This is a genomic window from Microbacterium sp. WCS2018Hpa-9 (assembly GCF_031843745.1).
In the GTDB taxonomy this organism is placed as follows: domain Bacteria; phylum Actinomycetota; class Actinomycetes; order Actinomycetales; family Microbacteriaceae; genus Microbacterium.
The window spans coordinates 281,216-336,857 of record NZ_JAVTIY010000005.1 but is presented as its reverse complement, the minus strand read 5'-3'; the positions used below and the strand labels follow the sequence as shown (position 1 = coordinate 336,857).

At 67.9% G+C, this 55,642-nt stretch carries 60 protein-coding genes and 1 tRNA gene (2 of these 61 cut by a window edge); 17 read left to right on the top strand and 44 right to left on the bottom strand.

What is annotated here, in order from left to right; translation table 11 throughout:
• The 31 genes from flgK to RQG82_RS12730 form a co-directional block, all read right to left on the bottom strand.
• Positions 1–1,337: the 5' portion of a flagellar hook-associated protein FlgK gene (flgK, locus tag RQG82_RS12880; RefSeq protein ID WP_311259457.1), read on the bottom strand. 70 nt of this gene lie to the left of the window's left edge; only the first 1,337 of its 1,407 coding nucleotides appear in the window; it begins with the start codon at positions 1,335–1,337; the stop codon falls past the left edge of the window.
• Between the two features lie 7 nt (positions 1,338–1,344).
• Positions 1,345–1,827, bottom strand: a complete 483-nt coding sequence (flgN, locus tag RQG82_RS12875; protein WP_311259456.1) for a flagellar export chaperone FlgN — start codon at positions 1,825–1,827, stop codon at positions 1,345–1,347.
• 121 nt (positions 1,828–1,948) lie between these two features.
• On the bottom strand, positions 1,949–2,197 hold the full coding sequence (csrA, locus tag RQG82_RS12870) for a carbon storage regulator CsrA (RefSeq protein WP_311259455.1): 249 nt from the start codon (positions 2,195–2,197) through the stop codon (positions 1,949–1,951).
• An 89-nt stretch (positions 2,198–2,286) separates the two neighbouring features.
• Positions 2,287–4,353 carry a flagellar biosynthesis protein FlhA gene (locus RQG82_RS12865; protein ID WP_311259454.1) on the bottom strand — a complete coding sequence of 689 codons (2,067 nt, stop codon included), beginning with the start codon at positions 4,351–4,353 and terminating at the stop codon, positions 2,287–2,289.
• Positions 4,354–4,405: 52 nt separating this feature from the next.
• Complete coding sequence (locus tag RQG82_RS12860) at positions 4,406–5,509, bottom strand: EscU/YscU/HrcU family type III secretion system export apparatus switch protein (RefSeq protein ID WP_311259453.1); 1,104 nt, start codon at positions 5,507–5,509, stop codon at positions 4,406–4,408.
• Positions 5,506–6,267 carry a flagellar biosynthetic protein FliR gene (locus tag RQG82_RS12855; protein ID WP_042541108.1) on the bottom strand — a complete coding sequence of 254 codons (762 nt, stop codon included), beginning with the start codon at positions 6,265–6,267 and terminating at the stop codon, positions 5,506–5,508. Before RQG82_RS12855 ends, RQG82_RS12860 begins: the two co-directional genes overlap by 4 nt.
• Complete coding sequence (gene fliQ / locus RQG82_RS12850) at positions 6,267–6,542, bottom strand: flagellar biosynthesis protein FliQ (RefSeq protein ID WP_042541106.1); 276 nt, start codon at positions 6,540–6,542, stop codon at positions 6,267–6,269. Before fliQ ends, RQG82_RS12855 begins: the two co-directional genes overlap by 1 nt.
• Positions 6,542–7,381, bottom strand: coding sequence for a flagellar type III secretion system pore protein FliP (gene fliP, locus RQG82_RS12845; protein ID WP_396653619.1), 840 nt, complete (start codon positions 7,379–7,381; stop codon positions 6,542–6,544). Before fliP ends, fliQ begins: the two co-directional genes overlap by 1 nt.
• A gap of 127 nt (positions 7,382–7,508) precedes the next feature.
• Entirely contained in the window at positions 7,509–7,937 is a 429-nt protein-coding gene (locus RQG82_RS12840) for a flagellar biosynthetic protein FliO (RefSeq protein WP_311259452.1), read from the bottom strand.
• A gap of 2 nt (positions 7,938–7,939) precedes the next feature.
• Positions 7,940–8,596: a FliM/FliN family flagellar motor switch protein gene (locus RQG82_RS12835; RefSeq protein ID WP_311259450.1), complete on the bottom strand. Its 657-nt coding sequence runs from the start codon at positions 8,594–8,596 to the stop codon at positions 7,940–7,942.
• The gene (locus tag RQG82_RS12830; RefSeq protein WP_311259449.1) at positions 8,596–9,489 is read right to left on the bottom strand and encodes a flagellar motor switch protein FliM; all 894 of its coding nucleotides are present in this window, start codon (positions 9,487–9,489) and stop codon (positions 8,596–8,598) included. Before RQG82_RS12830 ends, RQG82_RS12835 begins: the two co-directional genes overlap by 1 nt.
• A gap of 35 nt (positions 9,490–9,524) precedes the next feature.
• Positions 9,525–10,334 (bottom strand): flagellar motor protein MotB, encoded by an 810-nt coding sequence (locus RQG82_RS12825; RefSeq protein WP_311259448.1) that lies wholly within the window; start codon positions 10,332–10,334, stop codon positions 9,525–9,527.
• Positions 10,331–11,128, bottom strand: coding sequence for a MotA/TolQ/ExbB proton channel family protein (locus RQG82_RS12820; RefSeq protein WP_311259483.1), 798 nt, complete (start codon positions 11,126–11,128; stop codon positions 10,331–10,333). The genes RQG82_RS12825 and RQG82_RS12820 overlap by 4 nt, the downstream gene beginning before the upstream one ends.
• Positions 11,129–11,130: 2 nt before the next feature.
• A complete protein-coding gene (locus RQG82_RS12815; protein ID WP_311259447.1) occupies positions 11,131–11,346 on the bottom strand; it encodes a flagellar FlbD family protein in 216 nt (71 codons plus the stop codon).
• Positions 11,347–11,468: 122 nt separating this feature from the next.
• Entirely contained in the window at positions 11,469–12,635 is a 1,167-nt protein-coding gene (locus RQG82_RS12810; RefSeq protein WP_311259446.1) for a flagellar hook protein FlgE, read from the bottom strand.
• 30 nt (positions 12,636–12,665) lie between these two features.
• A complete protein-coding gene (locus RQG82_RS12805) occupies positions 12,666–13,133 on the bottom strand; it encodes a flagellar hook capping FlgD N-terminal domain-containing protein (RefSeq protein ID WP_311259445.1) in 468 nt (155 codons plus the stop codon).
• Between the two features lie 12 nt (positions 13,134–13,145).
• Positions 13,146–14,603 (bottom strand): hypothetical protein, encoded by a 1,458-nt coding sequence (locus tag RQG82_RS12800; RefSeq protein WP_311259444.1) that lies wholly within the window; start codon positions 14,601–14,603, stop codon positions 13,146–13,148.
• The gene (locus tag RQG82_RS12795) at positions 14,600–14,971 is read right to left on the bottom strand and encodes a hypothetical protein (protein WP_311259443.1); all 372 of its coding nucleotides are present in this window, start codon (positions 14,969–14,971) and stop codon (positions 14,600–14,602) included. Before RQG82_RS12795 ends, RQG82_RS12800 begins: the two co-directional genes overlap by 4 nt.
• Positions 14,968–15,393: a hypothetical protein gene (locus tag RQG82_RS12790; protein ID WP_311259442.1), complete on the bottom strand. Its 426-nt coding sequence runs from the start codon at positions 15,391–15,393 to the stop codon at positions 14,968–14,970. Before RQG82_RS12790 ends, RQG82_RS12795 begins: the two co-directional genes overlap by 4 nt.
• Positions 15,390–16,718, bottom strand: a complete 1,329-nt coding sequence (locus RQG82_RS12785) for a FliI/YscN family ATPase (RefSeq protein ID WP_311259441.1) — start codon at positions 16,716–16,718, stop codon at positions 15,390–15,392. The genes RQG82_RS12790 and RQG82_RS12785 overlap by 4 nt, the downstream gene beginning before the upstream one ends.
• On the bottom strand, positions 16,715–17,353 hold the full coding sequence (locus RQG82_RS12780; RefSeq protein WP_311259440.1) for a FliH/SctL family protein: 639 nt from the start codon (positions 17,351–17,353) through the stop codon (positions 16,715–16,717). Before RQG82_RS12780 ends, RQG82_RS12785 begins: the two co-directional genes overlap by 4 nt.
• A gap of 134 nt (positions 17,354–17,487) precedes the next feature.
• Positions 17,488–18,570, bottom strand: coding sequence for a flagellar motor switch protein FliG (gene fliG / locus RQG82_RS12775; RefSeq protein ID WP_311259439.1), 1,083 nt, complete (start codon positions 18,568–18,570; stop codon positions 17,488–17,490).
• Complete coding sequence (gene fliF, locus RQG82_RS12770) at positions 18,567–20,207, bottom strand: flagellar basal-body MS-ring/collar protein FliF (RefSeq protein ID WP_311259438.1); 1,641 nt, start codon at positions 20,205–20,207, stop codon at positions 18,567–18,569. Before fliF ends, fliG begins: the two co-directional genes overlap by 4 nt.
• 2 nt (positions 20,208–20,209) lie before the next feature.
• The gene (gene fliE, locus RQG82_RS12765; RefSeq protein WP_311259437.1) at positions 20,210–20,527 is read right to left on the bottom strand and encodes a flagellar hook-basal body complex protein FliE; all 318 of its coding nucleotides are present in this window, start codon (positions 20,525–20,527) and stop codon (positions 20,210–20,212) included.
• Positions 20,527–20,919, bottom strand: coding sequence for a flagellar basal body rod protein FlgC (flgC, locus tag RQG82_RS12760; RefSeq protein ID WP_042537476.1), 393 nt, complete (start codon positions 20,917–20,919; stop codon positions 20,527–20,529). Before flgC ends, fliE begins: the two co-directional genes overlap by 1 nt.
• A complete protein-coding gene (flgB, locus tag RQG82_RS12755) occupies positions 20,916–21,263 on the bottom strand; it encodes a flagellar basal body rod protein FlgB (RefSeq protein ID WP_311259436.1) in 348 nt (115 codons plus the stop codon). Before flgB ends, flgC begins: the two co-directional genes overlap by 4 nt.
• A 108-nt stretch (positions 21,264–21,371) precedes the next feature.
• A complete protein-coding gene (locus tag RQG82_RS12750; protein WP_311259435.1) occupies positions 21,372–21,650 on the bottom strand; it encodes a hypothetical protein in 279 nt (92 codons plus the stop codon).
• Positions 21,651–21,657: 7 nt separating this feature from the next.
• Positions 21,658–22,071, bottom strand: a complete 414-nt coding sequence (gene fliS / locus RQG82_RS12745) for a flagellar export chaperone FliS (RefSeq protein ID WP_311259434.1) — start codon at positions 22,069–22,071, stop codon at positions 21,658–21,660.
• Positions 22,072–22,111: 40 nt separating this feature from the next.
• Entirely contained in the window at positions 22,112–23,476 is a 1,365-nt protein-coding gene (gene fliD, locus RQG82_RS12740) for a flagellar filament capping protein FliD (protein ID WP_311259433.1), read from the bottom strand.
• Positions 23,477–23,578: 102 nt separating this feature from the next.
• On the bottom strand, positions 23,579–24,403 hold the full coding sequence (locus RQG82_RS12735) for a flagellin (RefSeq protein ID WP_311259432.1): 825 nt from the start codon (positions 24,401–24,403) through the stop codon (positions 23,579–23,581).
• Positions 24,404–24,520: 117 nt separating this feature from the next.
• Positions 24,521–25,378: a sigma-70 family RNA polymerase sigma factor gene (locus RQG82_RS12730; protein ID WP_311259431.1), complete on the bottom strand. Its 858-nt coding sequence runs from the start codon at positions 25,376–25,378 to the stop codon at positions 24,521–24,523.
• A 178-nt stretch (positions 25,379–25,556) separates the two neighbouring features.
• Between RQG82_RS12730 and RQG82_RS12725 the strand changes: the two genes are divergently transcribed.
• The 3 genes from RQG82_RS12725 to RQG82_RS12715 are packed head-to-tail and all read left to right on the top strand — an operon-like array spanning position 25,557 to position 27,156.
• Positions 25,557–26,147, top strand: a complete 591-nt coding sequence (locus RQG82_RS12725) for a sulfite oxidase-like oxidoreductase (RefSeq protein WP_311259430.1) — start codon at positions 25,557–25,559, stop codon at positions 26,145–26,147.
• Positions 26,144–26,869 carry a ferredoxin reductase gene (locus RQG82_RS12720; protein ID WP_311259429.1) on the top strand — a complete coding sequence of 242 codons (726 nt, stop codon included), beginning with the start codon at positions 26,144–26,146 and terminating at the stop codon, positions 26,867–26,869. The genes RQG82_RS12725 and RQG82_RS12720 overlap by 4 nt, the downstream gene beginning before the upstream one ends.
• Positions 26,869–27,156 (top strand): DUF6510 family protein, encoded by a 288-nt coding sequence (locus RQG82_RS12715; protein WP_311259428.1) that lies wholly within the window; start codon positions 26,869–26,871, stop codon positions 27,154–27,156. The genes RQG82_RS12720 and RQG82_RS12715 overlap by 1 nt, the downstream gene beginning before the upstream one ends.
• A gap of 63 nt (positions 27,157–27,219) precedes the next feature.
• Here the strand turns inward: RQG82_RS12715 and RQG82_RS12710 are convergent, their stop codons facing one another.
• From RQG82_RS12710 to RQG82_RS12700, 3 genes are read right to left on the bottom strand one after another with little or no spacing between them, the layout of a single operon-like run.
• Positions 27,220–27,354, bottom strand: coding sequence for a methionine/alanine import family NSS transporter small subunit (locus RQG82_RS12710; RefSeq protein ID WP_311259427.1), 135 nt, complete (start codon positions 27,352–27,354; stop codon positions 27,220–27,222).
• On the bottom strand, positions 27,351–28,988 hold the full coding sequence (locus RQG82_RS12705; protein ID WP_311259426.1) for a sodium-dependent transporter: 1,638 nt from the start codon (positions 28,986–28,988) through the stop codon (positions 27,351–27,353). The genes RQG82_RS12710 and RQG82_RS12705 overlap by 4 nt, the downstream gene beginning before the upstream one ends.
• 24 nt (positions 28,989–29,012) lie before the next feature.
• A complete protein-coding gene (locus RQG82_RS12700; protein ID WP_311259425.1) occupies positions 29,013–29,405 on the bottom strand; it encodes a DCC1-like thiol-disulfide oxidoreductase family protein in 393 nt (130 codons plus the stop codon).
• A gap of 106 nt (positions 29,406–29,511) precedes the next feature.
• On the opposite strand from RQG82_RS12700, the gene RQG82_RS12695 reads away from it, so the two are divergent.
• The gene (locus RQG82_RS12695) at positions 29,512–29,850 is read left to right on the top strand and encodes an ATP-dependent DNA ligase (protein ID WP_311259424.1); all 339 of its coding nucleotides are present in this window, start codon (positions 29,512–29,514) and stop codon (positions 29,848–29,850) included.
• 19 nt (positions 29,851–29,869) lie between these two features.
• Here the strand turns inward: RQG82_RS12695 and RQG82_RS12690 are convergent, their stop codons facing one another.
• Positions 29,870–30,838 carry a Dyp-type peroxidase gene (locus RQG82_RS12690; RefSeq protein ID WP_311259423.1) on the bottom strand — a complete coding sequence of 323 codons (969 nt, stop codon included), beginning with the start codon at positions 30,836–30,838 and terminating at the stop codon, positions 29,870–29,872.
• Between the two features lie 142 nt (positions 30,839–30,980).
• On the opposite strand from RQG82_RS12690, the gene RQG82_RS12685 reads away from it, so the two are divergent.
• Positions 30,981–31,340: a UBP-type zinc finger domain-containing protein gene (locus RQG82_RS12685; protein WP_396653618.1), complete on the top strand. Its 360-nt coding sequence runs from the start codon at positions 30,981–30,983 to the stop codon at positions 31,338–31,340.
• On the top strand, positions 31,337–32,590 hold the full coding sequence (locus RQG82_RS12680; protein ID WP_311259420.1) for an FAD-dependent oxidoreductase: 1,254 nt from the start codon (positions 31,337–31,339) through the stop codon (positions 32,588–32,590). Before RQG82_RS12685 ends, RQG82_RS12680 begins: the two co-directional genes overlap by 4 nt.
• On the opposite strand, the gene RQG82_RS12675 is transcribed toward RQG82_RS12680, so the two are convergent.
• Positions 32,591–34,234, bottom strand: a complete 1,644-nt coding sequence (locus RQG82_RS12675) for an MFS transporter (RefSeq protein WP_311259419.1) — start codon at positions 34,232–34,234, stop codon at positions 32,591–32,593.
• Positions 34,227–34,952, bottom strand: a complete 726-nt coding sequence (locus RQG82_RS12670; RefSeq protein WP_311259418.1) for an alpha/beta hydrolase — start codon at positions 34,950–34,952, stop codon at positions 34,227–34,229. The genes RQG82_RS12675 and RQG82_RS12670 overlap by 8 nt, the downstream gene beginning before the upstream one ends.
• 230 nt (positions 34,953–35,182) lie before the next feature.
• Here RQG82_RS12670 and RQG82_RS12665 point away from each other — a divergent pair, with 230 nt between their 5' ends.
• Positions 35,183–36,235: a helix-turn-helix domain-containing protein gene (locus tag RQG82_RS12665; protein ID WP_311259417.1), complete on the top strand. Its 1,053-nt coding sequence runs from the start codon at positions 35,183–35,185 to the stop codon at positions 36,233–36,235.
• Between the two features lie 10 nt (positions 36,236–36,245).
• Here RQG82_RS12665 and RQG82_RS12660 read toward each other — a convergent pair whose 3' ends face one another.
• Together RQG82_RS12660 and RQG82_RS12655 are read right to left on the bottom strand one after the other, a co-directional pair.
• Positions 36,246–38,546: a helix-turn-helix domain-containing protein gene (locus RQG82_RS12660; protein ID WP_311259416.1), complete on the bottom strand. Its 2,301-nt coding sequence runs from the start codon at positions 38,544–38,546 to the stop codon at positions 36,246–36,248.
• Between the two features lie 98 nt (positions 38,547–38,644).
• Positions 38,645–39,862: an MFS transporter gene (locus RQG82_RS12655; RefSeq protein ID WP_311259415.1), complete on the bottom strand. Its 1,218-nt coding sequence runs from the start codon at positions 39,860–39,862 to the stop codon at positions 38,645–38,647.
• 193 nt (positions 39,863–40,055) lie between these two features.
• On the opposite strand from RQG82_RS12655, the gene RQG82_RS12650 reads away from it, so the two are divergent.
• Positions 40,056–40,892 carry an alpha/beta hydrolase gene (locus RQG82_RS12650; RefSeq protein ID WP_311259414.1) on the top strand — a complete coding sequence of 279 codons (837 nt, stop codon included), beginning with the start codon at positions 40,056–40,058 and terminating at the stop codon, positions 40,890–40,892.
• Between the two features lie 55 nt (positions 40,893–40,947).
• Here the strand turns inward: RQG82_RS12650 and RQG82_RS12645 are convergent, their stop codons facing one another.
• Together RQG82_RS12645 and RQG82_RS12640 are read right to left on the bottom strand one after the other, a co-directional pair.
• Complete coding sequence (locus tag RQG82_RS12645; protein ID WP_311259413.1) at positions 40,948–41,382, bottom strand: hypothetical protein; 435 nt, start codon at positions 41,380–41,382, stop codon at positions 40,948–40,950.
• Between the two features lie 162 nt (positions 41,383–41,544).
• Positions 41,545–41,617: transfer RNA gene (locus RQG82_RS12640), tRNA-Val, on the bottom strand.
• Positions 41,618–41,770: 153 nt separating this feature from the next.
• Here RQG82_RS12640 and aceE point away from each other — a divergent pair.
• The 6 genes from aceE to RQG82_RS12610 all read left to right on the top strand — a co-directional run bounded on the left by aceE (position 41,771) and on the right by RQG82_RS12610 (position 49,404).
• Entirely contained in the window at positions 41,771–44,497 is a 2,727-nt protein-coding gene (gene aceE, locus RQG82_RS12635) for a pyruvate dehydrogenase (acetyl-transferring), homodimeric type (RefSeq protein ID WP_311259412.1), read from the top strand.
• Between the two features lie 31 nt (positions 44,498–44,528).
• On the top strand, positions 44,529–45,734 hold the full coding sequence (locus RQG82_RS12630; RefSeq protein ID WP_056377454.1) for a CdaR family transcriptional regulator: 1,206 nt from the start codon (positions 44,529–44,531) through the stop codon (positions 45,732–45,734).
• A gap of 105 nt (positions 45,735–45,839) precedes the next feature.
• Positions 45,840–46,760 (top strand): ACP S-malonyltransferase, encoded by a 921-nt coding sequence (locus RQG82_RS12625; RefSeq protein WP_311259411.1) that lies wholly within the window; start codon positions 45,840–45,842, stop codon positions 46,758–46,760.
• Positions 46,757–47,758, top strand: coding sequence for a beta-ketoacyl-ACP synthase III (locus RQG82_RS12620; RefSeq protein ID WP_311259410.1), 1,002 nt, complete (start codon positions 46,757–46,759; stop codon positions 47,756–47,758). The genes RQG82_RS12625 and RQG82_RS12620 overlap by 4 nt, the downstream gene beginning before the upstream one ends.
• Before the next feature lie 68 nt (positions 47,759–47,826).
• On the top strand, positions 47,827–48,075 hold the full coding sequence (locus RQG82_RS12615; protein ID WP_017202249.1) for an acyl carrier protein: 249 nt from the start codon (positions 47,827–47,829) through the stop codon (positions 48,073–48,075).
• A gap of 90 nt (positions 48,076–48,165) precedes the next feature.
• Positions 48,166–49,404 (top strand): beta-ketoacyl-[acyl-carrier-protein] synthase family protein, encoded by a 1,239-nt coding sequence (locus RQG82_RS12610; RefSeq protein ID WP_311259409.1) that lies wholly within the window; start codon positions 48,166–48,168, stop codon positions 49,402–49,404.
• Positions 49,405–49,466: 62 nt separating this feature from the next.
• Here the strand turns inward: RQG82_RS12610 and RQG82_RS12605 are convergent, their stop codons facing one another.
• Positions 49,467–50,132, bottom strand: a complete 666-nt coding sequence (locus RQG82_RS12605; protein WP_311259408.1) for a hypothetical protein — start codon at positions 50,130–50,132, stop codon at positions 49,467–49,469.
• Between the two features lie 95 nt (positions 50,133–50,227).
• Here RQG82_RS12605 and RQG82_RS12600 point away from each other — a divergent pair, with 95 nt between their 5' ends.
• A complete protein-coding gene (locus tag RQG82_RS12600; protein ID WP_311259407.1) occupies positions 50,228–51,631 on the top strand; it encodes a PLP-dependent aminotransferase family protein in 1,404 nt (467 codons plus the stop codon).
• Positions 51,632–51,769: 138 nt separating this feature from the next.
• On the opposite strand, the gene RQG82_RS12595 is transcribed toward RQG82_RS12600, so the two are convergent.
• On the bottom strand, positions 51,770–52,273 hold the full coding sequence (locus RQG82_RS12595; protein ID WP_042537526.1) for a DUF3145 domain-containing protein: 504 nt from the start codon (positions 52,271–52,273) through the stop codon (positions 51,770–51,772).
• A gap of 188 nt (positions 52,274–52,461) precedes the next feature.
• A complete protein-coding gene (locus RQG82_RS12590; protein ID WP_311259406.1) occupies positions 52,462–53,235 on the bottom strand; it encodes a hypothetical protein in 774 nt (257 codons plus the stop codon).
• Between the two features lie 176 nt (positions 53,236–53,411).
• On the opposite strand from RQG82_RS12590, the gene RQG82_RS12585 reads away from it, so the two are divergent.
• On the top strand, positions 53,412–55,415 hold the full coding sequence (locus RQG82_RS12585; protein ID WP_311259405.1) for a DUF262 domain-containing protein: 2,004 nt from the start codon (positions 53,412–53,414) through the stop codon (positions 55,413–55,415).
• Between the two features lies 1 nt (position 55,416).
• Positions 55,417–55,642 carry the start of an alpha/beta fold hydrolase gene (locus tag RQG82_RS12580; RefSeq protein ID WP_311259404.1) on the top strand. Its footprint extends 1,022 nt past the window's final position, so only the first 226 of its 1,248 coding nucleotides appear in the window; the start codon lies at positions 55,417–55,419; its stop codon lies off the right edge, out of view.

Here is a 55,642-nt window from a genome sequence, read left to right as displayed (position 1 = left end):
GCCGCTGCCTGATAGGCGGTCTGGTAGGTCAGGAGGTTGATCGTCTCCTCATCGCCGTCGACCGACGAGTTCGACTGCTGGGCGGTGACCGCCGCAACAGCTCCCATATCGGCGATGTCGGCACGCTGCAGGTCGCCCGCGACGGAGACCGCGAACCCGGTGACGAAGGTCGACCAGGTCTTGGTGGGCCCTGTCGCCGATGCACTGAGCGCGCTGATGCGGTCGGCGATCGTGGTGTCCTTGGCGCCGGCTCCCGGCGCTGCCAGAGCCAGCTGGTCGAGACCGGTGGGAACCACGCTGAGCCCGAGAGCAGCTGGGCCGGCACCATTGAGCGCGAAGAAATCGCCCCCGGCAGCACCGGACGATGTGACACCCGTGCGGTGCACGTCGTTCACAGCGGTCGCCAGCGCGGTCGCCGTCTCGTTGTATGCCGCTGCGACTCCCGCGAGCGTGCCGCCGTCGGATGCGGGGGCGAGCGCGCTGATCGTGCCGCCGACGATACCGCCCGTGATCGGCACTGCCAGGCCTGGTCGATCGGCCCACGCGACGGTGATCCGACCGGCGTCGGCGATGTCACGCGGCCCGCTCGCCACGAGCGCGCGACTGCTGTCGCGCGACACGAGCGCATTGCCGTCGACGCGAAGGGTGAGGGTTCCATCCGCCTCGACGATGCCCTTGGCACCGACCGCGGTCGAGAGCTGCTGAGCGAGGACGTTGCGCTGGTCGATCAGCTCGTTGGCGTTGCGCCCGGACTGCAGTGCGTCCCTGATCTGACCGTTGAGCGAGGCCACCTGACCTGCGACGGCATTGACGTCGGCCAGCTGGCTGTCGACCTGTCCGCGCAGATCGCTCCACTGCCCGGCGATCGTCTGGTAACCCGCGGCGACCTGTCCGATGAGCACGTTGGCGTTCGTGAGCACGACCTGTGCTGCCGCCGGGTCCGGCGTGTTGGCGAGGTCGGACCAGCCGGCCCAGAAGCGGTTGAGATTCGCCGCGAGACCGTCCTTCGTCGGTTCGGCCAGCACGTCTTCGGCACTGCCGGCGGCCGTCGCGCGAGCGACCCAGAAGCCCGACGTCGACAGAGCATCACGGACGCGAGCATCGAGGATGTCGTCGCCCAGCCGCGCGATCCCGGTCACCCCGACTCCGCCGCCGATGCCGAGTCCCGACGGCCAGAGTCCCGTCTGCCCCGGCGCGGAGAACGATGTCTGCTCGACGCGCTGGCGTGTGTAACCGGGGGTGGCCTGATTGGCGATGTTCTGACCGGTCACGGTCATTCCCGCTCGGGCGGCGGAAAGCGCGGATTCTGCGAGTCGGAGTGCTGCGAAAGAAGACATCGTCGCCTCACACCCTCGTGTCGAGGAGTCGGGAGTCTCCGCCGCGGACGACATCGCCGTGCGTGTCGTACTCGCCGGTCGGCACGCCGAGACCTGCGATCGTCTCCTGCGTCACCCGGATGGCCGTGCGCAGTCGCTGCTCGTTGACCTTCTTCATGTCACCGATCTCGTCGGCCAGGGTCGTCATCGCGTCGAGGTGACCCGTCAGGATCTCACGCCACGCATCGGTCGGCGCGGCCTCGATCAGATCGCGCAGCGTCGTCGCCTCGGGCACGCCCCATTCGTCGGCCACCGCGATGACCAGCGTGTCACGCGAGAGGGCGACCGTCGGCATGGCCGCGATGACCCGCTCGATCTCGTTCGCCGCATGGTGGATCCAGCGGTTGCGTCCGGTCGCGAGCAGCATCTGCTGCTCGTCGAGCTTGAAGAGCAGCACCTCGAGAAGGTCGCGCTCTCGCATCAGTTGCATGCTCAGGTCGTGAGCGGCCACGATTCGTCACCTCGTCATGTCACGGTTTCCATGACGGGATCGCCCGTCACATCCACGACTATCGCGACAAGGAGCGGGCCAGTAACTCGGAGTGCGGCGAGATGACGCTCGTGCGAGCGGATCAGGGAGCGGGGGTCGTTCTTCCCAGGACACCGAGGAGAACCGATTCCGCAGACTCGTCGGAGGATGTCTGGACGGCTTCCTGGTTCGCATCGCTCACTGCGAGGACGATCTCGGCGCGGTTGATGCGCTTGTCCCGAGGGGCATCGATGCCGACGCGCACGCCGCTGGGGGTCACCGCGAGGATGGTGACGGTGATGTCGTCGCCTATCACGATGCTCTCGTTGGCGCGTCTCGTGAGTACCAGCATGCGTCGTCTGCCTTCCATGGCGTGAGCGCTGTTGCGCCCTCTGCTCACAAACGTATCGCACTCAACTCGTAAATGAGCAGAATCCGGCGTTACACCGCCGCGCTCGGAAGAGCCGACTGCGTCATGCGCACCACCCCGACCACATCGGTCGCGAGGCCGCCCGCCGCGGCCTCGTCGTACGACAGCACGGGGAGGCCGCTGACCTGCGACGAGACCATCCGTCGCACGGCCTGACGCAGAGACGGAGCGCACACGAGCACGGGTTCCGGACCCACCTGCTCGAGCTCGGCGACCGTGCGCCGCACATTGTCGAGCACCTGCATCGTCGACTCCGGAGTCAGCACGATCTGCGGATGACCGTCGATGACCCGCATCCCCTCGAGCATCTGCTGTTCGAGCATCGGGTCGAACATGACGACACGGATCCGTCCATCCTCGGCGAAGCGCGCGGCGATCGCCGGCCCGAGTGCCGCTCTGGCCGCGTCGATCAGCCCCGCGGTCTCGGTCGAGGTCTTGCCCCGGAGGGCGAGCGCCTCGTAGATGCGGGCGAGGTCGTTGATCGGCACCCGCTCGGCGAGAAGCCCCGCCAGGACTCGCTGGATCGCCGCGAGCGACAGCACCGCCGGGGTGAGCTCCTCGACTGTCGCGGGGCTGGACTGCTTCAGGTGCTCTGTCAGCTGGCGCACGTCTTCGAGCGAGAGGAGCCGATCGGCCTGGCTCTGCACGATGTCCGAGAGGTGGGTGATGATCACGCTCGCCCGGTCGATCACCGTCGCGCCCGCCATGTCGGCGGCGCGCGACATCTCGGCGGGCACCCACTTGCCCTCGAGGCCGAACACGGGGTCGACGACGGCCGTGCCCGGAAGCTGCTCGAGACCCGTTCCGATCGCGAGCACGTGCCCGCGCGGCACCGAACCGCGGCCGGCCTCGACCCCGGCGATCAGGATCGAGTAGGTCTGCGCCGGCAGATCGATGTTGTCGCGGGTGCGCACCGGCGGCATCAGGATGCCGATGTCGAGAGCGAGCTTGCGACGAAGGGACTTCACCCGGGTGAGCAGATCCCCTGCTCCCCCGGACGCCAGGTCGACGATGTCAGGAGACAGAGAGATCTCGAGAGCATGCACGCGCATCCTGTCCATGAGCTCTTCGGGCCCCTCGACCCCGGCCTCGACGGCCTCCTGCTGCAGCGCATCGGCCTCCGCTGCGGCATCGCGGTCTTCGCTCGCCTTGACGCGGGATGCCGCGAACAGCAGCACGGCCCCGATCGCCAAGAAGATCACCAGAGGCATCCCGGGGATGAAGCCCATCGCGATGGCCGCGAGGCCCGTGATCACGAGGGCGTTGCGCGACTGCATGAGCTGACGACCGGCCGCCTGGCCCATCTCGGACTCGGCGTTCTCGCGAGTCACGATCATGCCGGTCGACACCGCCATGAGCAGTGCGGGGATCTGGGTCACCAGACCGTCACCGATCGTCAGGATGCTGTAGGTCTCGAGTGCGTCGCCGACCTCCATGCCGTGCTGCACCATGCCGATGATGATGCCGCCGACGAAGTTGATGATGACGATCACGATGCCCGCGATCGCGTCACCCTTGACGAACTTCGACGCACCGTCCATCGCGCCGTAGAAGTCTGCCTCTGCCGCCACCTCGGCTCGACGCTTGCGCGCCTCGGTATCGGTGATCAGCCCGGCGTTCAGATCCGCGTCGATCGCCATCTGCTTGCCCGGCATGGCATCGAGGGTGAACCGTGCTCCGACCTCGGCGACGCGCTCTGCACCCTTGGTGACGACGACGAACTGGATGACGGTGAGGATGAGGAAGATCACTGCACCGATCACGAGGGATCCGCTGATCGTGATCTCTCCGAACGCCTGGATCACCTGGCCCGCATGCGCCTCGCTGAGCACGAGACGCGTCGACGCGACGTTCAGACCGAGCCGGAAGAGCGTCGCGACGAGCAGCAGGCTGGGGAAGACCGAGAAGTCGAGCGGCTTCTTCACGAACATCGCGGTGAGAAGGATCAGCAGCGCGAACGAGATGTTCAGGACGATGAGTACATCGAGGAGCCCGGTCGGGATGGGCACGATGAGTAGGAGGATGATGCCCACCACTCCGACGGGCACCGTCGCCTTGGACAACAGCTGACCGATCATGCGTCTCGCCTTCTCATGCTCTCTACTCGTCCTGATCTGATCGCGACCCGGCTCACAGGCCGCGGTCCCTGGTGCTCGCGAAGGGCATCGTGTGCGTCCCCCTGGCCGCTCCTCGGCGCTTGAGATGCTCGATGAAGGCGAGCACCTGTGCGACGGCGGTGTAGAGCTCTTCGGGTATCTCCCGCCCGATCTCGCAGGCCGAGTGCAGCGCACGCGCGAGCGGGATGTCTTTGATCATCGGCACGCCGGCCTCTTCCGCCCTCTCGCGGATCTTCTGCGCGACTATTCCCGCCCCCTTCGCCACGACCCGAGGGGCCGACTTGCCCGGCTCGTACCGCAGCGCGACCGCGACGTGGGTCGGGTTCACGAGAACGACATCGCTGTCGCCGACTGCGGCGATCATCCGATTGCGGCTCATGGCGAGCTGCCTCGAACGGCGTTGGGAGCGTACGAGCGGGTCGCCCTCGCTCTTCTTGTGCTCGTCCTTGGCCTCGTTCTTCGTCATGTGGGTGTGCTTGCGGTTGCGTCGCATCACCACGGCCACGTCGATCGCCGCCAGCAGGATGCCCACGGCGACGGCGACCTGCAGGAGCGCGACGGCTCCCCCGGCCGCCTGCTCGAGCAGCCAGGTGATGTTGTGGCTGCCGCTGGCCATGAGCACGGGCACGAGACCTGCGACCACGATCCACAGCGCGAGCCCGATGGCCACCGTCTTCAGCAGTGCTTTGGCGCCCTCCCACAGCGCCTGCTGCCCGAAGACCCGCTTCATACCCGTCACGATGTTGAACTGCTCGGTGCGCATCGTCACACCTCGCAGATGGATGCCGCCCTGCGCGACCGCTGTGGCCGTCGTCGCGAGCAGCACCACCACCAGCATCGGGAGCAGGATGCCGCCGAGCGATGCGATCGCCGAGCCGAGCACGTCGATCGCCGCGTCGTCGGTGGGGTTCATCGCGACGGGCGTCACGGCGAGGAAGAGCTCGGTGACGACCTGCGTTCCCGAGGCGATCGTCGGCACCATCATCACGGCGGCGGCCGCGATGCAGACCCAGGCGGTGAAGTCCTGGCTGCGACCGATCTGCCCCTTCTTGCGCGCCTCCTTCAGGCGACGCTCGGTCGCCTTCTCAGTGCGTTCGCCGCTGTCGGACTCGCTCATCGCGTCACCCCCAGGAGCAGCCTCGCGGCCTCCTCGGCGATGACCGCGACCACACTGGGCAGCGCCGCGTAGACGAATCCGACGAGCAGCAGTGTGAGGCCGATCTTGATCGGGAAGCCCATCGCGAACGCGTTCAGGGCCGGCGCGACGCGGCTGACCAGTCCGAGCCCGACGTCTGCGAGGAAGAGCACGATCAGCAGCGGGCCCGCGATCTGCACGGCGCTGAGCATCATCTGCCCCGCAGCGCCGACGAGCGCCTCAGCAGGCTTGGCGAGATCGATCATGCCCGTGACCGGCACCGCGTCGAAGGAGCGGAACAGGCCGCCGAGCACGAGCTGGTATCCGTCCGAGGCGAACAGCAGCATGATCGCGGTCATCTGGAACAGTCGGGTGAACTGCGCGCCGTTGATCGCCATGCCGGGGTCGAACGCCTGCGCCAGCTGGAACCCGCCGAAGGTGTCGACGAGATGGCCCGCACCCTGGATCGCGCTGAAGAGCACCATCACGAGAAAGCCGAGGAGCGCGCCCGTCAGGGCCTGACCAGCCAGGGCGAGCATGAAGGCGCCAGTGTCGAGGCGCTCGTAGCCGGCCGTCACCACCGGCGACACCGCGAGAGCGAGACCCACGCCGAGCATGGCGCGGATCCGCATCGGGATCGTGCCGTGGCTGAACGGCGGGGCCAGCACCAGGAAGGCGGTGATCCGCACGCAGGCGAGGGAGGTCGCCTCGAGCCACGTGAAGTCGATGGGGATGTTCATCAGCCGCCGTTCAGCAGCGACGGGATGCGCGCGAACATCTCATTCGTGAAGGCGATCATCTCGGCGATCATCCAGTGCCCGGTCACGAGCAGGGCGATGCCGACGGCGACGAGCTTCGGCACGAACGAGATCGTCATCTCCTGCACCTGGGTGATGGACTGCAGCAGCGAGATGGCGAATCCCACCACGAGCGCGGTGATGAGCAGTGGCGCGCACAGCTTCGCGCCCACGATCAGCGCCGCCTGCCCGATGTCGATGACAGCCTCCGGGTTCATCAGCCACCCCCGTTGTACGACTGGATGAGCGCGGTGATGACCATCCCCCAGCCGTCGATGAGCAGGAACAGGAGGATCTTGAACGGCAGCGAGATCATGACCGGCGGAAGCATCATCATGCCCATCGACATCAGTGCGCTGGCGACGACGAGGTCGATCACGAGGAAGGGGACGAAGATGATGAACCCGATCAGGAAGGCGGCGCGCAGCTCGCTGATCATGAACGCCGGCACGAGGGTCTGCAGCGGGATGCTGGAGGCGTCCGTGGGATTCTCCATCTGCGCCGCCCGGTGCATGAGGGCGATGTCCTCTTCGCGGGTGTAGGTGAGCATCCACTGCCGCAGCGGCTCCTGGGCGAGCTCGAACGCCCTGCCGAAGTCGATCTGACCGTCGGTGAACGGCGCGACCGCGACGGCGTTGATGTCGGTGAGCACCGGCCACATGATGAACAGCGTCAGAAAGAGGCTGAGCCCGGCGAGCACCTGGTTCGGCGGGATCGACGGCAGCGAGAGCGCATTGCGGGTGAGGGCGAGCACCACGAAGATCTTGGTGAAGCTCGACATCATCAGCAGCAGAGCCGGGGCGACGCTGAGCACGGTGATGCCCAGCAGCGTCATGATGCTGTCGGACGGAGCCCCGTTGATGCCGTTGATCGTCACACCGTCGCCGTCACCGGTCTCGGTCGGGAGCAGCGGCGCGGCAGCGTGCGCTCCCGTGGCCTGCAGCAGCACCAGCACCGTCGCGATGCCGAGCGAGGCGCCGACGAGCACCCAGGCACGACGCGGCAGTCGCGGTGCGCGCGCAGGTGGCGACGCGGCGACTGCGGCGGATACGGGCACGGCGGCACTCCGAAGATGGGTGACGTGGCCGATCCGTAGCCAGAGGGTCGAGCGATCCGTGCTCGCAGTCGACTATCGCGACACGACGAGGTGCACGTAACCGCGATGACCGATGGGGTGGCCGCCGTCAGGCGACGGAGCGCAGCGCGCGGTCGACGATGTCGTCAGGCATCTCGGAGACAGCGGGACGGTTCCCCTCTGCGAGGATCTCCTCGGCGAGCGGAGGAGCCTCCTGCGTGTCGACGACGTTGATCCCGTGCTCGGTCACGCCGAGCACATAGCGGATGCCCCCGAACTCGGCCACCACGAGCTGCGCCTTGCCCCCGATGCCCGACCGCGCCACGACGGTGATCTTCTCGGGACGTGCCCGCGGGGCTGCCGCCGGACGCGAAGGCACGAGCTCCGACAGCTTGGCGAGCTTCTTCGGCATCAGCCCGGCGAGCGGGCTCACCCCCTTCGCCTGCGACTTCTGCAGGCGACGGCTCAGGAAGAGCAGCAGGCCGAGCACCGCGCCCAGCGCCACGATCGCACGGAGCGCGACGAGGATGTCGTCCATTGTCAGACCGCCTCGGCGCCGTCGAGGATGCGCTCGACGCGGATCGCGAAGTCGCCCTCCGCGACCACGACGGTGCCGTGCCCGATCAGGCGGCCGTTCAGCTTGATGTCTGCGGGAGACCCTGCGGCGCGGTCGAGCTCCACCACACGCCCCGGCTCGAGCGAGAGCACGTCGCGCACCGGCATCCGCGTGCGTCCGATCTCGACCACGAGTTCCATCTCGACGCCCGCGATGCGATTCAGTCGCTGCGGGCCACCTGCCGCAGCAGACCTGGCTCCGTCGATGCGCACGGAAGCGCGGGCGACGACGCTGCCGTCTGCGTCGACCATGTCGAACACCTGAGTGCCCGCGTCGGTGAAGACATCGGCGGCGGCGAGCACAGCACCGTCGCCGAGTGATCCGCTGCCGAGCACGGCGGTGGCCGCCTCGAAGATCGGATGCAGTCGATCGGTCAGCGGTGCGTTCTTCGAGCCGTCCTCGAGCTGCGACGGATCGACGACCTGGATCGCGATGCGCGCGCCGGGGCTGCCCGTGAAGGTGACGACGACCGCGTCGCCCGACGCACCGGGGTCGGTCGACGGCGCCGGGATGACGGGATAGCCGAACGGCAGCTTGCCGGCGATCGCCGCGGCGATGGCGGTCTCGTGGAAGGTGCTCATCAGTGGGTCTCCTCATGGGTGGTCGTGATCTTGCAGGTGAGGCGCGAGCCCCTGCTGCCGGGTGTGGCGAGGGCGATGCGCGTCTGCCCGGCCATGAGCTCGTAGGGTCGGGTCTCAGGGTGCGGCAGACGCAGCAGGTCGCCCGGAGCGAGGTCGAGGATCTCGCCGGTGCCGATCGTGATGGGCGCGAGACGCAGCGTCAGCTCGAGCGGGGTGCTGCGCACCTGCTCGAGGGTCTGCTCGGCCGAATGCGCCGATGTGGCATCCGATCCGGTGGCTGCCAGGCGGTCGACGACTGCCGAAGCGGGCAGCATGACGGTCGCCGTCGACTCGGAGTCCCCCAGCCGCATGGTGTAGCGGGCGACGATCACCGCGGCGGTGGCGGAGATGACCTGCATGTACTGGGGGTTGTAGTGCACCGCACTGAACCTCGGCGCCCCGGGAAGCAGAGCGTCGAGGCTGGCGTGGAGGTGCTCGAACGTGCCCTCCATCAGGTTGCGGACGAGGGCCAGTTCGATCGGAGTGAACGTGCGGGCTGCGGGAAGCGATGTGCTCCTGCCCCCCATCATCTGCACGACCCACAGCAGGGCGCTGTCGAGTCCGAACTGCACGACGCACGGCTCATCACGGTCGGCGAACGACCCCGCGACCATCGCCGTCGTGCCGGGGAGCGTGTCGGAGTACTCCTCATACGAGACCAGGTCGACGCTCTCGAGCGCCAGGTGCGCCCGCACGCGGATCTTGTCCGTCAGCTGCGACGACCACAGCCGGGCGAACGACTCGAACGCCGCCTCGAGATGCCGTGTGCTCTCGCGCCCGAGCTGGGCCGGGCGTCCGAAATCGTACGCCGGGTAGCGCACGGCCGGGTCCTCGAGCACGGCGGATGCGGTCATGATGGTCTCCTCGACGGTGGTGTTCACGTGAGTGCTCACTTGTTCGCAGCAGCCGCGAGAGCGGGTATCAGCGCTCTCACCTGCTCTTCTTCGTTCGACTCGACGACGATGTCGACGCGTCTGTTGCTGGCCAGCGCCTGTGGGGTGTCGCCCGGCACGATGGGGCGGGTGTCGGAGAACGCGGTGGCCTTCACGCGTGGACCCCCCAAGCCTTCGTGCTCGACGAGGAATCGAGCCACCTGGGTCGCGCGCCCGCCCGAGAGCTCCCAGTTGGTCGGGAAGGGGGCCGCGGAGACCCTGTGGTCTGCGTGCCCTTCGACGCTCACCTGGTTGTCGACCGTGGCCAGCACGTCTCCGATGGTGTCGAGCACGGCATCGGCCTTCGCCGAGAGGTCGGTGCTGTTGTCGGCGAAGAAGGTCTCGGCGCCGACCAGTCCGACCTGGAGTCCCCGATCGTCGATCACGAACTGCACGGTGTCCTGCAACCCCTGAGCCGCCAGCGAGGTGCTCATGCGATCACGCAGGCCGACGAGCGACTCGAACTCGGTCTCCGCGCGGGCGGCGAGATCGACCACCCCGTCGTCGTCCTGCAGCTCGGGCGGCACGATCATGCCCTCTGCCGTGTCGGCACCGCCCTCGGTGCTCTCCTGCCCGAAACCCGTCGCCAGGCTGTTCGCGAGCATCTCGAACTTCGTCTTGTCGACGTTCGATACGGCGAACAGCACGATGAACAGACACATCAGAACCGTGACCATGTCGGCATACGACACGGCCCAGCGCTCGTCCGGCTCGTCGTGCGAGTCGTCCTCATGCCCGCGACCGCGAGCTCGACGGGCAGTGCTCACTGGACGCCCTCTGCGCGCTCAGGCTCCCGCTTCTGCTTGCTGGCCTTGGGCTTCACGGTCGACAGCGCCTCGAGGCGCTCCTGCAGGAGGTGCGGCGCGCTGCCGGCCTGGATGGCGAGCATCCCCTCGGAGACGAGGGTCATCCTCTCGAGCTCGACGGCCCCGATCCGGCTCAGTCGGCCGGCGATCGGGTTCCAGATGAAGTTGGCCGAGAGCAGGCCCCACAGGGTCGCGACGAAGGCCGCGGCGATCATCGGGCCGAGGTGGTCTGGTTCGTCGAGCTTCTCGAGCACGTGGGTCAGCGAGACGACGGTGCCGACGATCCCGATCGTGGGCGCGTATCCGCCCAGCGAGCCGAAGAACTTCGACGCGACGCGGTTCCGCGACGACGTCGCGGCGATCTCGTCATCCATGACCATCCGCAGATCCTCGGCATCCGTGCCGTCGGCGAGAGCCTGAAGCGCCTGCCGGGTGAACTCGTCCGGCGCGGAGTCGAGTTCCTGCTCGAGAGCGAGAAGGCCTTCGCCTCGAGCCTTCTCGGCGTACCCGACGAGGAACGGGATCACCGCCTCCGGCGTCATCTTCGGCCCTCGGACCATGCGGCCGAGGCTCTTCACTGCGAGGATCGTGTCGCGGAGAGTGTGGCTGGCGATGCCGACGCCGATCGTCGAGCCCAGTACCAGGATCATCGGCGCGGGAATGAGCAGAGCCTCGAAGCTCGCCCCCTCCATCGTGATCATCGCGACCAGGGCGCCGAACGCCAGGACCACTCCGATGATGAACGCGGGATCCATGATCACGCGCCCGTCTGGGAGGTCAGCGCCTGGGCTGCGCCGACGACGCGCGCACGGTAGGCGACGATCAGGTCGATCAGGGCGTCGAGATCCTCCTCGACCACGTACACATGCCCGTCGACCATGTGCAGAGTCGTGTCCGGCGACGCGTGGATGCGTTCGATCAGGTCAGGGTTCACCGCGAACCGGGTGCGGTCGAGGCGGGTGACGATGATCATCGGGGGGTCTCCGGGATTCGGATGAGAGGGGGAAGTCTGCCCCGACTATCGCGACGCGGCCCGCCCCCGGTAACCAGGGGCGGGCCGCGTGGGGGCGGATCTGCGCGAGTCCGTGCGGGCTATCAGCGCTTCAGCTGGGTGAGCTCCTGCAGGACCTCGTCGCTGGTCGTGATGATGCGCGCGTTGGCCTGGAAGCCGCGCTGAGCGACGATCAGGTTGGTGAACTCCTGCGAGAGGTCGACGTTGCTCATCTCGAGCGCACCGGAGACGAGGCTGCCGAAGCCTGCCTGGCCCGGCTCGCCCATGCGCACGGCGCCGGAGTTGACGGATGCGCGGTATGCCGTTCCGCCGGCCTTCTCGAGTCCCTCGGGGTTGGCGAACGTGGCCATGGCGATCTTGCCGAGGGTCTGCGTGGCACCGTTGCTGAACGTGCCGACGATGGATCCGTCACCGGTGATGCTGTACGACTTCAACGTGCCGGCAGCCGCACCGTCCTGCTTGGACACGGCGACCGTCGACAGTTCCGCGTAGCCGGTGACCGAACCGAGGTCGACGCTCACGGCGCCGGCGGTGAGCGTGAGGCCCGCTCCCGTCTGCTTGCCGTCGGTGAATGCCAGCGACCCGGTCGCACCACTGGTGGGCTCGGTGACGTCCCATCCGGTCGCCGTCTTCGTGAAGGTCAGGCTGAGCGTCGAGGGCGTGCCCTGCGCGTCGTAGACGGTGACGTCGCGCACCAGCTCATCGCCGGTCGCTGCCGTCGACGGGAGGTTGCCGGTGACGGTGGCCGTCGTCGTCGCCTTCGCGGGCGACACGGCGTCGAGAGGGAGCACGATGTTTCCCGCCGCCTGCCCAGTGTTGACCACACCGTTCTGCGCCGGCCAGCCCTGCACGACCGAGCCGTCGGCGGTGACCATCTTGCCGGTGGCGTCGAACGAGAAGCCACCCGCCCGGGTGTACAGGGTCTCTCCGCCTGACTGGACGGCGAAGAACCCGTCGCCCGAGATCATCAGGTCGCCTCCACGACCGGTCGCCTGGGCCGAGCCCTGTGCGAAGTTGGTGCGCACGCCGGCGACCTGCACACCGAGACCGACCTGGGCGGGGTTGCGGCCGCCGACCTCGTCGTCGGGGATGCCCGGGTTGCCGATGAGCTGTGACAGCGAGTCCTGGAACAGCACGGACGAGCCCTTGAACCCGGCCGTGTTGACGTTCGCGATGTTGTTGCCCGTGACATCGAGCATGGTCTGGTGCGAGCGGAGGCCGGAGATTCCGGAGTAGAGCGAGCGGAGCATGGGGTTCTCTCTTCCTGGGTGAGACGGAGGTCAGACTGCGGCGGGGGTGGGCGCAGCGGGGGTGGGTGCAGTGGGGTTGGTCTGTGCGGTGGTGACGCCCGTGATGACGTCGAGCGCGACGGTCTTGTCGCCGATGGTCACCTGCGGAATCGGTCCGTCGAACGAGACCTTGGTCACGATGCCCGAGACGGTCTTGCCGTCGGCATCCTTGTAGCTCGCCTCCTGGCCGATGAGGGCGCTCGCCGCCTGACGCATGTTGAGGGCGAAGGCCTCGGCGCCGTTGTCGGCGAGTGCCGTCAGCTGCTCCATCATGGCGAGCTGGGTGGTCTGCGAGATCATCTCGTTGGTGTCCATCGGACTCGAGGGATCCTGGTGCGTCAGCTGGGTGACGAGGAGCTTGAGGAACACCTCTCCGTCGAGCACCTGCTTGCGGGCTGCGGGGTCGGTGGTGCCTCCCGTGTGGATCGAGCTCGGGGCGCTCACTGCGTCGACAGTCATTCGGTCGTCCTCTCAGGCGAAGATGTCGAGCCCCGCGCCGGAGATGGCAGAGGGCGTTGTCTGGATGGTGCGGGGCAGATCGGGGGCCTGCTCGACACCGCGGCGGTGGTCGGGTCGGCCGCGGTTCTCATCACGATCGCCTGCACCCTGCTGTGGCGGCGCATCGCCTGCGGCCTGCTGGCCGCGGTCGCCGGAGGAGTCCGCGGACGCGCCGTGGTTGACGCTCAGAGTGGCGTGCGGCATCACCGCGGCGAGGTCACGGCGCAGCTCGACGAGCATGGTGCGCAACGCATCGCGCCCGGCATCGGTCGCACCACTGAGCTCGACCTGCACCTCTCCGGATGCGGTGATGTGCGCACGCACCGTGACGGGGCCGAGACTGTCGGGGTTCACCGTCATCGTGAGCTGGTGGGTGCCCATCGGACGCTGGGCGATGCTCACGATCACCGGAGCGACTTGCGCTGCGACCGACCGATTCGCGGCGCTGGCGCCGTCGGGCGACGACGCGGGGGCGACCGTCGGGCCAGGAGCGACCGGCGCGATGGGGGCCGTCGCGGGTACGGGCTGCGAGCCCTGCGGCTGGTCCCCCGCATCACTCGCCATCTGCTGCTCCAGAGGGCCACCGACGCCGGGGGCGGGTACGGGGATGCCGACCACGGACGGGATCGCCGGCGGCGACTGCCGAGGGAAGGGCTCCGGCCGGATCACGGCAGCAACCGGGTCGGACAGCGCCGGTTCGGCACCGCCGCTCGCGGGGTCTTGCGGCGTCGCTGTCACGTCGACGACCCCTCGGGGGTCGCCAGGCCGGCCCTGCGATGTCCGGAGTTCGCCGCGGCCGCCGGCGGCGACTGCCGCGCTCGCCGCAGCGGGAGCCGACGCAGGCGACGAAGCAGGAGCCGAAGCGGGAGCCGTCGCTGTCGCTGAAGCCGAAGTCATGTGTGTTGCCGGCACGGTGTCAGAAGGAACGGTGGTCACTGCATCCGTCTCGGTGGCTCCGCTCGCCTCATCGACAGAACTCGCCTCCGCCCCGGCCTTACCCGGCATGGTCTCCCCCGTGGTGTCCGGAGCCGTCGCACTCGGCAGAGTCGTCTCGGACGTCGCCTGCGGTGTCGGTGCCTTCGGACCGGCGGTCTCGGACGTCGTCGCCTGCGGGGTCGTCGTCTGCGGGGTCGTCGCAGAGAGCTCCGCGGTCACCGGAGCCGACCACGCGACGAGGTGGGTCATCGCCGCGATCGCCGCCTGTGGGTCGATCGCGCGGTCGGGTGCCGCTGACGCCTCTACCGTCGGCCCGCTCTGCTCGGCCGTGGCGGGCTTCGCCGTGCCCGAGTCCGTCGCGCGGTCGAGCGTCCGACCTGCTGCGGTGAGGGCATCGCCGAACAGCGAACCCGAGTCAGCCGACGCTCGACCCCCGGTGTCCGCCTCGCCGGAGCCGGCGCCGGGCATGGTCGCGAGCAGTCCCACCGCGGTCATCCGAGCATCTCCATGATCTTCTGGATCGACGGAGTCGATCCGCCTGCGCCCGAGGCGTTCGCCGAGAACAGGGTCTGGAGTGCCGCGATGACGTCTGCGTTCTCTCCGCCGGATGCACCGGTGCCGGCGGCAGCCGTGGCTGCCGTGGACTCGGTGCTCGCGGTGCTCGAGGTGGTCTCGGTGGTCGAGGCCGCCTTGGCCGCCTCCAGGACTCCGGCGAACGTCGTCGAGCTGGCCGCCGACGTCTCGGCGGTCGCCTCCGTCGTGGCCGCTGCAGAGGCCGCGGCCGCACGCCCCGCCGGATCCAGCGACACGATCTGGGTCTCGATCGCGTCGACGCGGGCGATCACCGCCGCAAGCCCGGTCACGCTGCGCTCCCCTCACGTCGCGAGGTGCGCACGACGGCGATCTCATCGAGCGCGGTCTGCTCGGCGGCGAGCTCGGCCTTGGCGGTCTCGACCCGGTGGGTGCTCTCGAGTCGCTCGAGCCCCTTCAGATCGCGTCGCGCCTCGACGTGCGCAGATCTGGCTTCGGATTCCTCGCCGCGCCTCATGTCGACCAGAGCCTGCAGATCGCTGAGCGTGCTGCGCCCCGCGGCGCGGGCCGCAGCCATGGCCATCAACGCCCGAGGATCATCGATCTGCGCGCTGATGTCGGCGAGGCTCGTGATCGCGCTCTGCTCGGCGGTCTCGGCCTGCGCCCGTTCTGCGCTCGCTCGCGAGAGGTGCTCGGCGGCGACACGCTCCTGGGCGCCGCGCACACGCAGCAGACCAGCCAGTGGGAAGGTCATGGGGTGAGTCCTCCGAAGTCGGTGGTGAGGGCGGCGAGCTGCTGCCAGGAATCGTCGGATGCGGCGAAGTCGTCGATGCTCTGGGTGAGGAAACGAGAGATCGCACCCTCGTGCGCGAGCGCGGCGTCGACCATCGGATTGGCCCCCTGGCGATACGCGCCGATCTCGATCAAGTCGTTCGCACTGCGCCGGGCCGCCAGCACGCTGCGCAGCGTCACGGCGTTCTGCCGTTGCTCCGGCGTAGTGATCTTCGACACGACGCGAGACACCGACCCGAGCACGTCCACCGCAGGAAAGTGCCCGCGGATCGCGAGCGCCCGGTCGAGCACCACATGTCCGTCGAGGATCCCTCTGGCGGCATCCGCGATCGGTTCGTTGTGGTCGTCGCCGTCGACCAGCACCGTGTAGAGGCCGGTGATCGACCCGACGGGTCCGGTTCCGGCACGCTCGAGCAGCCGCGCGAGCACCGAGAAGGTCGATGGCGGATAGCCCCGAGTGGCTGGCGGTTCGCCGGCGCTCAGCCCGATCTCACGCTGAGCCATGGCGACGCGGGTCAACGAGTCCATCATCAGCACCACGTCGAGTCCGTCATCGCGGAACCCCTCGGCGATCCGTGTGGCGACGAACGCCGAGCGCAGCCGTGCCATCGCAGGTTGGTCCGAGGTCGCGACGATCACCACCGAACGCGCCAGACCCTCAGGCCCCAAGTCGTCTTCGAGGAACTCCCGCACCTCGCGACCGCGCTCACCGACGAGGGCGATGACGTTCACATCGGCGGTGGATCCGCGGGCGATCATCGACATCAGCGACGACTTGCCCACACCCGACCCGGCGAAGAGACCGAGACGCTGCCCCGAGCCCACGGGCGTCATCGTGTCGAGCACGCGCACTCCGAGCCCCAGCTGTCTGTCGATGCGTTGTCGGTCCATCACGCTCGGAGCATCATGGTCGAGTGAGACGAAGGCCGCGCTCCTGTCGAGCGGCCCCTTGCCGTCGATCGGCCGACCGAGTCCGTCGAGCACACGTCCGAGCAGCGCTCGTCCCGTCGGCACCTGCAGCGGTGCTCCCCCGTGCCGCACACGGGCACGAGCGGTGATCCCGTCGAGTCTGCCGAGGGGCATGCACCGGGCCGAGGCTCCGTCGACGGCGACGATCTCGGCATCGACCGGGCGGCCGTCCGCCGCGTCGATGCGGATGCGGTCGCCGACCGCGCCGTCGATGCCGAGCACCTCGACACCGAGTCCGCGCACCGCCTTCACGGTGCCGGAGCGCTCGGGGCGCGCGGCGGCGAGAGCGCGCTGCCACGACCGCGTCTCGGTGATCACCCGATCACCTCGGCGTCCTGGTCGCCGCCGTCGAGTGCGGCGGCAGCGCGGGCGAGCGCCGCAGAGATGCGCGTGTCGACCGCCCCGTTCTCGATCTCCACGATGGCGCCGCCGTTGTCCACGGCATGAGAGGTCGAGATCCGGATGCCGCGGAGCGCGTCGATCGTCGACGCCTCCTCCTGCAGGACACCGGCGTCCTGCACGCTGAAGGCGACGCGAGTCCACCTGTCCGCCGGCATCTCCGCCAGGGCCCGCCGCAGCGCGTGAGCGGCGGATCGTGCAGGATCCGACAGCTCCGCTCCGAGGATCGTCGTGGCCAGCATGACGGCGAGCTCTTCGATTCTGTCGGCAGCGAGCGTGCTCAGCTCGTCGATGCGCTGGTCGAGCGCCGCCTGCGCCGTCTCCAGTGCGCGCAGGCCAGAGCCTCGCTCGTGCAGATACAGCTCTCGGAGTTCCTGCATCCGCTGCTGCTGCGCGGCGCGCTGCGCCTCGCCCTCGTCGAGCGCGATTCTGCGACCTTCGGCGAAGCCGTCGGCGTAGCCCCGGGTGCGAGCGCGATCGGCCTCGCCTCGGAGGTCGATGGGAGTCTCGCCGACGCGCGGCACGACCAGTGGCGTGAAGGCGGAATCGAGCACGGAGGACACCTCGGAATCGAAGGGCGAGGCCTGTCCGTGGCCCGTGGGTCGAGCGATCCGTGCTCCCTGCCCACTATCGCGACGCTCCTCCGCGGCCGTAACCGCCGCGGCCGAATCACCTGCCGTCAGAGGGATCACTCGATGAGCTCGTCCTCGTCTTCGCGAGAGATCGTGATCTCCTCCGCGGCCTCCAGATCACGGATGATGCGCACGATCTCGGCGCGGGCCTCATCGACCTGTCTCATGCGCACGGGGCCCAGCACTCGGGTCTCCTCAGCGAGGTTCTCCTGGTTGCGCTCGGTCATGTTGCTCTTGACCTTGTCAGTGATCTGCTCGTCGGCGCCCTTCAGCGCGAGTGCGAGCATGCGAAGGTCTATGCCGCGCAGCACCCGCTGGGCGTCGCGGTCTTCGAGGCGAGCGATGTCGGCGAACGTGACCATGCGGCTGCGGATGTCTTCGGCCAGCGCGAGGTCGCGCCCCTCGAGGCTCGCGAGCAGCGACTTCTCGAGGGCGGTGTCCGACCTGTTGATGATCTCGACGAGAGGCTGGACGCCGCCGATCGACTCGTGGTTGTCGCGCATCGCGAAGACGCCGGTACGAGAGCGCAGAGAATCGGCGACGATCGAGATCGCCTCCTGGGTCGCGGTGCCCATCGTCGCGATCGCCTGGGCGACATCGGTGCGCAGCGGGTCCTGCAGTGCGGCGAGCACGGCCGCCGCGCGATCAGCACGCAGGTTCGCCAGCACCACGGCGACCGTGGTCGGCAGCTCGCCCTCGATGATCGTGGCGAGCTGCGCCGGGTCGGCCGCGTTGAGGAAGTCGAAGGACACCGAGCCCTGCGACATCACCCTGCCGACCATCCCGACGGCCTTCTCGCGCCCGAACGCCGTCTCGAGCAGTCCGGTCGCGAGTTCCTGACCGCCACGCGACGGCACGGAGCCGCCGGTGGCGATGCGGCGGAACTCCGCGAGAGCGCGGGCGGTCGAGGCGACGTCCACTCCCCCGAGCTGCGTGAGCTCGGCGGCGAGCATCTCGGAACGCTCCTCGCCCAGGTGACGCAGCACCTCGGCGCTGGCGGCGCGGTCCATGTTCATCAGCACGATCGCGGCCTTGCGAAGGCCGCTCATCTCCGGCACGGCAACCGCTGCGGGCGCCACGGCGGTCGAGACCTCGACCGTGTCGGCCTGCGCATCCAGCAACTCGGTCAGCGCGCTCATACGGTCGCCTCGTCCATCAGGTCGGCCAGCGCGCTGGCGATCGTGTCGGGTTCGCGCTTGGCCAGATCGTCGATCTCACGGCGTCTGCGCTCGACGAGCACCTTGTCGGGCTCCGGCTCGTCATCGAGCTCGATCGATGCCGAGGGCAGCAGCTTGGTGGGTGCCGGTGCGATGATCGCCTCGGCCTCCTTCAGCCCTCTGAGCGAGCGGAGCTTCTGCTCCTCGCTCTCGGTGACCGTGGCGAAGTACTCGATGGGGCCGTCTTCTGTGTAGAGCACGCGACGCTTCATCTTGCGGCGCACGACGAGGAAGACGATCAGGATGATCACGGCGAGCAGGATCGATCCGCCGATGATCGCCGACCGCAGAAGCTCCTGCTGCAGCTGCGCCTCACGCTCGGCCTCTGCCGCCTGGAGCGCGGTCGCAGCCGCGGTCGCTCCCGCCTCGTTGAACTCGACGAACTCGACGGCGATCTCGTCGCCGCGCTCGACGTTGATGCCGGCGGCCGATGCCACGAGCGATTCGATCTGGTTGGCCGTCACACCCGTGACGGTTCCCCTGTTCAGCGCGATGCTCACCGTCTGCCGCGTCACCTCTCCTGCCGGAGTGATGGTCTTCTCCGTCGACTTGTTCACGGCGTTGTCGCGAGAGGTCTCCTCGAATTCGTAGGCGCCTGTGCCCTCCGCGTTGTTCGGGACCGCGATGTTGTCGGGCCCGAGCACGCCGGTGCCGCCCGCTTGACCGCCGTTGTAGGTCTCCGTCTTGGTCTCCTCCGACGCGCTCAGCTCGCCCTCGGGGGCCGAGTACGTCTCGTCCATGCGCTCTGACGTGGAGTTCGCGACGTCGGCCGACACCGTCACGGTGGCGTTTCCGGGCCCGACGATCGTCTCGAGCATGTTGCTGACCGAAGCGGCGACCTTCGCCTCGTGCTCTGTCGCCTGCTTCGACGAGTTGCCGGTGAGGCCGGTTCCGACAGCCGAGAGCACCCGGCCGTCCTGATCGGTCACAGCGACGTCCTCGGGGGTCATCCCCGGCACAGCGGCGCTCGTGAGGTGCACGATCGCCTCGATCTTCTCGTCGCTGAGGGTCGATCCGTTGCGGGTCTTCACGAACACGGATGCGGTCGGGCTCTGCCGCTCCGACACGAAGACGCTCTCCTCGGGGATCGCGAGCTGCACGGAGGCGGTCGAGATGCCCTCCATGGCACCGATCGTGCCGGCCAGCTCGCCCTCGATGGCGCGCTTGTAGGTGACCGACTGCTGGAACTCGCTCGCCGTCACGCCCATGTCGTCGAGCAGCGTGTATCCCTCGCTGGTGTCGCCCGGAAGCCCGGCCGACGCCGCTGCCAGGCGCTGCGCGTAGACCTGATCGTCGGGCACGAGGATGGTCGCGCCGCCCTCGGTGAGCTCGTAGCCCACGCCCGCCGACTTCAGCTGCTCGACGACCGCCGAGGCATCGCCGGCACTCAGACCGGTGAACAGCGGACTCATCTGCGGCTTGGTGAGCCACGCGCCGAGCGCGATGGCCCCCATCACGAGCAGCGCGACGCCGATGACGGCGATCGTGCGCTGTGCGAGCGAGAATCCTGAGACGACCAGCTTCGCGCGGTCGTAGTAGCTCGTGAGCATCTTGGGCATCGTCAGGCCTGCATCCTCATGATCTCGTTGAATGCCGAGACGCTGCGGTCACGCACGGCGACCACCAGATCGAGCGTCACGGAGGCGCGTGTCGAGGCGATCATCGCCTGATGAATGTCCTGCAGGTCGCCGGTGACCGCCTGCACCGCGAGTTCGTTCGACGACGACTGCAGCTGCTGGAGGTTCTCCACAGCGCCCGAGAGCGATGTCGCGAAGGTACTGCCCGATGCCGAGGCACCTGACACCTCCGGCCCCGTCTCGAAGCTGAGCGCAGAGAGCGGGGTGACGCCTGTCGCGGCGACGGCCTCGACGCCGGGCATCAGTTGCGGCCGATCTGCAGTGCGGCCTCGTAGGTCGTCTTCGCACGATCGACGACAGCGGCGTTCGCCTCGTATCCGCGCTGCGCGAGGATCAGCATGCTCATCTGGTCGCCGAGCTCGACGTTCGGGTACTGCACATAGCCGTCCTCGTTCGCGTAGGGGTGCTCGGGGTCGTACACGAGCTTGGCCTCGGCATCGGATTCGACGACGCCCGCGACGTAGACGCCAGGGCTCTCCGTGCCGGCCTGCACGGTGACGAACTTCTCTCGGAAGGCCTCCTGGCCCGCAGGGGTGGCCGTGTTCACGTTCGCGATGTTGTCGCTGAGCGCGTCGAGCCACTTGCGGTGCGCGGTCAGGCCGGTGCCGGCGATGCCGATCGCGTCGAAGGTCATGCGGAGGCCTGCCCGATCGCCTTGGTGATCGACGCCGCCTGGCCGCCGATCGCCTGACTCGCGAACTGGAACCGCAGCACGGTGTCGATGTTCGACAGGGTCTCGGTGTCGAGGTTGACGTTGTTGCCGTTCAACCTGGTCGGCTCGAGCGATCTTTCGACCGTCGCGGCGACGGTGCCGGATCCGCCTTCGACGGCGGAGCGCAGCTCGTCCTCGAACTGGACGCGCTGGGCCTGGTAGCCGGGGGTGTTGACGTTGGCGATGTTCTCGGCGATCGAGCGTTGGCGCAGGGCCAGCCCGTCGAGGGCGCTGATCAGCGCAGAGGAGGTGACGGATTCGAGCACGGGGGCACTCCGGACGTTGGTGGAGAAGCCGATCCCTGGCCAATCGTCGAGCGATCCGTGCTCTGTGTCGACTATCGCGACACCCGACCGCTCACGTAACCGTGATGCTCAACCCTCGACGTCGAGATAGACGGGCGCGTCGGTCTTCGAGGTCGGCACCCGCCGCAGCGCGGCGATCTCGCGCGCGACATGGGCGCGGGAGGTGACGAGTCCGCCGATCATGAGCTGCTGACGCGCGAGCACGGCTTCGGCGCGCTCGCGCAGCTCCTCCGGCACGGGGCCGGGCGGCGCGTCGAAGGACTGCTCGTCGAGCTGCTCGTCGGCAGCGTCGAGAGCCCGCTCGAACTGGTCGAGCACCGTCAGCCAGGCCGAGAGGTTGTCAGGCACGGGGGGCTCAGGCCAGTGCCGTGATGGGCGTCTGCGTGCTCGACGTGATCGCCGCGGCAGCCGCATGCCAGGCCTCGCGCAACGGAATGACGAGATCGCGGCACTCTGCGGTGGCGATCCGATCACGGGCGATGTTCGCGGTGATCAGACGGCCCGTGAGGTAGGTGTAGACGCCACGCAGTTCGGCCGAGCCGTCCCACTCATCGGTGAGCGAGCTGTTCAGCTCGGCGACGATCTGCTGCGCGTGCAGGAGGTGGTTCCCCGCCGCCGCCCAGTCTGCCGACTCCTGCGAGGCGTCTGCGCGCTCGATGTCGACCAGAAGGCGGTCGTAGAGCAGCACGAGAAGGCGTTCGGGCGTGGCCGAGGCGACCTGCTGCTCGAGGTACTGCTGCTTGGCGCGGTCGAGAGAGGTGATGGGCATGGTTCTGGTCTCCGATGCGATGGTGGTGGCGGTGCTCAGGTCACGACGTCGTCGTGCTGTTGAGGCCTGCGAGCTGCGAGGTGAGCCACGACGACTGCGACTGCAGCTTCGAGAGCTGGACCTCGAGCTGCGCATACGTGCGCTCGAGCGTCGCCTGCCGCTGCTCCAGCCGGACGTCCCATCGCTCGACCTGGGTCTTGAGCGTCTTGACCTCGGTCTCCTGACCGGTGATGCGCTGCGTCAGCAGCCCGTCGTACTTGTCGGAGTACTGGTCGGTGACGCCTTCGACGCGTCCGGCGATCGACGAGAAGATCTCCTGGGTCTTCTCCGGATCCTCGGCGAGGGCCTTTCCGAACTTCTCCGCGTCGAACGAGAGCACGCCCTTGTCGCTGATCGAGATTCCGATCGTCGACGGCGATACTCCGTCGACCGGATGCTGCATCGCGTTCGCGAGAGCGCCGCGGAGATTGCGAACGGTACTGTCTCCGGTGAACACGCCGAGAGTGGTGGACTCGCCCACATCTCCGACCGTCGCCTTCGATCCGTTGTCGATGCGCGTCAGCAGCGCGGCGATCTCCTTGACGTATGTCTCGGCGGTCGTGGTCTGCTTCTTGTCGTCCCTGGCGACGGCCACCGTCACAGGATCAGCGCTGGGCTTCGTGACCGTGACCTCGATGCCCTCCCCCACGCTGATCGTGTTGCTGGCGCTGTTCAGCGTCTGCTCGGCGGTGGTTCCGGCGAACAGACGGATCCGCGCGTCCGCGCCCTGCGTGATGACGGCGGCGCCCGGCTCGGCGCCGAGATCCGTCGAGGTGCCCGCTGCGACGTCCGCGGCAGTGCCCCTGTGCACGGTGAACTCACCGGCCGCGCCGGTCTCGATCGACGTCAGCTGGATGCGCGAGAGCGGCTTGCCGTCGGCATCCATACCGGCGGGGACGACCGTCGCGCTCACTCCGGCCTTCGACGCGTTGATGGCTTTGGCCAGGTCCTGCGGACCGGTGCCGAGCGGGGTCACCTCGATCGGCTCGCCGTCGGAGCCGACGAGAGTGAATGCGCCACCCCACTCCGTCGCCCCGGCGGATGCCGTCACGATGGAATGCGCCGCGGCGACGGCATCGACGACGATGTCGGTCGAGAACGCCGACGCTTTCGCACCGGCGGTGACGGTGACGGTCTCGGATGAGGAGGATGCGGTGAACGAGGCCAGCGACGAGGGCGCGGCGGCGGTCTTGGCCTTGGCGACGAGCTCCTGCAGCGTGGTGTTCAACGACTGGAGGTTCGTGATGATCGAGTTGCGGTCCGCGATCTTGTTGGTGATGAGCGTCTTCGGAATCGCCGAGACGTCCATGAGCGCTTTGATGAGCTCTTGTGTCTTGAGCCCTGATACGAGTCCGTCGAGTTTCATCCCGGTCGTCTTCCGTGCGGTGTGGTCTGGGGTGTCCTACAGGAAGGCGCCCGAGCGGAGGTGACTCCGCCCGGGCGCCTGATGCGCCTCAGGCGCAGCGACTCAACGGAGAAGCTGCAGGACGCCCTGGCCCGACTGGTTCGCCTGAGCGAGCATGGCGGTGCCGGCCTGCTGCAGGATGTTCGAGGCGGTGTACTTGACCATCTCGGCCGCCATGTCGGTGTCCGCGATGCGGCTCTTCGCTGCGGCCAGGTTCTCGGCCGAGACCTGCAGCGAGTTGATCGTCGACTCGAAGCGGTTCTGCACCGCACCGAGGCCGGCACGTGCCGTCGAGACGTTGGTGATCTGCGCGTCGACCGCGGCGATCGTGGTGAGCGCGTTCGCAGCGGAGTCGACCGTCAGCGCGCCGATGGTCGCGCCGAGGCCCGAGAAGTCGGTCAGCGTGACCGCGATCTGGTCCTCTGCGGCGTCCGACCCAGCTCCGACCTGGAACGTCAGCGTGCTCGCGCTGTCGAGCAGCTTGATCCCGTTGAAGTTGGTGCTGGCGGCGACGCGGGTGAGCTCCTCGCCGAGCGAGTCGATCTCGGTCTTGATGGCGGTGCGCGAATCGGCGTTGTTCGAGTCGGAACCCGCCTGCACAGCGAGGTCACGAACGCGCTGCAGGATCGAGTGCACCTCGGTGAGCGCGCCTTCTGCGGTCTGGATGACCGAGATGCCGTCCTGAGCGTTGCGGGCTGCGACGTTCAGGCCGTTGACCTGCGAACGCAGGCCCTCGGAGATGGCGAGACCGGCGGCGTCATCGGCTGCGCGGTTGATGCGCAGACCGCTCGAGAGCTTCTCGAGCGACTTCGAGACGTCGTTCTGGTTGACAGAGAGGTTGCGGTACGCGTTGAGTGCACCGACGTTGGTTGCGATCTGAAGACCCATGAGAATTCCTCCGTGGTTATGGGGCTGGACGCGGGCCCATCCGTGGGCCTGCACAACCGACATTCGCGACATGCGGCGCCGACGTAACCATCGACGGAGAAGATTCGGGTCGACGTGTCACACGGCGGCGAGAAGCTCGCTCGACCGGTCGCGGGTCTCGGGGCGGATCGGGCCGAACAGCGTCTCGAAGAACTCCGCCCGCGCCTTGGTCGATCGGTCGCCCGTCGTGCCGGTCTCCCAGGCCTCCATGGCTTCCCGCATCAGTTCGAGACCACGCGAGCGCAGCTTCGACACGTAGGCGTGGCTCACCGCGAGCTCTTCGGCGATGTCCTTCACCATCCGGTCGTCGAGGTAGATCCCGCGGACGACCTGCTGCATCGCCGCCGGCAGGGCGTCGACCACGCGATTCATCATCGCCCGGGTCTCGGACTGCTCGACCGCGTGTTCGGGGAGGATGACGCTGTCGGTGAGGTCGACCGCTTGACGACCCGTCTCGACGTCGAAGTGCTCCTCGAAGCTGATCGCCGTGCGCACCATCTCGTCGAGCTTCATCATCTCGGCCACGACGTCGACGGCGAGACCCGACTCCCTGGCGAGCTCGGCTGTGCTCGCCACGCGGCCGGTGCGAGCGAGGACCGTCTCGGCGGCGACCCGCACGCGTTCGATCTTGTCGCGACCGCGCTCGCCTGCTGGGTCTGCTCGCCGCATCTCCGACAGCATCGCCCAGTTGATCTGGCTGCTCGCGAAGGCGCCGAACGGAATGCCCCGCGCCGGGTCATATGACATCGCCGCGCGGGCGAGGCCCAGGCGTGCGGCGGAGAGCAGATCGTCGAGGTCGACGTGCGTCGCCGACCTCGCCTTCTCGACAGCCAGGAAGGTCGCGAGCGGCATGTTGTCGCGCGCCAGCTTCTCGGGCGAGGCAGGGGTGTCGTCAGGCTGAGTGGAATCAGCAGAAACAGCGAAACTACTCAGCAATGTGACTCCGTGTCTTGATCAACTGTTTTACGAGTGAAGCTAGCACGAAGCGCACGTTTATGAGTAGAAAATGATTAGGGCGCGCCGTTCCGAGATCGCCCTAGAATCGGTCGCAGACGGCAGGTGACTCCTACGAGCGATTCGCAGCCCCACTCCGACCGAACGAAAGAAGACGATCATGGGTGTGATCTCCCGCGGCTTCGGTGCACGGCGACGTGAGTCAGACGACCGCCTCCCTCCGGGCCAGTACCTCACCGAGGACTTTCCGGTGCTCTCCGCGGGGCCGACGCCGCGCGTCTCCACCGACACGTGGGAGTTCGCCGTCGTCGGTCTCGACGGCATCCGCCGCACCTGGTCGTGGGACGACCTGCAGGCGCTCCCGATCGACACCATCACCACGGACATCCACTGCGTGACCCGATGGTCGAAGCTCGGCACCCAGTGGCGCGGCGTCTCTCTCGATCACCTGCTGCAGGATGCCGGAGACGGCGATTTCACGCGGGTCTTCTCCTATGGCGGGTACACCACCAACGTCCCTCGCGCCGACCTCACCGGCGGCAAGGCATGGGTGGCGTTCGAGTTCGAGGGGCAGCCGCTCGCGGCAGAGCACGGGGGCCCTGCGCGCCTTCTGGTCCCCCACCTCTACTTCTGGAAGTCCGCCAAGTGGGTCCATGGTCTGGATCTGCTCGAGAACGACGAACCCGGATTCTGGGAGCAGAACGGCTACAACATGTACGGAGATCCGTGGAAAGAGGAGCGTTACTGGTGACCACGGCGCCACTGTGGCTGGTCGCGAGAGTCGTCGAGACGCGAAACCCGACGCCCCACGGTCGCGTGCTCGAGCTGCGGGTCGACGGGTGGCCGGGGAACCTGGCCGGCCAGCACGTCGATGTGCGTCTGACCGCAGAAGACGGCTATCAGGCGGTCAGGTCGTACTCCCTCGCGTCGTCCGGTGACTCCGACATCATTGAACTCGCCGTCGACGAAGTGCCCGAGGGAGAGGTCTCTCCCTATCTCGTCGAGGATGTGCGTGCGGGAGACGAACTGGAAGTTCGCGGGCCGATCGGCGCCTACTTCGTGTGGACTCCCGCTCAGACCGAGCCCGTGCAACTGATCGCCGGCGGATCGGGGATCGTTCCGCTCATCGCGATGGCGAGGCAGCATGCGAGCGCGGGCAGCTCGGCACCTATGCGGTTGCTGTACGCGGTGCGTTCGACCGGCGACGCGTTCTACGCAGACGAACTCGAAAGCCTCGCCGACGATGCCTTCCTCGTCGACTGGGCTTACAGCCGCTCGGCGCCTGCGGGCTCGGCCCGACCGGCCGGCAGGGTGGATGCGGCGACGATCATGGCCTCCACCTTCCCCGCCGCCGAGCACCCTTCGGTCTACGTCTGCGGACCCACGGGCTTCGTCGAGGCGGTCGCAGACCTGCTCGTCGCGGCGGGGCATCCGCCCGAACGGATCCGCACAGAGCGCTTCGGAGGTGCCTGATGGACGCTGCTCACCCCGGTCATCGCACGAGAGTCGACGGCAATGCCGCAGGCGGGATCCTGCTCGAGCTCTTCGGCAGGGACATGACCAGCGCGCGAGCGGAATGTTCGCACTGCGACCGCGAGGCCGAGCTCGCGGATGCGATCGCCGAACTCGATCCGGCCGGAGTCATCCTCCTCTGCCGTGGATGCGGTCGCACGCTGCTGACCTGTCTGCGCGACGACGAGAAGGTGACCCTTGTGATCGGCGCCCTGAGTCTCCTGCGGTGGCCGGCCGACGCCCGATAGACGCGCCGCCAATGATGCGGGTCCTGACGCGACCCGGGGGTCAGCCGAGCCGCCCGGCGTCGGTCAGAGCTCTACGGGCGGGGCGGGATTCGAGTCCGCGGCCTCGGGGTGACGCGCGAGGTTCACGACGGCGGCGACGAGGCCGCCCCAGATCGTGACCATCGCGATGATCATCATGACGATCGCCGTCGTGGTCATGAGCCCGCTCCCTTCTCCGTCGTGCGAGGTTCCGAGGTCGGCACCGTCTGGATCGACGAGGTCTCGGCATCCGGCTCGTAGTCTTCCTCGGCGAGGAACTCGTCGTATTCCGGGTCGTCCTTGGCGTGCGAGCGACCGCCCCACGGCAGCGCCGACAGCAGCAGTGCGAGCGCAACGAGTGCGATGACCATCCCCCATCCGAAGACGGCGAGGAACCATCCCGGGTAACCGCCGTACGGCTCGGAGATCTTCGAGATCAGCTCGGTGACGAGCAGGTAGCCGAGCACCAGCGGCGCCAGCGCACCGACCAGCAGCATCCAGACCCGACCGACCCGGAAGCTCGAACGGCGGTCGAGGTGATCGACGAGCGCCGGCAGCTTATGCAGCAGCCAGGCCACGACGATCACGGCCACGAGCGCGACGGCCATGATGCCGAAGGCGTTGACGAACGCGTCAGCCGTATCCAGGACCGACAGAGCGGTTGTCGTCGAGAAGAGGGCCATCGAGACGATCGCGAGCGGAATCGACACCGTGAGGGTCGTGCGGATGCGCGCCCACCCGAGCTTGTCCTGGAGGGCTGCGACGATCACCTCGAGGATGGAGATGAGCGAGGTCACGCCGGCGAAGACCAGCGCCCCGAAGAACAGGACGCCGATGATCGAGCCGCCGGCCGCCTGCGAGACGATCGTCGGGAACGCGATGAACGCCAGTCCGATGCCCGACGACGCGACTCCGGCGACCTCGGTGCCCTGCGCCTGAGCCATGAAGCCGAGGGCGGCGAACACGCCGATGCCCGCGAGGATCTCGAAGCCCGAGTTCGCGAAGGCGACCACCAGGCCGGAGCCAGTGAGGTCGGTCTTGCGCTTCAGGTACGACGAGTACGTCACCATGATGCCGAAGGCGACCGACAGCGAGAAGAAGATGTGCCCGTAGGCCGAGGCCCACACGGCGGGGTCTCCGAGTGCCTCCCAGTTCGGGGTGAAGAAGGCATTCAGTCCGTCCATCGCGCCGGGCAGGAACAGCGACTGCACCACGAGGATCGCGAACATCACCGTCAGCAGCGGCATCAGGATCATGTTGGCCCGGCCGATGCCGCGCTTGACACCCAGCGCCATGATCACGATGACGATCAGCCAGACCGCGACGAGCGGCAGCCCGACCTGAGGCACGAACTCGGTCGAGATGCCGACCTCGGCGACGTCGGCCGAGCGGAGGAAGTCGATGAAGAAGAAGTCGTTCTCGTTGCCGGGCCCCCAGGTGAGCTGAGCGGAGAACCAGGTGTACATCGCCGCCCACGCGATGATGACCGCGTAGTAGACCGAGATGACCACGCAGATGAGCACCTGCCACCAGCCGAGCGGCTCTGCCCTGCGGTGCATCCGGCGGAACGCCAGCGGTGCAGAACCGCGGAACCGGTGACCGATCGCGTAGTCGAAGAACAGCAGCGGGATGCCGGCGGTCAGCAGCGCGCAAAGATAGGGGATGAGGAACGCGCCGCCCCCACCCTCGTACGCCACGTAGGGGAACCGCCAGATGTTCCCCAGCCCAACGGCCGAGCCGATCGCAGAGAGGATGAAGACGTTCCGCGATCCGAATGCCTCACGTTTGGGGGTCTGCGTCGTTGCGGTGGCCATGCGCCGAGAGTACCGGAGTCGCGATCAGTTGACAGCGCGACTCTCGGGGCGCGGCAGCGCGCAGGCGGCGGTCCCCCCGGGAAGCCGGTGCCTGAAGCGGGCGATCAGCGTGTAGCCGAGCGCCGCAGCCCAGGAGAACGGGGGCGTCACGAGCAGCTGGCCCACGACGCGGAGGGGCCTCGAGCGCTGCATCCTCAGCAGTGCGGCGAAAGCGGCGTGACCGCGGAACCGGCGTTCGCCGACCAGGAGCCACGCGTAACGGGTGACCTCGGCGGAGCTCAGGCCGATCTCGTCGAGGTCGAGCCACTGCCATGGCTGAGCCTCAGGGAACCTGGGGAGCCACCGCTCGAGTCGCCGCACCCACGTGGTGCAGAAGGCACAGTCACCGTCATAGACGAGCAGCGGTTGCGGACGCATGGCATCGACCTTACGCCTCGCCCTGCTCCCCGTTCTTCCCGCCCGGTCGCGCGGGCGGTCTGCAAGGGTCTTGCGACACGCCACGCGCCACTGTAGGTGTGGGCGTATGGGCAGGTTCGTGTACGAAGGAAGCCAGAAGGCCGAGATCGACGATCGCACGCTCCACCATCTGCAGGTGGTCGTGACGACGAAGCTGCGACGAGGTGAGCCCTTCCTGTTCACCTGGAAGGATGACACCAGCATCGGCGGCGGTCGCAGCACGGTGTGGTTGCACCCTGGTTGCAATCTCGTCTTCAGTTACTCCGTCGGCCGGGTACCCGACCTCAACCGGCAGTGGATCGAGGCGCTCGCGTTCACCGCGAACGCACCGTCGGGGTTGTATGTCGTCCGCGAGCCCGACGGTGAGCCGAGCGCTGACCACGGTCGACCCGCTCGCGCCGGGTGAGAAGCGCTCACCCGGGTGGCTACGCAGGGAGCTGCTCGTCCGCGAGGCTGCTGAGGAAGTCCGCGGATGGAGCGAAGAAGGTGCAGCCGGTTGTCGCCTTCGAGAAGTCGAGCAGCCTGTCGTGAGCGCCGGGCGGATCGCCGATGAACATGTTCTCGAGCATCTTCTCGATGACCCAGAGATATCGCGAGTATCCGATGAAGTAAGTGCCGAACGACGAGGAACCAGGGCTCCCGAAGGGCATGTTGTCACGGAGGATGTCGTGCTCGACACCGTCGACGACGATGGTGGCGAGCGTCTTGTGGGATTTCTGCCCCACGACGGCGTCGTCCAACTCGACGTTGTCCGCTTTCTTCCGACCGATGATCGCCTCCTGCTGCTCGGTCGTCAGAGACTGCCACTGGTCGAGCTCATGCAGATACTTCTGGACGACGACGTAGCTGCCGCCGACGTTGTCTCCGTCTTCCGCACCCACGAGAGTCGAATCGTTCACGGCATTCCCGACCGGATTCGCAGTGCCGTCGACGAAGCCGAGCAGGTCGCGGACGTCGAAGTAGCGGAAGCCGGTCGTCTCGTCGATGACGGTCACGGCGTCGCCGAGAGCGTCGAGAAGCTGCCGTTCGAACTCGAAGACGAGATCCTGTCGGTTCGCACGGATGTGGAAGAGCAGATCACCGGGGGTGCTGGGTGCGGTGTGCGCGGCGCCCACGACCGGCGCGAAGGGGTGCAGCTCCGCGGGAGCTCGGCGGGCGGTGAGTCGCGGCCAGGCGGCAGGGCCGATGCCGACCGTGCACGACAGCATCGCATCGAGATCACGGAATCCCACGTTCTTCACGATGTCGTCGATGCCGCTGATCGCGTCACGCACGGTCGCTGCGGCGTCCGCGCCGTCTGCGATCTGCAGCACGAGGAAGGTCGCGCTGGATGTCAGGGGTGCATCGACCTTCTGCGATTGGATCGGGACTCGGCGGGAGGGAGAGCTGCTCACGTTCTCGAACCTAGAGGATGTCCACGAGCAGGGCTTCGACGGGTGTCGAACGAGCAGCAAGACTCCGGCAGACATGCTTGAGTACCACGCGGAATCCCGACATCATGACCCCGACAGCACACCGACGACAGGAGACCCGCCCATGAGCGATGTCAGCGACTTCATCCGTTCAGATGTCCCGCCATCCGGCCCCGGGTGCGTGGATTGCGAGAGCATCGGCTCGTGGTGGCTGCATCTGCGACGGTGTGCATTCTGTGGGCACATCGGATGCTGTGACGACTCCTTGCACAAGCACGCGACGAAGCATGCGCACACGAGCGGCCATCGGGTGATCCAGAGCTTCGAGCCCGGCGAGGACTGGTTCTGGGATTTCGACACCGAGACCGCTTTCGACGGCCCCGTGCTCGCTGCGCCCCACAGCCATCCGCTGTCGCAGACCACCCCGGGTCCTGCTGAGCGAGTGCCGGCGGATTGGCAAGAGCAGCTCGCCGGGAACGCATGACCGAGCCTGCAGACGACAAGCCGCCTCTTCGGCTCATCGCGGATGCCGATGGCCCGGACGCATACGCTCTCCGCGACTATCTGACCCGCAGCGAAGTCCCCTTCCTCTCGATCGTGGTGCCGGCGGGATCCTCGTCTGCGGCGGATGTCGATCTCGCCGGCAGGCGCCTCCCCCTGGTGGTCCTGTCGGATGGCGGCATCCTCGAAGACCCGACCCCTGAGCAGGTCGCGTCGGCTCTGGGCTGGGTCAACCCGCCAGCCCGGTCGACGTACGACCTGATCATCCACGGTGCGGGTCCTGCAGGACTCTCGGCTGCGGTCTACGCCGCGTCGGAAGGTCTCAGCGTGGCCGTCGTCGAACGCGATGCCGTGGGTGGGCAGGCCGGCTTCAGCAGTCTCATCGAGAACTACCTCGGCTTTCCCGGTGGGATCTCCGGAGCAGAGCTCGCAGAGCGTGCACGCCGGCAGGCGGTCTCGTTCGGTGCGGATCTCGTCCTCATGCGCCACGGGGTCGACCGCACGTTCAGAGACCACGACGTGCGGGCGCTGCTGGCCGACGGCTCGGAGATCCACGCCCGCGCGGCCCTGTGCGCGACAGGAGTGCAGTGGCGTCGTCTCGACCTGCCTCGCGCCCACGACCTCGAGGGCGCGGGCGTCTACTACGGCGCCGGCACCAGCGAGGCCTCCACCTGCATCGGACAGCATGTGTACGTCGTCGGCGGCGCGAACTCCGCAGGTCAGGCCGCGATGAACCTGGCCGCACACGCCGCGCATGTCACGGTGCTCGTGCGCGGACCATCGCTCTCGTCGACCATGTCGGCGTACCTGCTCAACCGGCTCGCCGTGCAGCCGAACGTCACCATCCTCGTGAACACCCGGGTCGTCGCCGTGGACGGCGACGACCACCTGCAGGAGATCGTCCTCGACCAGGCGGGCACGGCCACGCGGTTGCCTGCCACGCACCTCTTCGTCTGCATCGGCGGGGCGCCCAACACCGAATGGGCGGAGACGACCGATGTCCGGCTCGACGCCCGCGCTTTCCTGCTCACCGGCGTCGACCTCTCGCCCGACGACCTGGATCGATGGCCGCTGGCGCGCGCCCCCTACTATCTCGAGACGTCCGTCCCCGGGGTCTTCGCCGCCGGTGATGTCCGCGCGAACTCCGTCAAGCGCGTCGCGTCGGCGGTGGGCGAAGGCGCCATGGCGATCACTCTCATCCATCGATACCTGGCCGAGGTCGCTCCGCTCTGATCACCGCAGCGGTGTGATGCCCATGCGGTGGCGGTGAGGTCGCGAGATCTCCAGCAAGTGCGCGATCTCCGGTGCGGTGTCGCTCATGGCGCGGGCACGAGCGATGAGCTCTGCATCGAACTCGGTGGTCCGCCCCTCGTGCTGGCTCACATGCTCCCGCCACGAGCCGACCGCGTACGCCTCCACGACGGACTCCGGGTCGTCCGCATCCACGTACACCTGCCAGTCCCTGGCACCGGTCCGCAGACGCGTCTGCTCGACCCGCTGCATCAGGGCGAGGAATTCCTGCCTTCGCTCCTGCGGAATCCGGTATCGGATCAGCACCAGAACGGCAGAGTCATCGTCACCACCGGCGCGCGGCTGATCCTCGACCCCTGGCACCTCGACGATCCCCCGGCCGATACCGGCCGTGGCGGGCATGGGCCACACGAGCAGGGAGATCCCGCCGAGGCCACACAGTATCCCGGCTCCGACGACCACGAGACCCGGGTCCCAGATCGCCGCGAGCACACCTGCGCCTGCAGAGCCGGCGGCGGTGCATCCGAACAGCACGAGTTGGTAGAAGGAGAGGCCGCGCGTGCGCACCCAGACGGGCAGGAACGCCTGGATGGTCCCGTTGATGGTGGCGATCACACCGATCCACGCGAGCCCTGTCGCCACGAGTGCCGGAAATGTCACCCACAGCGTGGGCGAGACCTCGAGCGTCACGAGGCCCACGCCGAAGACCACCGAGGATGCCAGCACCACGCCGTTGACGGCCGCGACGCGTCGTGCCCACGGGAGCACGAACGCACCGACGATCGATCCGGCCCCGAGCGCAGCCAGTAGGAGGCCGTATCCACTGGCGGAGAACCCGAGGGAGTTCTTGGCGATGGTCGGGAGGAGCGCCCACAGGGCGTTCGCGGGAATGAGGAAGACAGCGAGCCGCAGCAGGATGAGCCGGACGATCCGCGAATGGCGGACGTAGCGGATCCCGGCCCTGGTCGCATCGACGAAGGGTTCCGGCCGAGTCGCGGGCGGGCTGTACGTCTTCCAGAAGAAGAGCACCCCGAGGAACACGAGGAACGAGAGCGCATTGAGGAAGAAGACCGCCGCGACTCCGAACTGCGCGACGACGAGACCGGCGATCGCCGGTCCCACCGCCCGCGCGATGTTCACGCCGATGGATGAGAGGCTCGCCGCGTCGATCAGCAGCTTGGGCGGCACGATGTCGGGCACCAGCGCCTGGAACGCAGGGAGCTGGATCGCCGAGACCGTCCCCAGCACGAACGTCGACGCCAGCAGGATCGTCGTGGTCGTCTGACCGATCGCCGTCAGGTAGGTCAACCCGAGCACGACCGCGAGTTGCACGATCTGCGACCAGAGAAGGACGAGCCGACGGTTGAGGAACTCGCCGATGACGCCGGCCGGAATCGCGAACAGCAGCACGGGAGCTGCCGAGGCCGTCTGGACCAGCGCCACGAGCAGCGGGGATCCGTCGTCTTGAACGAGCAGCCACTGGGCGCCGACCGTCTGCATCCAGCTTCCGATGTTGCTGACGATGGACGCCAGCCACACCAGACGGAAGATGGGCACGGCGAGCGGAGCGAACCCGGCCTTCCACCCGACGCGCGTCTCTGCAGCACTCACCTGCACCTCAGCCATGGTCAGCGATCTCCTCGAGGATGCGTCCGATGAGCTGCACGATCTCCGCAGCGTGGCTCTGAGTGACCAGATGGGGCGCGTCGAGTTCCATCACCGCTCGGCAGCCCGCCCGCTGATACCCGAAGCGCTGGAGCTGCGGGCTGACCAACCGGTCGTCGGTCGCCACCACGCCCCAGCTCGGCTTCGCCCTCCAGCCCGCGCCGGACGCCCGCTCGGTGAACACCGAAGCGGCGATCGGGCGCTGCGAGACCGCGAGAACACCCGACTCGTCGGAGGGCAAGCCCTGCGCGAGCAGACGAGCGAACTGGTCGGGAGCGACAGTGAGCTCTGTCCGACGTGCTCCGCCGTCTGCGGGCAACAGGGCGGGCACGAGGTGGCCTGACGCTTCGTCCGGGGTGAAGAGATCGCGCATCTCGGCGATGCTCTCTCCCTGATCCAGGGCGTATCCCGAGATGAAGAGCAGTCCGGTGACGTTCGTCGCTTCGCCGGCCACGGTGACGACCGCTGCTCCGTATCCATGCCCGACGAGGAGAACCTCTCCGTCGACGCGCTCGACGAATCCACGGATGTAGTCGCAGTCACCGTGGAAGCTGCGACCGTTCACGTGAGGCGCGAGCACCCGATGTCCGCCGTCGAGCAGACGGAGCACGATCGGCCACCACCCCGATGCGTCCACAAAGGCGCCGTGCACGAGGACCACCGTGCTGGATCTCATCATCTCGCCACCTCGCGGTCGTTCGTGTGTGTGAGACGAATCTAAGAACCGAGGCGCCCCCGACCATCCGACAGGAGTCGAAGACGACGCATCCTCACTTCTGCCTGCTTTCTTCCTGGTGTGCACACGCCGAAGAGGGTTCCATGAGACGTACTGGAGTTCGGTGAGGCGGAGTCCCCTCCCACCGACGCAGAACGACACGGTGAGCCCATCCCCCGCACAGGAGCGAACCCATGACGATCAGCGACACGACGGCCGAAGCCACCTCGATGGCGCTGCACGGGATCGCGCTCCAGCTCGAGTCATCACTGAACCGCAGAGTGATGATCCACGAGGTCGGCTCAGCGACGCCTGTCAGCGCGCAGTCGGCCTCGATCCTCTCCGTCGCGGTGCAGGACGACGGTGTGGCCATCGCGTTCATCGTGGTCGATCTGGGTGCAGGCTCGCCCCTCACGGCGAGCGAGTTCGAAGCCGTCGATGCGGCGACCGCGCTCGTCCGGATCAGCCTTCGCCGTGACCTCGGTTCCTCGCGAGCGGATCGCGAGTCGATCCTGCGCGACCTGCTGGACGTCGAGGAGTCGGTGCGCCGAGACGCCTATTCGCGCGCGCTCCGGCAGAGGTGGGTGCAGCGCGAGGCGGGCACGGTCGTGCGCGCCGTTCTGATCGACTCCGCCGTCACCGACGTCGAGCGCATCGCCTTCGGCCGCCACCTCGCCCATCTGCGTCCTGTCCCCGCTCACTTCGTCACGCTCGAGGGCGGTGTGGTCATGCTGGTCGGGCAGCCGTCCGACATCGACCTCACCGACGTCCTCCTGCAGGAGGCCGCCCGACGCGGGATGAGGATCCTCGGGATCGGCTCAGCCTCGCCGGCGAGAGGCGCCACAGACCTCCGAAGCGCAGCGGATGAGGCGGCGATCGCCGCCTCTCTCGCTGCGGCCCTCCCCCAGTTCCACCCGTCCGTCGACGCGAGCGAGCTGGGTGGCTGGCGGTTGCTCGCCTCTGCGTCTGCAGATCCTGACGCCCTCCGGATCATCTCGCCGGCCGCGCACGTCCTCTACTCGCAGACGGACGACAGCCAGCGTCTGACCGTCGAGACGTATCTCGACGTCGGTGCCAACGTGGTCGCCGCGTGCCAGATCCTCTTCGTCCATCGAACGACCCTCTACTACCGGCTCGAGCGCATGCCCGCGGTGGTGAAGGACGCTCTCGACGACGGTGTGAAGCGCAGCACTCTGCACCTGGCGCTGAAGCTCATCCGGCTCTGGGAGTCGACCGGTCGTCTGTGACCCCGGTGTCTCACGCGACGGTCATGCCCGCTTCCCCGGCCGTTCCGGATGCTCGAGATGAGCCGATGAGCGACACCTCCCGGCGCACTTTCTCGAAGATGAACGCCTCGCTGCTGCCAGGCCCCAGAAGGCTCAGGGCTTCGTCCGCCTCGGCGATCGCCGCCTCGCCTTCACCCGCGTGGATGAGAGCACGGATGTGTCGGCGCATCATGAGCAGGACTCGGGTGTCGTCGTTCAGCGAACGAGCGATGGCGATGCCCAGCTCGCCGACGCGCTTCGCGTCCTCGTGTCGTCCGACGGCGACGTAGGCGTCGATGAGATCGAGACATGCCGCGTACTGGGTGACGATGCTGGTGAGGCTGTCGGTGGTCTCGGCGGATCGGACCCGCGCGAGTGTGGCCTCCGACTCGGCGATGGACTCGAGGAACTTGCCGCGTTTGCCCTTGACCATGGACGACAGCACTTGGGCGTTCTCGAGCCCCGTCGTCTCCTGCGCGACACGGAAGGCGTCGATCGCGGCCGCGGCCGCCTCATCCGCGTCGACGAGACGATCCAGGGACCAGCTCGCCCATCCGATGTAGTACTGCGCCCACCCCTCCTGCGCGGAGTCGCCGGCCCGCCGCGCAGCGGCCAGCGCCGACCGTCCGGTGACCACCGCCTTCTCGCGATCGCCGACCTCGACGATCTCGGCCCACGCGACATATCCCAGCTGGGCGGCTTCCTTTCCTGGATCGCCCAGGCTCTGCGCGGCGCTCGCGGCGAGCGAGAAGAACCGGTGCCAGTTGCCCCAGGTCATCCAGATGTCGGAGTACCAGTGCAGCGCATCGGCGACGTCGCAGACCACCGCGTCGTCGCCGAGCTCTGCGGCTTCCGTGTACGCCGGCCACCAGTGCTCGGCCTCTGCGCGGATCCAGACTGCGGCGGCCTCCGCGCTGACGAACCCGCGGCCGGTGCGCCCGAGAGCAGTCGGCTCCCTCTGCGGCTCATACCAGGCGCCCGCGCGCTCCAGGCTTCCGAGCAGCCAGGATCTGACGTGATCGCGGCGCCGTGAGATCTCGTCCGGCCCGACCGTCATGCCCAGCTTGCTCCGTCCGAAGAGCCGCATCAGATCGTGCAGGCGATAGCGATCGCCGCCACGCGCTTCGAGCATCCCCAGATCGGTGAGTTCGTCCAGGCGAGACTCGACCTCGGCGAGATCGGCCGAACGCGCCGCCGCAGCGGCGAGATGAGCGCCGAACGTCCTCCCGTCGATGAGGGAGATCCAGCGGAACAGTGCGGCGGTTCGAGGGTCGAGCTCGTCATAGGAGAGCGAGATGGCCGTTTCCACCGCCAGATCGCCGGCGACGAGAAGGCGGAGCCGGTCCTCCGACGTGCGCATCCGGCCGAGCAGGTCGTCGACGGTCCACGCGGGCCGGCTGGCGATGCGGTTGCCGACCACGCGGAGCGCCAGAGGGATGTCATCGCAGAGGGCCGCCACCTCGCCCAGAGCGTCGCTATCGGTCGCGGCCTGCGGAATCAGTCGATGGAGGAACGAGATGCTCTCGTCTCGTCGCAGTGGTCCGAGACGAAGTCGCCGCACGCCCTCCAGGCCGGCGAGGCTGCGACGAGAGGTCACGACGACGACATCGCCGGCGCAGATCGACAGGATGGGACGGATCTGAGCCTCGTTCGCGACGTTGTCGAGCAGAACCGTGATCGGAGCGACGTCGGCGGCCGCTCGCCAGCGCGCCCTCGCCTCGCCGAGGTCCGCAGGCGGCTTCTGCTCCGCTCCGGGGAGCTGGCGCAGCATGGCGGTCATCACCTGCAGCGGAGTGAGGGGCGACGCGCTGAAGCCGTCCACCCCGAGGAACACGATGTGGTGACCGCGATACCGCCCTCCCCGCTCGAGGATCTCGATCGCCACGGTCGTCTTGCCGATTCCCGGGGCCCCGCTGATGATCAGCGCGGGGAGCTGCGGATCCGAAGCCGCCGGGCCGTAGAGGATCGCGAGCGCCTCATCGATCTCGGCGTCGCGGCCCGAGAAGTCGAACACCCTGTGTGGCGAGATCGCGCCAGGGCTGTCGGTCGCGAGGGCGGCACGCGGTCGCGACCGCGCCGCGCGGAGGAACGCATGCTGATCGGCCGCATCGAGGCCGAGCCCGTCGGCCAGGGCGTCGACCGTGCGGCGTTGCGGAGAGACGCTTGCGCCTCGTTCGAGATCGCCGATCGTGCGAACGCTGACGCCCGATCGTGCCGCGAGTGCTTCGAGGGTCAGGTTCTGGCCCACTCGCAACGACCGCAGCAGCAGCCCGAAGGGTGAGGGTTCGGTCACGACGTCCGCCTTTCGCTGATATCAGCTTGGCAGGTCTTCTCAGCGGAACGATGGCGGGACGGTTACGAGGCGGTTTCGTCGCCGATAGAGACGAACTCTCAATGCTGCGCGCGCGACGCGGGCCTGGCGATCGCGCGACGCATGATCGCCGCTGCCGAGACCGTCGCGACCAGGACGACGGAGATGAACACGAGCAGCACCGTCGTCTGCGACGCGAACGTGAGGATGACGCCGATGGCGAGCACCGGCAGGGCGAGCCCGCAGTACGCGATCAGGAAGATCAGCGCCAACGTCTCACCGCGTCGACCGGGCTCGGCGAGTCCGGATGCCGTGGCCACCGCCGATTTGAACAGCAACCCCACACCGACGCCTGCCACGACGCCTCCGCCGAGGAACACCGCGAGCGACGGCAGCAGTGTTCCTGCGGCGACCGCGACGAGGCCCAGCGCGCAGCAGACAGCCGCGACGGTGAGCTGGATGCGCAGCGGCACGCGGGCGAGAGCCACCTGCCCGGATGCCGCGGCGGCGAACACCGAGCACGCCGTCACGCCGGCGAGAAGGTGGTCGTGCTCGCCGAAGGTGCTGATGAGGATGGTCGGTGCGAGTGAGGTGAACAGCCCGAAGAGGGCGAACCCCGCGAACGCCCCGAACCCGGCGGCGACGAACGCCGTTCTCGAGCGCGGTGGCGCAGCGATGCGCTGGGGCCGATACCGCCGCGGCACACTCGGCGGTGTCACGGTCTCGGGAACGCAGGCGACGGCGATCGCGGCGGCGATGAGCACGACGAGGAACACCGCGTGCGGCAGCACGAGCGGTGCGGGCAGGAACTCGGCGAACAGACCGCCGATCAGCGGTCCGAGCGCCAATCCACCGAGGTTCGCCGCACCGGCCACCGACGCTGCGACGGTCACGTTCTCGGTCGGTCTGGAGTGCGCGCGCAGCTCGCCGAGATGTGCGGTGGCCGTGGCGGTGAGGATGCCGACGCTCGCACCGTTCACCAGCCGCGCGACGAGGAGACCGGGCACCTCGTGCCACAGCAGGAACAGGACGGCGCTGAGCGCAGCGATGAGGATCGCGATGACCAGCATCCGGCGCCGCCCCATCCAGTCGCTGACGTGCCCGAGCAGGAACAGGCTGAGCACGACGCCGACGGCGAAGGCCGCGAAGATCAGCGTGATGACCGAGACGGGGAACCCGTCGGCCTCCTGGTAGAGCGGGTACAGCGGGGTGGGCACCGTCGCGTACGCCATCACGAGCACGAAGGCGGACGCGACCACCCAGAATCCCGCACCGTGCGAGATGCGAGAGTTCGACATGGTGCAGACGCTACCGCGAGACCGCCGGTCGACACCGGACAGATGTCGAAAGCGACCGGGGTGGATCCCATACAGATGTCGAGCGGTCGATGGTGACGCGCGGGTTAGCGTGGTCGCGCTCCCACGAAGCAGACGTGGGGCGATCGACAGTCGCCCGGCATCGTTCGGGACGACGGAAACCTGGAGGCTGATCATGGCGTTCGTGACCACGGATGATGGCGCAGAGATCTACTACAAGGACTGGGGCAGCCCTGACGCGCAGCCCATCATGTTCCACCACGGCTGGCCGCTCTCGTCGGATGACTGGGACGCTCAGATGCTGTTCTTCCTCGGCAAGGGCTACCGCGTCATCGCCAGCGACCGCCGGGGTCACGGAAGGTCGTCGCAGATCGGCACCGGACACGACATGGATCACTACGCCAGCGATGCCTCAGCGGTCGTCGAGCACCTCGACCTTCGCAATGCGATCCACATCGGCCACTCGACGGGTGGCGGCCAGGTCGCACGCTATGTCGCACAGTACGGTCAGCCCCAGGGGCGAGTCGCCAAGGCTGTGCTCGTGTCGTCAGTGCCCCCGCTGATGGTGCAGACGGACGCCAACCCGGAGGGCACGCCGATCTCGGTCTTCGACGGCTTCCGCGAGGCGCTGGCTGCGAACCGTGCGGAGTTCTTCCAGGCGGTCGCCTCCGGGCCCTTCTACGGATTCAACCGCGAGGGCGTGGAACTCTCCGAGCCCGTGGTGGCGAACTGGTGGCGCCAGGGCATGACGGGCAGCGCGCTTGCTCACTACGAGGGGATCAAGGCCTTCTCCGAGACCGACCAGACCGATGACCTCAAGGCCATCACGGTGCCGGTCCTGGTCATCCAGGGCGATGACGACCAGGTCGTGCCGTACAAGGATGCATCGGTGAAGCAGGCCGAGCTTCTGAGCGACTCGACCCTGAAGATCTACGAGGGCTTCCCGCACGGCATGCTGACCACGCACGCCGACGTGATCAACCCCGACATCCTCGCCTTCATCCAGCAGTAGCAGCTTCAGCGCGATTCGACGGCGCATCCGGGCTCAGTGCCCGGGTGCGCCGTCGCTATGAGCCGGAGAGACCGGCTCCGGCGACGTCGAACGCGGCGCTGAGCAGACCGATGGCGATCGCTTCGGCGAGCGGTTCGAGCGGTCGGCGCTCCCTCGGGTCCTCCCACGGGCCGTTGTCCGGCAGCGGGTCACGGTCGCGACGACGAGGGATGAGGTGAGCGTGCACGTGCGAGTCGGCCTTACTCGAGAGGGCGAGGTCGACGCGGTCGGCGCCGGTGGCTCGTCTGATGATGCGCGCGGCGCAGTGGATGTCGGCCATGAACAGCTCCGCGACTGCCGGCGGCGCGTCGGCGATGTCGTCGTAGTGATCGCGGAGGCTCACGATGCTGCGCCCGGGAAACCGGGCGTCGGAGAACAGGCCGATGCGGGAGACGCTCAGGCGGCCGACCGGGTTGGCCAGGGCGAACTGACACTTCTGACAGGTGTTCACGTGGCTCCTTCCCGGCATCGCCTTGACGTCCGCGAGCCGCTCAGAGTCCACGAAGAACTCTATGAGAGGGGCGCGGTCACAGGAAAGAATGCGTGCAGTCTGGCCACCAGCGCCATGGTGCGCTATCTTCCAGCGCAGTCCAGAACCAGGACGAGAGTGAGGTGGGCCCTGCCGGGATCGAACCGACGACATCCACGGTGTAAACGTGGCGCTCTACCAGCTGAGCTAAAGGCCCTGGTGCGTCCAGTCTACAGATGACCCGGTGCGCGCTCATGTCGAGGAAGGGGGATAGGCTGAGGGCGGCACGCGTTGTGCACAACCGACAAGGTTGCCCGCGTCGCTTCCCGTTTCAATGGCATGACCTGCCAGCTTGACGAAAGGCTCCCCCGTGACTGTGCACGACCAGGATCCGTATTCCCAGGGCCCCCTCGACAGCGATCCGGAGGAGACGGGCGAGTGGCAGCAGTCGCTCGACGAACTCGTCGACGCGAAGGGCCACGGCCGTGGCCGCGAGATCATGCTCAGCCTGCTCAAGCGCTCGAAGGAGCTGCACCTGGGCGTGCCGATGGTCCCGACCACGGACTACATCAACACGATCGCGCCCGAGAACGAGCCCGAGTTCCCGGGTGACGAAGAGGTCGAGCGTCGCTACCGCGCGTGGATCCGCTGGAACGCGGCCATCACGGTGCACCGCGCACAGCGCCCCGGCATCGGCGTCGGCGGTCACATCTCGACCTACGCGTCGTCGGCCGCCCTCTACGAGGTGGGCTTCAACCACTTCTTCAAGGGTCTCGACAACCCGGGCGGCGGAGACCAGATCTTCGTCCAGGGCCACGCCTCCCCCGGCACGTACGCCCGTTCCTTCCTCGAAGGCCGCCTGAGCGAAGACCAGCTCGACGGCTTCCGCCAGGAGAAGTCGCACGCCCCGCACGGCATCCCCTCGTACCCGCACCCGCGTCTGATGCCGGAGTACTGGCAGTTCCCGACCGTCTCGATGGGTCTCGGTCCGATCAACGCCATCTACCAGGCGATGTCGAACAAGTACCTCGAGAACCGCGGCATCAAGGACACCTCCGAGTCGCACGTCTGGGCCTTCCTCGGCGACGGCGAGATGGACGAGGTCGAGAGCCGCGGTCAGCTGCAGGTCGCAGCCAACGAGGGCCTCGACAACCTCACGTTCATCGTCAACTGCAACCTGCAGCGCCTCGACGGCCCTGTGCGCGGCAACGGCAAGATCGTCCAGGAGCTCGAGTCGTTCTTCCGCGGTGCCGGCTGGAACGTCATCAAGGTCGTCTGGGGCCGCGAGTGGGACGACCTGCTCGCCCGCGACACCGAGGGCGCTCTGCTCAACCTGATGAACGTCACCCCCGACGGCGACTACCAGACGTACAAGGCCGAGTCCGGCGCGTACGTCCGCGAGCACTTCTTCGGCCGCGACGAGCGTGCCGCCGCCCTGGTCAAGGACTACTCCGACGACCAGATCTGGAACCTCAAGCGCGGTGGTCACGACTACCGCAAGGTCTACGCCGCGTTCAAGGCCGCGACCGAGCACAAGGGCAAGCCCACCGTCATCCTCGCCAAGACCGTCAAGGGCTACGGCCTGGGTCCGCACTTCGAGGGCCGCAACGCGACCCACCAGATGAAGAAGATGACGCTGGACAACCTCAAGACGTTCCGCGACGCGATGCACATCCCGATCACGGACGCGCAGCTCGAGGAGAACCCGTACCTGCCCCCGTACTACAACCCGGGTCCCCAGGACGAGACGATCCAGTACATGCTCGAGCGTCGCAACGCCCTCGGCGGGTTCCTGCCTGAGCGTCGTTCGACACACGTCGGTCTGTCGCTCCCCGACGACACGGCGTACGCGCTGCCCAAGAAGGGCTCCGGCACGCAGGAGATCGCCACCACCATGGCGTTCGTCCGTCTGCTGAAAGACCTGCTGCGCTCGAAGGACTTCGGCCACCGCATCGTGCCCATCATCCCCGACGAGGCTCGCACCTTCGGAATGGACGCGTACTTCCCCTCGGCGAAGATCTACAACCCGAACGGCCAGCACTACACCTCGGTCGACCGTGAGCTCCTCCTCGCCTACAAGGAGAGCCCGCAGGGTCAGATCGTGCACGTCGGCATCAACGAGGCAGGCGCCCTCGCGGCGTTCACCGCGGCCGGCACCTCGTATGCCACGCACGGCGAGCCGCTGATCCCGATCTACCTCTTCTACTCGATGTTCGGATTCCAGCGCACGGGTGACGCTCAGTGGGCTGCCGGCGACCAGATGGCCCGCGGGTTCATCATGGGCGCCACGGCCGGCCGCACCACCCTCACGGGTGAGGGCCTGCAGCACGCCGACGGCCACTCGCACCTGCTCGCCGCCACCAACCCGGCGACGGTCTCGTACGACCCGGCCTACGGCTACGAGATCGCGCACATCATGCGCTCCGGTCTCGAGCGCATGTACGGCGGAAACCACGAAGACCCGAACGTCATGTACTACATCACGCTCTACAACGAGCCCATGGTGATGCCCTCCGAGCCCGAGAACGTGGATGTCGACGGCATCGTGCGCGGCATCCACCGCGTGTCAGTCGGCGCGGGAGAGGGACCCCGCGCCCAGCTCTTCGCATCGGGCGTCGGACTCCCCTGGGCCCTCGAGGCGCAGCAGCTGCTGAAGAACGACTGGGGTGTGATCGCCGATGTCTGGTCGGTCACCTCGTGGACCGAGCTGCGCCGCGACGGTCTCGCCGCCGACGAGCACAACTTCCTGCACCCAGAAGAAGAGCCCCGCACCGCGTACCTCACGCAGAAGCTGCAGGGCGCCGAGGGTCCGGTCGTCGCCGTGAGCGACTTCATGCACGCCGTGCAGGACCAGATCCGACCGTGGGTCCCGCAGCGTTTCGCGACGCTGGGCGCCGACGGCTTCGGCTTCTCCGACACGCGTGCAGCCGCCCGTCGCTTCTTCAAGATCGACGGTCCGTCGATCGTCGTCCGCACGTTGCAGTCTCTTGCCGAAGACGGGGTCGTCGACCGTTCTCTCGCCGCGCAGGCCATCCAGAAGTACAGCCTGCACGACGTGAACGCCGGCACCAGCGGCAACGCGGGCGGCGAAAGCTGAGTCATCGGTGACGGGTTCCTCTTCGCGCGACATGGACAAGTCCGCCACGCTCACCTGGCTGCGCCGGATCTCAGGCGACATCGCCTCTGTGACCATCAAGCGCCTCGAGGACACCCTGCCGTGGTACGCCGACATGCCACCAGCCCGCCGCTCTGCGGTCGGGCTGGTGGCTCAGGCGGGCATCACGTCGTTCATCCAGTGGTACGAGGATCCGACGTCGACACCATGGATCGCCGCTGACATCTTCGCGGCAGCACCCCGAGAGCTGCTGCGCAGCGTCAGCCTGCAGCAGACTCTGCAGCTCATCCGGGTCACCGTCGAGGTGACCGAAGAGCGCGTCGCCGGACGAGGCGCAGATCTCCGAGAGGCGATCCTGCTCTACTCGCGCGACGTGGCCTTCGCCGCTGCCGACGTCTACGCCAGAGCCGCTGAGGCTCGCGGTCTGTGGGACGCCAGGCTCGAGGCACTCGTCGTCGACTCCATCCTCACCGGCGAAGCAGACGAAGAGCTGCCGAGTCGGATCGCTGCCCTGGGATGGCACGGCCACGGAGAGGTCGCGGTGCTGGTCGGCACGACTCCCCCGCAGTTCGACGTCGATCTCGTGCGTCGCACGGCGCGCAAGCTCGCGGTCGACGTGCTCATCGGAGTGCAGGGGTCCAGACTCGTGCTCGTGATCGGCCGTGCTCGTATCGCCGGCCAGGAGCCTGCCGAAGGCGAAGAGGAAGAACTCGGCTTCGAAGAGATCGCCACGCGACTCGAGCCCTCGTTCGGCCCCGGTTATGTCGTGCTCGGCCCCGCGGTCGCCGCGCTCGTCGACGCGAGTCAGAGTGCACGGGCGGCCCTCGCAGGGTTCGCCGTGGCCCGCGCCTGGCGCAGCGCTCCCCGGCCGGTCGACGCAGACGACCTCCTTCCCGAGCGGGCTCTTGCGGGCGATCCGCTCGCCAAGCAGACGCTGATCGAGCGCATCTATCGCCCGCTGCAGGCGCACTCCACCGATCTCGTGACCACCCTCTGGAGCTACCTCGACAACGGTCGATCGCTCGAGGCGACCGCCCGAGAGCTGTTCGTGCACCCGAACACCGTGCGCTACCGGCTGAAGCGCGTCAGCGAGGTCATCGGCTGGGATGCCACGGGTCCTCGCGAGGCTCTGATCCTGCAGACCGCCCTCATCCTCGGATCGATCGGCGCCGCAGAGCAGGTGCGTCGCCGGGCTCCCCTGCGTCGTCCATCGCGCTGATCGGCCCTCGGAGCGCCGATCAGCTGTACGCCACACACAAGGGTTTTCTCGAATCTTGTGATGGATCATCCACCACTCACGGCAGATCGTTGGCAGACTGGGGTTGTGATTGTCGTCGTATGCCCTGGACAGGGCTCGCAGACCCCCGGTTTCCTCTCCCCCTGGCTCGAGCTCGACGGTGTGGCAGACAGCCTCGCCGCGTTCTCCGAGGCGGCGGAGGTCGATCTTCAGCAGCACGGCACGGTGTCGGATGCCGACACGATCCGCGACACGCGCATCGCTCAACCTCTGATCGTCGCCGCCTCGCTGATCGCGGCGAACGCGCTCACAGCGCGTGCCGGTCGTCGAGTCGACGGTATCGCCGGACACTCGGTAGGCGAGATCGCCGCGCTCGTGGGCAGCGGTGTGATCGATGCCGAGACAGGAATGCGCCTGGTGGGCATCCGAGGTCGCGCCATGGCTGACGCCGCCGCGCAGACCCCCACCGGCATGAGCGCCGTGCTGGGCGGCGATGAAGAGACAGTCCTCACGCGTCTCACCGAGCTCGGGCTCTCCCCCGCCAACTACAACGGCGGCGGCCAGCTCGTGGTCGCCGGTGAGCTCGCAGGGCTCGATGCCCTCGCCTCCGAGCCCGTCAAGGGCACCCGGGTCATCCCGCTGCAGGTGGCCGGCGCGTTCCACACGTCGTACATGGCCTCAGCAGTCGCCGCCCTGCGCGACGCGGTCGCGACCGTGACCCCGGCCGACCCGGACATCACGCTCTGGACCAACCGTGACGGTTCTGTCGTCACCGAGGGAACCCGAGCGCTGAGCTACCTCGTCGACCAGGTCTCATCGCCGGTGCGCTGGGACCTCTGCATGGCGTCGTTCGCCGATCACGGCATCACCGGCCTGATCGAGCTCGCGCCCGCCGGTGCGCTCACCGGTCTCGCCAAGCGCGGTCTGCGCGGAGTTCCCGCCGTCGCCGTGAAGACCCCCGATGATCTCGATGCGGCCGTCGCGCTGCTGAACGGAGAAGCCGCATGAGCCCCATCCTGAACCAGGTCACCGGTCCGGCGTACACGCGGATCTACTCCTTCGGCGCTGCCCGCGGTGAGAACGCCGTCCCCAACGACGACCTGATCGGACCGATCGACTCGAGCGACGAGTGGATCCGCCAGCGCACCGGCATCGTGACCCGTGTGCGCGCCGACAAGGGCACGGATGCGATCGACCTCGCCGCGATCGCCGGCGCGGAGGCCATCGAGAAGTCCGGCATCCCCGCCGACCAGGTCGACCTCGTGATCGTCGCCACCATCAGCAACCCGAAGCAGTCGCCATCGGTGTCGGCGATCGTGGCCGACCGCGTGGGTGCGAACCCTGCGGCCGCCTACGACGTCAACGCGGCGTGCGCCGGCTACGCCTACGCGATCACTCAGGCAGACGCGCTGATCAAGTCGGGCGCAGCTCGCTACGCCCTCGTGATCGGCACCGAGAAGCTGTCAGACGTCGTCGACCCGGCCGACCGGAGCATCTCCTTCCTGCTCGGCGACGGCGCGGGAGCAGCCCTCATCGGTCCGAGCGACACGCCGGGCATCGCCCCCGCGGTGTGGGGATCCGACGGCTCGAAGGCCGATGCGGTCGGCATGAACGCGACGCTCACCGAGTTCCGCGACGGCGAGGTGCCGTGGCCGACCCTGCGCCAGGAGGGTCAGACGGTCTTCCGCTGGGCCGTCTGGGAGATGGCGAAGGTCGCGCGCGAGGCGCTCGACAGGGCCGGCGTCGAGCCGACCGACATCGCCGCATTCATCCCGCACCAGGCGAACATGCGCATCATCGACGAATTCGCCAAGCAGCTGAAGCTGCCCGAGTCGACGGTGATCGCGCGCGACATCGAGACCACAGGCAACACGTCGGCGGCCTCCATCCCGCTCGCCAGCCACCGTCTGATGGCCGAGCACCCCGAGCTCTCGGGCGGCCTCGCCCTGCAGATCGGCTTCGGCGCCGGACTCGTGTTCGCCGCTCAGGTCGTCGTCCTTCCCTGAGAATGCGCTGACTTTCCCTAGACTGTTCCACGGTTCCGAATACAACCCGTAAGAAAGAGGAAGACCACATGGCTTTCACCAACGATGAGGTCCTCGCTGGCCTCGCAGAGCTGATCACCGACGAGACCGGCATCAACGCATCCGAGGTCGCCCTCGAGAAGTCGTTCACCGACGACCTCGACATCGACTCGATCTCGATGATGACGATCGTCGTCAACGCCGAGGAGAAGTTCGGCGTCACCATCCCCGACGACGAGGTCAAGAACCTCAAGACCGTCGGCGACGCTGTCAACTTCATCGTCGCAGGCCAGGAGTAATCCTCGAAGGATGCCACCCCCGCACCGTCGGGGCGTGGCATCCTCCGCCTTGCCCGCTCTCTGCTCGACCCGCCTGACAAGGAACCACACATGACCAAGCGCATCGTCGTCACCGGCATCGGCGCCACGTCCGCCATCGGCGGGACAGCTCCCGAGAACTGGACGAACCTGCTCGCAGGCCAGTCCGGCACCCGCACCCTCGAGCACGACTGGGTGCAGCAGTACGAACTGCCCGTCACTTTCGCCGCCGAGGCGATCGTGCGCCCCGAAGAGGTCCTGCCCCGCCACGAGGCGAAGCGGCTCGACCCCTCCTCGCAGTTCGCGCTCATCGCGGCGCGCGAGGCATGGGCGGATGCCGGTTCTCCCGAGGTCGCTCCCGAGCGCCTCGGAGTCGACTTCGCCACCGGCATCGGCGGCCTCTGGACCCTGCTCGACGCGTGGGACACCCTGCGCGAAAAGGGTCCCCGGCGCGTGATGCCGTTGACCGTCCCGATGCTGATGCCGAACGCCGCGGCCGGCAACCTGTCGCTGCAGTTCCAGGCTCGCGCCTATGCGCAGACCGTCGTCAGCGCATGCGCCTCGAGCACCGAGTCGATCATCCACGCCTTCCACCACCTGCAGGACGGTCTCGCCGACGTCGTTATCGCAGGTGGCACCGAATCGGCGATCCACCCGATCACGATGGCGTCGTTCGCCTCGGCGCAGGCTCTGTCCCGTCGCAATGACGATCCCGCCACCGCCTCGCGACCCGGCGCGATCGACCGCGACGGCTTCGTGATGGGCGAGGGCGCAGCCGCACTCATCCTCGAGACCGAGGACCACGCCAAGGCACGCGGTGCCAAGATCTACGGCTACGTGCTCGGCGGTGGCGTCACCGCTGACGCGTATCACATCACGGGCAACGACCCCGAAGGCAACGGCGCCGCACGCGCCGTGACGCAGGCGCTCGACGAGGCCGGCGTCACCGCCGACCAGGTCACCCACATCAACGCGCACGCCACGTCGACCCCCGTGGGCGACCCCAATGAGTACGTCGCTCTCAAGAAGGTCTTCGGCGAGCGTATCGATGAGATCCCCGTCTCGGCCACCAAGGCGTCGACCGGGCACCTGCTCGGCGGCACGGGAGCTCTCGAGGCGATCTTCGCGCTGCTCGCGATCCGCGACCGCGTCGCCCCGCCGACCATCAACATGACCGAGCCCGACCCGGCCGTGCCGTTCCGCCTCTCGGGCGAGCCCACGCCGCTCGGCGACGGTCCGCAGATCGCGATCAGCAACTCGTTCGGCTTCGGCGGCCACAACGCCGTCGCCGTCTTCGCGAGCGCTGACTGACCCGCAGCGATGACGAAGAGCGGCCCCCGGGTATCCCGGGGGCCGCTCTCGTCTCTGCAGGTCTAGTGCGCGGTCGCCCGTGCGAGCTGACGGGATCTCGCCGCCCGGACGCGAATGGTCCATGGCAGGAACCAGCCGATGAGCGGTCCCACGCCGAAGGCGAAGAGCACCGTCCCGACGCCCACCGGCCCGCCGAGCAGGAACCCGATCAGCAGGACGCTCCCCTCGATGAGTGTGCGCACGAGCCACACGGGCCAGCCGGTGCGTCCCACGAGCCCCGTCATCAGGCCGTCACGCGGGCCGGGGCCGAAGTCGGCCGCGATGTACAGCCCGGTGGCGAAGGCGAGCAGCACCAGCCCCGCCACGAACATCGGAGCACCGACCCAGATCGACGGCGGTGCGGGAATGACGGCGAGGGCCAGATCCGCGCTGGGCCCGACGAGCAGTGCGTTGAGCAGTGTGCCGAGCCCGACGCGCTGCCGCAGCGGGATCCACAGCAGCAGTACGAGCACCGAGACCAGCACGGTGACGACGCCGTATCCGATCCCCGTCTGCCCTGAGACGCCGAGAGCGAGGACATCCCACGGCGCAACGCCGATGCCCCCGCGCACCATCAGACCGAGCGCGACGCCGTAGAGGAACAACCCGACGAGCAGCTGCACGATGCGCTCGACGGCGTCGCGTCGACTGGTGGCGCTGATCGGGAGGAAGACGGAACGAAGCTGCATCTCTCCATGCTGGCCCAGTCATCCATCGGGTCCACGAGACCACTCGGCGACAAGTGGCCTGCTTTCTTCGGTCCACTTTGCGGCATGCTGGAGTCATGACCTCACGGCTCGTCCAGCAGCTCGGGGCCCACACCGTCGCCGATGCGACGGCGAAGGCCCTCGCAGAGCACATCCGCGCGTTGATCCTCGACGGTCGGCTCACCGTGGGCGAGCGGCTGCCCAGCGAGCGAGCGCTCGCGCTCGAGCTGCGACGATCGCGTTCCACGACCACCCGCGTCTACGACCTCCTCGAAAACGACGGGTACGTCTCGCGCCTGCACGGGGGCGGCACCCGCGTCACGCTGCCGCACACCGCAGCCCCGTCCGGCGGCGCGGCAGACGAATCGGCGATCGACCTGTCGATCGCGTCGATGGATTCGACTCCCGGGCTGTACGACGCGACGGTGCGATCGCTCCCCCGGCTCGCGGCGATGCGCGGCACCAGCGGTTACTCGCTGCGAGGCCTGCCCGAGCTGCGCGAGGCTGTCGCACAGCGCTTCACCCAGCGGGGAGTGCCGACGGATGCCGACGAGATCATGATCACGTCAGGCGCGCTCAACGCGTTCAACCTGGTGCTCGCCACGATCGGCCGGCGGGGTGAGCGCGCGCTCGTCGAGCAGCCCACCTTCCCGCATGCACTCGAGGCGCTCCACCGCCACGGCTACCGGCTGCTGCCGACCCCCGTCGATGTCACCGGCTGGGATGAGGGCCATCTCACCGATACCCTGCTGCGCGGGCGCCCCCACCTCGCGTACCTCATCCCCGACTTCCACAATCCCACGGGGGCCACGCTCTCCGACGTCGAGCGGTCTCGCATCGCAGCGACGGCTCGGAGCGTCGGCACTCACCTGATCGTCGATGAGACGACCGCCGAGCTCGACATCGACCGAGGCTGGACCCCGCTTCCCCTCTCGGCGTTCAGTCCGCACGTCATCACCGTGGGCTCGATGTCGAAGATCGCCTGGGGAGGCATGCGCATCGGCTGGATCCGGGCCGACCGCTCGGTGATGGCCCGCCTGCTCGCCACCCGTCCCTCGTTCGAGCTCGGCACGGCACTGCTCGAACAGTGCATCGCCGTCGAGTTGCTGCAGGAGATGCCGGCGCTCACCGCCCATGTCGCGACGCGCCTGCGTGCCGGTCGCGAGGCCGTTGCTGCAGGACTCGGAGCATTCGAGACGATAGCCATGCCGCAGACGAGCGGCGGTCTCTCGGCCTGGCTCGACCTGGGCGCCCCCGTGTCGACCGCCCTGTCGCTGGCCGCGCGTGATCGCGGGCTGATCCTTCCTCCCGGGCCGCGGTTCTCCACGGGCGGCGTGCTCGAGAGGCGCTTGCGGATTCCGATCACCCTGCCGCCGGAGCGCACTGCCGAGGCGATGGATCGACTGCGGCTCGCGTGGGAGGACGTCATGACAGGGGGCACCGCGGCCGGGGCCGAGATGCCACGCTCGGCCGTCATCTGACAGACGAAGACCCCGTTCCCGGGTGCCTGGGAACGGGGTCTTCGTCATGTGTGGAACGGGAATTCGCCTTCTCAGCGTCCGGGATCGCTCACCGGCATCCGATACTCGCGCCTTCCCGTTCCAGGTCTGGGTGGCCGCCTAGCCGACCTTGTGCAGCCATACCACGCGGGCGTCGTCGCTCGCATGACGGAACGGCTCCAGTTCCTCATCCCAGGCGGAGCCGAGCGCGATGTCGAGCTCGCGCTGCAGCTCGGTCGCGCTGCCGGCGGCGATCTCCATCGCATAGCGAATGCGGTCCTCACCGACGACGATGTTGCCCGCGGCATCCGTCTGCGCATAGTGGATGCCGAGGTCGGGAGTGTGCAGCCAGCGTCCGCCGTCGCTGCGGGGCGTGGGATCCTCGGTGACCTCGAAGCGGAGATGCTCCCAGCCGCGGATCGCGGTCGCGAGAGCAGCACCCGTGCCGACCGGGCCGTCCCAGTAGAACTCGGCGCGACGAGCACCGTCGAGCACCGGCTGGTCGCTCCAGTCGAAGTTCACTGCGCGACCGATAGCGCGTCCGACCGCCCATTCCAGGTGCGGGCAGAGCGCGCGAGGTGCAGAGTGGATGAAAACCACTCCGCGTGCGTAAGCCGTCGCCATGATCTCTCCGTTTCATCAGGTGCGTCTTCCCCAACGACCTGAAACAACGAGAACTGGCGTGAATATGCGGTTGTGGGCCTATTCTCGCCCAGACCAGGCGAAATCACAAGCATGTGATTCACACGACGAAGGCCCCGGCCGCAGGACCGGGGCCTTCAGACCGCGAACGGTCGTAGATCAGACGAGGATCAGGCCTCGCTCATCGCCTGCTTGACCTGCTGGCCCTTCGCGGCGTAGTAGGCGGCGCGAGCTGCGTCACGGCGAGCCTGCTCGGCGTACCCGGCCTCGCGCACGTCCTGCGGAACCTCGACGTTCGGAACGTCGTCCGTGCCGTGGTACTTCTCGATGTAGGCGTCGAGCTCGGGGCCCGACGTCCATGACGTGATGAGGCAGTAGCGCGGCTCGGTGCCCACGTGGGTCGCGGCGTGCCACAGACGCTGCGTGTCGACGATGAGCTGCGCGCCTGCCGGCAGAGCGATGCGGTATTCGATGCTCGGGTCGGTGCGGTTCTCGCGCAGGACGAAGAAGCTGTCCTTGTCGTCGCTGAGGTTGAAGAAGCCGCGCACGACCCAGCCGGTGCCGTCGGGGTTCAGACGGTTGTTGTCGTCCTGGTGGAGGTTGTAGAGGCACTCGCCGTACGGGGTCGGCTGCAGCTCGATGACGCGGCAGCGACCGACGTTCGCGCCCGGCTCCTGCGCACGACGCGTCAGGTTCGGCGCCTTGGCCGTCTGCGAGTCGATCCAGACGCCGTCCTTGTCGGTGCGCGGCGGCTTGTGGTTCCAGAAGCCGTTGCACTCGATCTCGCCCTTGGCGCTGGCGAGCGGGGCGAAGCGGGTGTCACCCGACGACTTCCAGTCGTTGTACTCGATGTCGAGCCATTCCTTGGGGTCGAGCTCCTGGTTGTAGCTGTCGAGAACGACGAAGCCCTTGTCTTCGAGGGCGGCGGACTTGATGTATCCCATGATCTGAACCAGATCCTTTCATCGGGGGCCAGCACGTTTTAACAGGCCCTGATAAGGCAAGCCTAACAGGGCCCCTCTGGAGCGCCGCAGGGGGCCGCCGGGAATAAGCGAATAGACTGAATCGGGCGCCTGGCGACTCTTCGGCGCCGGGCGTTACGGGAGGACGAGACACCAGCATGAGCACTGCGACCAACGTCGAGGCGACAGCTGTCAACACGATCGAGTGGCTCGCAGAGGACTCCACGACCATCGTCGTGCCGGTGTACCAGCGTCAGTACCGGTGGGACATCGGCGGCTGCGAGCAGCTTCTCTCCGATGTCCGTGCGGTCGCCCGCGCAGACCCGTCGCACCGTCACTTCATCGGGTCGATCCTCTCGGCCGCCGATGACAGCGAGGCCGACACCGACCTCGTGCTGATCGACGGCCAGCAGCGCATCACGACGCTGATGCTGCTGGTCGCAGCACTCCGGCATGCGGTTCAGGACTCCGATCCCCTGCTCGCGGCAGAACTCGACCGGGTGCTCGTGCGTCCGGACGACCCCACACGCACCAAGCTGCGCCCGCACGACGCGTGGGCCGAGCTCTACGAATCCGTGGTGCTGGAGCGCGATGTCCAGGCAGAGCGCGAGTCGCGCTTCGATGACAACTATGCGTTCTTCCGCAGCCAGGTGCACGCCGACGAGGCTCCGCAGATCTGGGCGGGGCTGAAGAAGCTCGAGCACGTCTCGATCACGCTCGGCGCCGACGCGAACGCGCAGCAGATCTTCGAGAGCCTGAACTCCACGGGCGAGCCGCTGCGCGACCACGAGCTCATCCACAACTACATGCTGATGGGGTTGACCCACGCCGAGCAGCTCGACGTCGAGGCGCGGTTCTGGCTGCCGATCGAACAGCACACCGGTGAGACCATCGGCGCGTTCTGGCGGCACTATCTCGTGATGACGACGGGCCGCGAGGTCGCCGCCAACGGCGAGCACGGCGTCTACAGCGCGTTCCGGCAGTCCTTCCCCCGCGTCGACCTCGATCACCTCCAGGCGGATGCCGAGGTCTGGCGTCACTACGCCGAGATCTACGGCATCCTGCTCGACCCCTCGCTCGAGCGGGACCCCGAGATCGCGCGGCAGCTGCGATACGTCAACACCTTCGGCCGCGCATCGTATCCGCTGGTTCTCAGTGTCTACAGCGATCACTCCCGCGGGGCCATCGGCCGCGACGAGCTCGTCGAGACGCTCGAGTGGATCCAGACGATGTACCTCCGCCGCACGCTCGTGAACCTGCCCAACGAGCGACTGGTCGCCCGGCTCTGTCGCGCCAGGGCGAACGGCCGAGAGGCTCTTGCGCGCGCGTTCGCCCGGATCACGCCGTCGGACGAGCGCGTCAGCGCCGTTCTGAAGTACAGCGAACTGCCGCATCCGGCCTATGTCCTCGCGCGGCTCGAGGGGGTCGACGACCCTGACGAGTTCGATGTGGAGCACATCGTGCCCACCGTCCCCAGCGACAGCTGGTCGGGCGACGGCCAGCGTCCGTGGATCGACTACTCGGATGACGAGCGCAACGCGCATCGCGCCCTCGCCCCGACTCTCGGCAATCTCACCCTGCTCGAGCAGTCGCTCGCAGAGCGGGTCTTCGGAGAGTCCTACTCCGTGAAACGCGATGCGGCATACGCTCGCAGCTCCGTCCCCGAGACCAGGGCGCTCAGGACCACGGATGTGTGGGGAACAGCGGCCATCTCGCAGCGTACGATCCGGCTCACCTCCGACCTCCTGAAGATCTGGGCCCGCCCCGCGCTGCCCGAGATCGACGACGACGGGCTCACCCCCATCCTCGACGCCGTCCGCCGACGCGGGTGGCCGGCCGGATGGGAACGCGAGTTCGAGTACGTCGAGTACCGCGGAGAGCGCTGGGAGGTCTTCGACGTCAAGCATCTCTTCAACCGCGTGTTCCGCCGCGCGTGGACCGACACTCGCGACGCAGCCGTGTCGTACTGCTCGAGCCACGGCGGCCCGATCTACGACGCGATGGCCTGGAAGGGGCAGTGGGATCAGCTCGACGACACCCACCACCTCTACATGGGCTGGGATTCGAACTACATGATGAACGCAGTGCAGGGCGTGCTCCACGAGGCGGACATCGCCTCGGAGGTCTTCGTCAAGTACTCCTACATCGGGAATGTGATGTGACATGACGACAACCATCCGCCGCCTCCTCGATCTGACCGTCGAAGAGCACACGCTGACCGTCCCGCTCGTGTGGGGAGATGCAGCAGACACCCGCACGATCGATGTCTTCGCGCGCGTCGTCACTCGCGACGGGGGCGAGCGACTCCCCTACCTGGTCTTCCTGCAGGGCGGTCCGGGCCACGAGGCCCCTCGGCCGTTCCACTCATCGACCTCCCCGGCCTGGCTCG

Coding starts and splice junctions, on each gene's coding strand:
- RQG82_RS12630 (WP_056377454.1), top strand. CDS start 44,529: ATGGACAAGTCCGCCACGCTCACCTGGCTGCGCCGGATCTCAGGCGAC.
- fliD (WP_311259433.1), bottom strand. CDS start 23,476: ATGAAACTCGACGGACTCGTATCAGGGCTCAAGACACAAGAGCTCATC.
- RQG82_RS12610 (WP_311259409.1), top strand. CDS start 48,166: ATGACCAAGCGCATCGTCGTCACCGGCATCGGCGCCACGTCCGCCATC.
- RQG82_RS12815 (WP_311259447.1), bottom strand. CDS start 11,346: ATGATCATCGTCACCCGCCTCGACCGCACCCGGTTCGCGGTGAACCCT.
- RQG82_RS12790 (WP_311259442.1), bottom strand. CDS start 15,393: ATGACCTTCCCACTGGCTGGTCTGCTGCGTGTGCGCGGCGCCCAGGAG.
- RQG82_RS12615 (WP_017202249.1), top strand. CDS start 47,827: ATGGCTTTCACCAACGATGAGGTCCTCGCTGGCCTCGCAGAGCTGATC.
- RQG82_RS12725 (WP_311259430.1), top strand. CDS start 25,557: ATGGGTGTGATCTCCCGCGGCTTCGGTGCACGGCGACGTGAGTCAGAC.
- RQG82_RS12685 (WP_396653618.1), top strand. CDS start 30,981: ATGAGCGATGTCAGCGACTTCATCCGTTCAGATGTCCCGCCATCCGGC.
- RQG82_RS12670 (WP_311259418.1), bottom strand. CDS start 34,952: ATGATGAGATCCAGCACGGTGGTCCTCGTGCACGGCGCCTTTGTGGAC.
- RQG82_RS12620 (WP_311259410.1), top strand. CDS start 46,757: ATGAGCCCCATCCTGAACCAGGTCACCGGTCCGGCGTACACGCGGATC.
- fliS (WP_311259434.1), bottom strand. CDS start 22,071: ATGCCCATCACCTCTCTCGACCGCGCCAAGCAGCAGTACCTCGAGCAG.
- RQG82_RS12830 (WP_311259449.1), bottom strand. CDS start 9,489: ATGACCGCATCCGCCGTGCTCGAGGACCCGGCCGTGCGCTACCCGGCG.
- RQG82_RS12835 (WP_311259450.1), bottom strand. CDS start 8,596: ATGAGCACCTTCCACGAGACCGCCATCGCCGCGGCGATCGCCGGCAAG.
- csrA (WP_311259455.1), bottom strand. CDS start 2,197: ATGCTGGTACTCACGAGACGCGCCAACGAGAGCATCGTGATAGGCGAC.
- RQG82_RS12805 (WP_311259445.1), bottom strand. CDS start 13,133: ATGACTGTCGACGCAGTGAGCGCCCCGAGCTCGATCCACACGGGAGGC.
- RQG82_RS12700 (WP_311259425.1), bottom strand. CDS start 29,405: ATGCGTCCGCAACCGCTGCTCGTCTATGACGGTGACTGTGCCTTCTGC.
- RQG82_RS12595 (WP_042537526.1), bottom strand. CDS start 52,273: ATGGCGACGGCTTACGCACGCGGAGTGGTTTTCATCCACTCTGCACCT.
- RQG82_RS12695 (WP_311259424.1), top strand. CDS start 29,512: ATGGGCAGGTTCGTGTACGAAGGAAGCCAGAAGGCCGAGATCGACGAT.
- RQG82_RS12675 (WP_311259419.1), bottom strand. CDS start 34,234: ATGGCTGAGGTGCAGGTGAGTGCTGCAGAGACGCGCGTCGGGTGGAAG.
- fliF (WP_311259438.1), bottom strand. CDS start 20,207: ATGCCCAAGATGCTCACGAGCTACTACGACCGCGCGAAGCTGGTCGTC.
- fliE (WP_311259437.1), bottom strand. CDS start 20,527: ATGCCCGGCGTCGAGGCCGTCGCCGCGACAGGCGTCACCCCGCTCTCT.
- RQG82_RS12810 (WP_311259446.1), bottom strand. CDS start 12,635: ATGCTCCGCTCGCTCTACTCCGGAATCTCCGGCCTCCGCTCGCACCAG.
- RQG82_RS12590 (WP_311259406.1), bottom strand. CDS start 53,235: ATGGGATACATCAAGTCCGCCGCCCTCGAAGACAAGGGCTTCGTCGTT.
- RQG82_RS12715 (WP_311259428.1), top strand. CDS start 26,869: ATGGACGCTGCTCACCCCGGTCATCGCACGAGAGTCGACGGCAATGCC.
- RQG82_RS12820 (WP_311259483.1), bottom strand. CDS start 11,128: ATGGATCCCGCGTTCATCATCGGAGTGGTCCTGGCGTTCGGCGCCCTG.
- fliG (WP_311259439.1), bottom strand. CDS start 18,570: ATGAGCGCGCTGACCGAGTTGCTGGATGCGCAGGCCGACACGGTCGAG.
- RQG82_RS12840 (WP_311259452.1), bottom strand. CDS start 7,937: ATGGACGACATCCTCGTCGCGCTCCGTGCGATCGTGGCGCTGGGCGCG.
- RQG82_RS12705 (WP_311259426.1), bottom strand. CDS start 28,988: ATGGCCACCGCAACGACGCAGACCCCCAAACGTGAGGCATTCGGATCG.
- RQG82_RS12860 (WP_311259453.1), bottom strand. CDS start 5,509: ATGAGCGAGTCCGACAGCGGCGAACGCACTGAGAAGGCGACCGAGCGT.
- RQG82_RS12600 (WP_311259407.1), top strand. CDS start 50,228: ATGACCTCACGGCTCGTCCAGCAGCTCGGGGCCCACACCGTCGCCGAT.
- RQG82_RS12605 (WP_311259408.1), bottom strand. CDS start 50,132: ATGCAGCTTCGTTCCGTCTTCCTCCCGATCAGCGCCACCAGTCGACGC.
- RQG82_RS12655 (WP_311259415.1), bottom strand. CDS start 39,862: ATGTCGAACTCTCGCATCTCGCACGGTGCGGGATTCTGGGTGGTCGCG.
- RQG82_RS12680 (WP_311259420.1), top strand. CDS start 31,337: ATGACCGAGCCTGCAGACGACAAGCCGCCTCTTCGGCTCATCGCGGAT.
- RQG82_RS12800 (WP_311259444.1), bottom strand. CDS start 14,603: ATGACCGCGGTGGGACTGCTCGCGACCATGCCCGGCGCCGGCTCCGGC.
- RQG82_RS12865 (WP_311259454.1), bottom strand. CDS start 4,353: ATGATCGGTCAGCTGTTGTCCAAGGCGACGGTGCCCGTCGGAGTGGTG.
- fliQ (WP_042541106.1), bottom strand. CDS start 6,542: ATGAACCCGGAGGCTGTCATCGACATCGGGCAGGCGGCGCTGATCGTG.
- RQG82_RS12585 (WP_311259405.1), top strand. CDS start 53,412: ATGAGCACTGCGACCAACGTCGAGGCGACAGCTGTCAACACGATCGAG.
- RQG82_RS12855 (WP_042541108.1), bottom strand. CDS start 6,267: ATGAACATCCCCATCGACTTCACGTGGCTCGAGGCGACCTCCCTCGCC.
- flgC (WP_042537476.1), bottom strand. CDS start 20,919: ATGACCTTCGACGCGATCGGCATCGCCGGCACCGGCCTGACCGCGCAC.
- RQG82_RS12665 (WP_311259417.1), top strand. CDS start 35,183: ATGACGATCAGCGACACGACGGCCGAAGCCACCTCGATGGCGCTGCAC.
- RQG82_RS12650 (WP_311259414.1), top strand. CDS start 40,056: ATGGCGTTCGTGACCACGGATGATGGCGCAGAGATCTACTACAAGGAC.
- RQG82_RS12710 (WP_311259427.1), bottom strand. CDS start 27,354: ATGACCACGACGGCGATCGTCATGATGATCATCGCGATGGTCACGATC.
- RQG82_RS12735 (WP_311259432.1), bottom strand. CDS start 24,403: ATGGGTCTTCAGATCGCAACCAACGTCGGTGCACTCAACGCGTACCGC.